Source organism: Mesorhizobium sp. M0029 (assembly GCF_040323735.1).
GTDB lineage: Bacteria > Pseudomonadota > Alphaproteobacteria > Rhizobiales > Rhizobiaceae > Mesorhizobium.
In genome coordinates this window covers 1-55,093 of the sequence record NZ_JAMYVF010000026.1, presented here as the reverse complement: position 1 = coordinate 55,093, position 55,093 = coordinate 1, and the positions used below count along the sequence as shown (strand labels likewise).

The window sequence follows — 55,093 nt, the reverse complement described above, 5'->3', positions numbered from 1 at the left end:
GGGCGCAGCGACATCGCGCTGATAGAGGAGCGATGTCTCCACGCCAAAACGACAGTGGCCGGAGATTCTCCTCCGGCCACTGCGAGATCGAGATTGATGCCTTGCTACGGTTCGACTATTCGCGCTCGCCGGTGAAATTCAGCAACAGCTGGAAGATGTTGACGAAGTTCAGGTACAGTGACAGCGCGCCGAAAACGGCAAGCTTCTGCTGCGATTCCGCGTCGAAATTCTCCGCATACTGTTCCTTGATCGTCTGCGTGTCCCAGGCGGTCAGGCCGACAAAGACGGCAATGCCGATCACCGAGATGGCGAACTGCAGCGCGGTCGAGCCAAGGAAGATGTTGACGACGCTGGCGATCACCACACCGATCAGGCCCATGATCAGGAAGGACGAGAACTGGGTCAGGTCGCGCTTGGTCGTGTAGCCGTAGAGGCTGGTGGCGCCGAACATGGTAGCGGTGATGAAGAAGGTGCGCGCGATGCTGGTGCCTGTGAAGACCAGGAACACCGAAGCCAGCGACAGGCCCATCACCGCGCAGAAGGCCCAGAACATCAACTGGGCGCTCGCCGCCGACATCGTCTGCATCTTGAACGAGAACAGCAACACGAAGGCGAGCGGCGCCAGCATCACCACCCATTTCAGCGGGCTGGAAAAGATCGGCACGTAGAGGGCCGGCGTCGAAGCGACCACCATGGCGACGATGCCGGTGACGACGAGGCCAATGCCCATATAGTTATAGACGCGCAGCATGTGGCTGCGCAGGCCCTCGTCATAGACGGCGCCGGCGCGCGCGCCAGTGCCCATGCGGTATCCGAGGTCAGGGGTATTCATGCGGGTTCTCCTTATGTGGTCTCAGTAAAGCGTCTTGATCAGTAAAGTGTCTTGGCAAGCGTCTCGGCGGCGCGGTCGAGGTCGTGGACATCGCTGCGCGCGACGACCGCGTACGCGACCTCGCCGATCTGGAAATAGGCAGAGGAGATGTCGCCCGATGGCGCGATGGCAGGCTTGACGACGTCGAAGGTTCCAGGCCGGATCGCAAACAGCGAGACCAGCCCCATATCCTTCGTCTCCAGCGCCACTTCGACGCTCGGCCCGAAGCGCGACGGATAGATCTGCACGTCGCGAACCTTCCAGTCCTTGGGCAGCGATGGCATGACGATTGCGGTGGCGGCGCGGATTTCGTCGCCATTGTAGTTGGGCGCCTCCAACTGCGAGGGCATCGCCTCGCGCATGAGCGTCGTCTTGTGCGCCCGGATCGCTTCTTCGACATAGGCGGGCGGCGGCGGCGAAGCCACAACCTTGGTCACCAGCAGCGGCCCGAAGAGGCCGTTCGCCAGCCAGCCGGCAGCGACAAAGATGGCGACCGCCGCCGCCCGCTGCAGCACGGCGAAGACGCGGCGACTGGCCAGCCCCCTGCCCAGCCGGCGCGCGACTTCAGTCGTCGCGGGCCGCGCCATTCCTGTGGATGCGGCCAGCGCCAGACGCAGCTCGTCGCGCGTCCTCAAATCGGACATCACCCGGGCCGCTGCCTCCGGACGAGCCGACAGGAACGCCTCGACCTCAATGCGGCGCGCGACATCCAGCTGGTCGTCGACATAAGAATCGAGATCGGTATCGGTCACCGGGTCCCGCAACAGGTCGGTCATGACGGGTCTCCCACGATCCTCAGATGGCTTTTGGCCGGCGAAGGTGCAGCGTTTTCCATCTCGCGCAGTGCTGCGCGCGCCCTGCCGATGCGCGACATCAGCGTGCCCAGCGGCACCCCGCTGGCGTCGGCGGCCTGCTGGTAGGAAAGGCCCTCGATGGCGACCAGATGCAGCGCCGAACGCTGCTCCTCCGGCAGACTGAAAAAGGCCTCGCGCACCTGCGCCAGGCGCACGGAATGTTCCTGAGGCGCCGGCGTGCTGGCATCGGTGAGATAGCCGGCCTGCTCGACACGCGCTGCTTCCGACCGGCGCGAGCGCATCTTGTCGATGAAAGCGTTGTGGACGATCGACAGCAACCATGCCCGCAGATTGCCGCCCGAGCGGAATGTGTCGCGCCGCTCGTAGGCGCGCACCAGCGCATCGTGCACCAGATCCTCGGCGTCCGTGCCGTCGCGCGTCAGCGAGCGTGCGTAGCGCCTGAGCGAACCCAGCTGTCCGACAATATCGAAGCGTGGCATCGACCGTTTCATGCCCCGTTTACGAAACAGGCGGGGATCTTAATCCATCGCCACCAAAACTTTTTTGCGTCGCCACAATAGGCATCATGCAATCAGAAGTCCGCTGCGCACTTACCCATCTCCCGTGCGGCAGATGTTTGCTTTATGGATGAAGTCTAGCCTTATCCGTCTGTCCCAGGAGCAAAAGATGGCCAATGGTAGTCGTGTAACGGGTTTTGCAGCGTTGCCGATCGTCGGCAGGGTGTTCATCATCTTTGGCATTGTCGGACTGATCGCTTCCGGCGTGCTGGCCATCGTCGAGATGTACGGCCCTCGTACCGCTTCGGCGACAGGCAGGATTGTCGCCGCCGAATACAATCCCCGCATCGAGTTCTCGACCGCCGACGGCACCGTTATCCGCTTCAACAATGCCGTCCACAGCTCGTTCTGGGGTGATGGCGACAGCGTCCCTGTCGCTTACGACCCAACCAATCCGCAAAATGCCTCCGTCGACAGCTTCGCCGGACGCTGGTTCCTTGCCGGGCTGGCCGGCATGCTCGGCGGTTTCTCCCTGCTGACCGGCACCGGTCTCGCCGTGATTGGACGGGTGCTTATCCGGCGGATTGGAATGAACCCGTCGCCATAGCCGCCGACCCCTGCCGTACAGACAAAGCTTGGCGTAGCGGTCCAGTACGCTAGCGGACTGGCGCAGATGGAAGCACTGGCGAAACGCGGCCGCTTTGCGTATTACTCCGCCGCCATTGGAGCCGTATTGATGTTCGAGACCCTGCAACCTGCCCCGGCTGACAAGATCATCGCCTTGATCGGCCTCTATCGCGCCGATCCGCGCCCCGGCAAGATCGATCTCGGCGTCGGCGTCTACAAGGACCGCGACGGCAGGACGCCGGTCATGCGCGCCCTGCGCGAGGCCGAGAAGCGGTTGCTGCAGGACCAGGACACCAAGACCTATCTCGGCCTTGCCGGCGACACCGGCTTCAACACGGCGATGGTCAAGCTGGCCTTCGGCCCCGCTGCCGACATGACGCGCATCCGCGCCGCGCAAGCGCCTGGCGGTTCCGGCGCGCTGCGGCTGGTGGCGGAGCTGTTGAAGCGGACCCGCCCCGACGCAACCGTCTGGCTGTCGGACCCGACATGGCCGAACCACCCGCCGGTGATGCGCGGGGCCGGCCTCAAGGTGCGCGATTATCCCTATTTCGATGCCGTTTCCGGCGCGGTGCGCTTCGACGAGATGCTGGCAACGCTTGGCGCAGCCGAGCCCGGCGATATCGTGCTGCTGCATGGCTGCTGCCATAACCCGACCGGCGCCAATCTCGATATCGCGCAATGGGCCAGCGTCACCGATCTTGTCGTCGAGCGCGGGCTGTTGCCCTTTGTCGACATTGCCTATCAGGGCTTTGGCGAAGGCCTGGACGCCGATGCGGCCGGCTTGCGCCTTCTCGCGGGCAAGGTGCCTGAAATGGTCGTTGCCTCGAGCTGCTCGAAGAACTTTGCCGTCTACCGCGACCGCGTCGGCGCGGCGATGATCCTGGCGAAGGATGGTGCGCAAGCCGATGTGGCGATGAGCCAGATGCTGGCGGCGGCGCGCGCCATGTATTCGATGCCGCCGGACCATGGCGCCGCCGCCGTGCGCATGGTGCTGGAAGATGATGGCCTTCGCGCCGACTGGGAGGCGGAGCTGGAGGAGATGCGGCTGCGCATGCTGAGGATGCGCGTCCAGTTCGCCGACGCGCTGCGCCGGCAGTCCAACTCCGACCGCTTCGACTTCATCGCCAGCCATCGCGGCATGTTTTCCAGGCTTGGCCTGACCGAGGCGCAAGTCGAGCGGCTGCGTGCCGAGTATGGCATCTACATGGTCGGGGACAGCCGCATCAACGTTGCCGGCCTGCCCGAGGACGGCATGGATGACCTCGCCAAGGCGGTTGTGTCGGTACTCGGCTGATACGGCTGAGCTGTGGACAAGGTCAGGCCGCCAGCTGACAGCGTTGGCCGCACGACAGGCAGCGGGATAGCATTCGCCGCATGAAACCTTCGCGCGACATTTCCCGGCTGATCGAGATCATGGCGGCGCTCAGGGCGCCGAAGACCGGCTGTCCCTGGGACATCGAGCAGGATTTCTCGACCATCGCACCCTATACGATCGAGGAAGCCTACGAGGTGGCGGACGCCATTGCGCGCGGCGATCTCGACGATCTGCGCGACGAATTAGGCGATCTCCTGCTGCAGGTCGTCTACCACGCGCAGATGGCTGAGGAAGCCGGCGATTTTGCCTTCGGTGATGTGGTCGAGGCCATCACCACCAAGATGATCCGGCGCCATCCGCATGTCTTCGGCGACGAGAAGGCGCGCAGCGCCGGCATGGCAAAGGGCATGTGGGAAAAGATCAAGGCTGAGGAAAAAGCCGAAAAGCGAAGTGCGCGCCTCGCCCGCGGCCTCGACCCCGAGGACAATGGCAAGGGTTTCCTGGACAGCGTGCCCGTCGCCCTGCCCGCTTTGACTCGTGCGCTGAAGCTGCAGGAAAAGGCAGCACGTGTCGGTTTCGACTGGAGCGAGGCAGCCCCCATCCTCGACAAGATCGAGGAAGAGATCGGCGAACTGCGCGAGGCGCTGGCCAAGGGCGAAACCGCTGAGATCAAGGACGAATTCGGCGACATGCTGTTTGCCGTCGTCAATCTGGGGCGTCACCTCAAGCTCGATTCGGAAGCGGCGCTCAGCGGCACCAACGAAAAGTTCCGCTCGCGCTTCCACTATGTCGAGCGCGCGATCGATGCGTCGGGAAGCACGCTCGAAAAAGCCACGCTGGACGAAATGGAAGCGCTCTGGCAGCAGGCCAAGAGCGCGAAATAATCAGGCTTACTGCCTGTTTTTGCGGTGCAATCGGCTTTCGATCTCATGCCGCGCGCTGTGCGTGGCCTTGAGTGCAATGGTTGCGCTGCCATCCTCATTGTCTACCCGCGAAACGACGTCGCCATTGCGGTAGAGCCAGTCGACAAGGCCGAACTGCGCCGGTTCGATCGTCACCGTCAATTCCTCGAGTTCGCCCGACATCCTGGTCTCGATCAGCGCCTTCAGCGCATCGATGCCTTCGCCGGTGACGGCCGAGATGGCGATCGGCGGCGCCTTGTTGGCGTCAGTGCCGTCGGCAAGCAGACGCTCGCGGTTGCCGTCGTCGAGCAGGTCGACCTTGTTCCACACTTCGACGACGCGCTTGGCATCGCCGGCATCGACGCCGAGATCGGCGAGAATGCGCTCGACGTCCTCGGCTTGCGCTGCGGTATCCGGATCCGAAATATCGCGCAGGTGGATGACCAGATCGGCCTCGACGACCTCTTCCAGCGTGGCGCGGAAGGCGGCGACCAGATGCGTCGGCAGGTCCGAAATGAAGCCGACTGTGTCCGACAGGATGATCGGCGTGCCGTGCGGCAGGCGCACGCGGCGCAGCGTCGGGTCGAGCGTGGCAAACAGCATGTCTTCGGCCAGCACGTCGGCCCCGGTCAGCCGGTTGAACAGCGTCGACTTGCCGGCATTGGTGTAGCCGACGATCGCCACCACCGGGAACGGCACCTTCTTGCGCTTGGCCCGGTGCAGGTCGCGGGTGCGGCGCACCGTTTCCAGCTCATGCTTGAGCTTGATGATTTTTTCCTGCAGCTGCCGCCGGTCCGATTCGATCTGGGTTTCGCCGGGGCCGCCGAGGAAGCCGGCTCCGCCGCGCTGGCGTTCAAGGTGGGTCCAGCTCCGCACCAGGCGGCCCTTCTGGTAGTTGAGATGGGCAAGTTCGACCTGCAGCGTGCCCTCCTTGGTCCGCGCGCGCTCGCCAAAAATCTCCAGGATCAATCCGGTGCGGTCGAGCACCTTGGCATTCATTTCTTTTTCGAGATTGCGCTGCTGCACCGGCGTCAGCGGATGGTCGACGATGACCACCTCCGCGTGACCCTCTTTGACGATCTCGGCGAATTCCGCGACCTTGCCGCTGCCGAGCAAGGTTGCCGGGCGTGGATCGTTGACGGTGACCACCGCCGTGTGGATCAGATCCAGGTTGATGGCGCGGGCAAGGCCGACCGCTTCGTCGTGGCGCGCATCCGCCGAACGCGTCAGCCGTGGACGGTTCGTTTCGTCATCGTTGCGCTGATGCCGGGTAAGCACCGGCACAATGACAACCGCCCGGGTCGGACCTGTGGCTTCCGTCCCGGAATTATGTGCTGGTTTCCCGCGGACGCCGCGGTCCGCGTCTTTTTCACGTGCCAATCAGGCGCCCTGGCTTTCCTCGCCATCGAACATCTGAACCGGCTGGCTCGGCATGATCGTGGAAATGGCATGCTTGTAGACGAGCTGGGAGTGGCCGTCACGGCGCAGCAGAACACAAAAATTGTCGAAGGAAGTGACCACGCCGGTCAGCTTGACGCCGTTGATGAGAAAGATGGTGAGTGGATTTTTGCTCTTGCGAACAGAATTCAGGAACAGGTCCTGAAGGTTTTGCGATCGTTCCGCCATTGTTCTTGTCTTTCGCCGATCCCCTTCGGTTTGCAGGCTAATGCGCCAAATTAGCGGGCACATGTCAAGCTTGCAAACACCCCCTTGCCGTCAGTAACGACAAGCAGAACGAGATATATTGATGTGCAGTCCGTCTGTGCGGTTATCAGGCTGGACTTTTTTCCGCAACGTCAAAAAAGGCTTGCCGCAATGAAAGTGTTATCGAACCGGGGTGCCCATTGGCGACCGCGGCACCGTCGATTGCCACGACCGGCATGGCGATTGTCGTTGCCGAACTGATGAAAGCTTCTCGCGCCGCCTTGGCTTCAGTGACTGAAAACCCGCGCTCCTCGATCGTCAACCCGAGCTTTGCCGCCACTTCGAACATGGTCGTGCGGGTGATGCCGCGCAGGATGCCATGCTCCGCCGGCCGGGTGACCAGAACGCCGTCCCTTGTAACGATCCAGGCGTTGGACGAGCCGCCCTCCTTGACGTTGCCATCGGTGTCGACGAACCAGGCTTCCTGGGCGCCGGCCTCCTTGGCCTTCTGCTTGGCCAGCACGTTGGGCAGCAGGCCGGTGCTCTTGATGTCGACCCGGTCCCAACGGTTTTCCGGCACGGTGATGACCTTGATGCCCGCCTCGGCTCGCTTGGCGGCCGCCGCCGGGTCGGCCTTTCTGGCCGTAATCACCAGCGATGACGGTGTATCGGCCGGAAAAACGAAGTCGCGGCTGGCAACACCGCGCGTAACCTGGACATAGACTAGGCCGTTGACGACGTGGTTGCGCCGGACGATTTCGCGCAGGAGAAGCGGCAGCACGCCCTTGGTGACCGGCCAGTTGATCGACAATTCGCTAAGCGAGCGGTTCAGCCGGGCAAGATGGCGCGGCATGTCGACGACAAAGCCCTGCGCCACCTCGCAGACCTCGTAGACGCCGTCGGCGAACTGATAGCCGCGATCCTCGATATGCACGGCAGCGTCGGCATGGGCGACATAGCGCCCGTTCACATAGGCAATGCGCGGCATGGGTGATCCCTCAGAACAGTCCCGCTATTTCTAGGCGATTCCGCCGCTGCCGTAACCGGCAATTGCACGGGCGCGGCCCGCTCGACCAACAACAATGGGGATCAGACCCCCAGCGACTTCAGTTTCCGGTGCAGCGCCGAGCGCTCCATGCCGATGAATTCCGCCGTCTTCGAAATGTTGCCGCCGAAACGGTTGATCTGGGCGATCAGATAGTCCTTCTCGAACTGTTCGCGCGCCTCGCGCAGCGGCAGCGCCATGATGTGCTGGTCGGACTGGTTCGGCGTGCGCGGCATGACATCGCCGATCTCCGACGGCAACAGGTCGGCGGTGATCGGCGCATCGATATCGTCGCCACGCGCCAGGATCATCAGCCGTTCGACATTGTTGCGCAGCTGGCGGACATTGCCCGGCCAGTTGTGCGCCTGCAGCACGGCAAGCGCATCGTCGCCGATGCGGCGCGGCTTGATGCCGGCCTGGCGAGCGATCTGCTTCATGAAATTGTCGACGAGATAGGGAATGTCCTCTCGCCGCTCGGCCAGGCCCGGCACCATGACCGGAACCACCGCCAGGCGGTGATAGAGGTCTTCGCGAAAACGGCCGTCGGCGATCATCGCCTCCAGGTTCTGCGAGGTCGAGGAGATGATGCGGACGTCGACCTTGACCCGCTTGGTGCCGCCGACGCGCTCGAACTGCTGTTCGACCAGCACGCGCAAAATCTTGTTCTGCGTCTCGCGCGGCATGTCGGCCACTTCGTCGATGTAGAGAATGCCGCGGTGCGCCTCTTCAAGCGCGCCGACCTTGCGCTCGGTGCCGTTCGATTCGGTGCCGAACAGCTCGATCTCCATACGCTCGGGCGTGATGTTGGCCGCGCTCAGCGTCACGAACGGCGCGCCCTTGCGCGTCGACAGCGTGTGGATGGCGCGCGCGGCGAGCTCCTTGCCCGAGCCGGACGGACCGATGATCATGACGCGGCTGTTGGTCGGCGCCACGCGCTCGATGGTCTGGCGCAGCTGGCTCATCGCCGACGACATGCCGATCAGGTCGAAGGTTTCGCCGCTGCGCTGCTTGAGGTCGGACACCTCGCGCCGCAATTTCGAGGTTTCGAGCGCCCGCTCGGCGATCAGGATCAGCCTGTCGGCCTTGAACGGCTTCTCGATGAAATCATAGGCGCCGCGGCGGATGGCCGACACCGCTGTCTCGATATTGCCGTGGCCGGAGATCATCACCACCGGCAGGCTCGGATGCATCGTCTTGATCTCGTCGAGCAGCGCCAGCCCGTCGAGGCGCGAGCCCTGCAACCAGATGTCGAGGAAAATCAGCCGCGGCGCCCGGTCGGCGATTGCCGCGAGCGCGCTGTCGGCATCGAATGCCGTGCGGGTTTCATGCCCTTCGTCGCTCAATATGCCCGCGACGAGTTCACGGATGTCTTCCTCGTCATCGACGATGAGAATATCAGACGCCATTACCGACCTTTTCAGTTTCTCGTTCGTGTTCCGTTTCGCCTTGACCGCGTGGCGGCGCGGTTGCGGCAGCTGGCGGCAGGATGATCGAGATCATCGCGCCGCGTCCACCGTGGAAATCCGCGGGCGCATCGTGCAATTCGAGCCGCCCGCCATGGTCCTCCACGATCTTCTTGACGATGGCGAGACCGAGCCCGGTGCCCTTCTCGCGCGTCGTCATATAGGGCTCGAGCAGCCTTTGGCGGTTCTCGCGCGGCAAGCCTTTGCCATTGTCGATGACGTCGATTCTGATCGCGCCATTCTGCCGGGCAGCTTGAATCCGGATTATGCCGTGCGAACCGTCCTTTTGTTCCAGCCCGTCAATCGCCTCGGCCGCGTTCTTGATGACGTTGCCGAAAGCCTGCGCCATCAATCGGCTATCGAACGTGCCCTTGAGCGGTTCGTTGCCGAACACGCGTTCGAAAGCAATGTCGGCGCGGCTGACTTCGACCAGGAACGACGCCTCGCGCAGCGATTCACGCAGATCGATGGCTTTCATCTCGGGCTTGGGCATGCGGGCGAAAGCCGAGAACTCGTCGACCATGCGGCCGATATCCTCGACCTGCCGGATGATCGTGTCGGTGCACTGGTCGAAAATCTCGCGGTCCTCGGTGATGACCTTGCCGAAGCGTCGCTTGATGCGCTCGGCCGAGAGCTGGATCGGCGTCAGCGGGTTCTTGATTTCATGTGCGATACGCCGCGCCACATCCGCCCAGGCAGACGAGCGCTGTGCCTGGACCAGATCGGTGATGTCGTCGACCGTCACGACGTAGGATTTCTCCTCCTCGCCATCGTCGCCGGCCTCGATGGTGATCTGCACGTTGAAGGTACGCTCGGCGCCGGTGCGATAGAAGGTGACCTGCTCGCGATAGACCGGCTTGCCGGATTTGCGGCCGATCTCGAAGACACGGCCGACATGCGGCAGCACGGCGGACAGGTTCTGCCCCAGCGCCGCCGTGGCCGATATGGCCAGCATCGTTTCGGCCGATTTGTTGACGATGGAGACGATGCCGTAGGGATCGACGCCGATGACGCCGGCGGTGACGCCGGCCAGCACCGCTTCCGAGAAACGACGCCGTTCGTCGATCAAATCCTTGGCCGACAGGATCTCGTTGCGCTGCGATTTAAGCTCCAGCAGCATCTTGTTGAACGTGTCGCCAAGCGAGGCGACATCGCCGTCGGAAGGCCGTACCGGCACGGCGACATCGAGATTGCCGGTCGCAACCTCGTCAGCCGCGCCGATGAGCTGACGGATGGGCCGCACCAGACGGTCGGCCACCGCTATGCCGGTCCAGATGGCCGACAGGATGATGATCAGCGTCAGTGACAGATAGGGCAGCGCGAACGCCACCTGCGACGTCCGCCTGTTGTCTTCCAGGCCGCGATATTCGGCGGTGTTGGACTGGACGATCGCCCTCGCCTTGATCACTTCGGGGTCGACCAGGCGATTGGTGTAGAGGTAGAGGCCTTCGATCTCCCGCAGCTTGATGATGGCGCCCATGATGTTGCGCGTCTTCGGCTCGATCAGCACCGGCTTGCCGTCGGCCGCACTTGCCACCGCACCCTCAGGCGGTGCCGGCATGGCGAAGTCCGCATCGGTCTGGGCACTCACGACAAAGGAGCCGTCTTCCCTGACCAGCGCCGCATGCACCAGGCTTCTGCCGACGGCTTCCTTGTTCATCAGGTCGAGAAAGCCGGTTCGATCGAGGCCGTAAAGCGTGCGCGACGCATCGAGATCGTAGGCCATCGACAGCGTCGTGCCCTGAAGATTACGAGCGTTTTCCTGCACATAGGCGTCCGCGATCGACAGCGAAGAATTGACGATTGCCTTGGTGCGGATTTCGAACCAGCGGTCGAGGCCGATATCGAGCGTGATCGAGGCGATGATGGCCACCATGATGGCGGGGATGGCCGCGACCAGCGCAAACATCGTCACGATGCGCACATGCAGCCGCGAAGCCGCCTTGCCGTGCCGGCGCGCCATGGTGATGCGATGCACCTCTCGGCCGACGAGGGCAATCAGCGCCAGCACAAATAAGGCATTGGCCGCAATCAGCGTCAGCGTTGTGTTTGCGTCTGGCGTGATCGGCGTGGCGCCGACAAGAATCGCAAACGAGATTGCCGCCGTAACCAGCGCGCCGGCAATTGCCACAACGCCAGGCAACGCAAGCAGCCGCCGTCCATCCCTCTGGCCGGGTCTGCTGAAAAGCGGTTCGTTTGATGTCAGAGCTTGCGAAGCCATGTCGCCGTCTAAGAGCCAGTGATTGCGTTGGATGTATGCAACGCATTGTGGCGATTATGCAACAAGTGTGGCCGTGACGGAAATCTTTCGGCCGCCGATCCCCTGAAAAGGGGATGACCTCGCGTCACTTCGGGCAGCAGGCGCTCATGATCTCGACGACTTGTAGACGTTGACACCCAGCTCGCGAATCTTCTTGCGCAACGTGTTGCGGTTGAGGCCCAGCAGTTCGGCGGCCTTGATCTGGTTGCCGCGGGTTGCCGTCATCGAGGCAAGGACCAGCGGATATTCGACCTCGGACAAGATGCGTTGATAGAGACCTGCCGGCGGCAAATCACCGGCAAAAGAGGCGAAATAGCGCTGCAGGAAGTGCTCCACCGCCTGGCCGATGGACAGATCGTCCGGGATCAAATTGCCGCCGCCGGGAACGACCGGCCTTTCGCCTGTCTTCAGTTCGGCCTCGATGATCTCGGCTGATATTTCGTCCTGCGAATAGAGCGCCGCAAGCCGGCGCACCAGGTTTTCCAGCTCGCGCACGTTTCCCGGCCACGGATAGCGCTTCATCAATTCGATGCCGCCGGTCGAAATGCGCTTGGTCTGCAAGCCTTCGCTGGCGCCGATCTTGAAGAAATGCCGCACCAGATCGGGAATGTCTTCCGATCTCTCACGCAAACCCGGCAGCCGAAGCGGCACGACATTCAGTCGATAGAACAGATCCTCGCGGAAAAGCCCCTGGTTGATCAGCGTGCGCAGATCCTTGTTGGTGGCGGCGACGATGCGCACATCGGTCTTGATCGGGGTGCGCCCGCCGACCGTGGTGTATTCGCCCTGCTGCAGCACGCGCAGCAGCCGCGTCTGCGCCTCCATCGGCATGTCGCCGATCTCGTCGAGGAACAGCGTGCCGCCCTCGGCCTGCTCGAAGCGGCCGGTCGAGCGGTTCTGTGCGCCGGTGAAGGCGCCCTTCTCGTGGCCGAACAGCTCCGATTCGATCAAATCGCGCGGGATCGCCGCCATGTTGATGGCGACGAACGGACCGCCGCGGCGACGGCCATATTCGTGCAACGCGCGCGCCACCAATTCCTTGCCGGTGCCGGACTCGCCCGAGATCATCACCGTCAGGTCGGTCTGCATCATGCGCGCCAGCATGCGGTAGATGTCCTGCATGGCGGCCGACCGGCCGACCAGCGGCATCGCGTCAGGCTGTTCTTCCGGTCGCGTATCGATCTTCGGTCGGCGCGGCTCTGACAGCGCCCGGTTGACGATGTTGAGCAGTTCGGTCAGGTCGAACGGCTTCGGCAGATACTCGTAAGCACCTGTTTCGGAAGCACGAATCGCCGTCATGAAAGTGTTTTGCGCGCTCATCACTATGACCGGCAGCTCGGGGCGCGCCTTCTTGATGCGCGGCAGCATGTCGAAGGCGTTCTCGTCCGGCATGACAACGTCGGTGATCACCAGATCGCCCTCGCCCGCCGCCACCCAGCGCCACAGCGTCGAGGCGTTGGAGGTCACGCGCACCTCATGGCCGACGCGCGACAGCGCCTGATTGAGCACGGTGCGGATGGCCGCATCGTCGTCGGCGACGAGAATATTGCCGCGAACCGTCATTTGCGGTCTCCTTCGCCTTCATCATCGGCAGTGTCGATGGGTGTTTCTTTCCAGGCCGGCATCAGGATTCGGAAGGTGGTGCCGCGCGGCGTCGAATCGCATTCGATGATGCCGCCATGCTCGCCGACGATTTTCGCCACCAGCGCCAGGCCGAGCCCCGACCCGTTCGGCTTGGTGGTGATGAACGGATCGAACAGGATCGGCAGAATGTCTTCCGAAACGCCCGAACCATTGTCGCGCACGCAGAATTCAAGCGGCAGCGACACGCGGTCCTGGGTTCCGGGAACGGACACGCGGATGCCCGGCCTGAACGCGGTCGACAGCACGATCTCCCCCTGTGGGTCGCCGCCGATGGCCTCGGCGGCGTTCTTGACCAGGTTGAGGAACACCTGGATCAGTTGGTCGCGGTTGGCGAAAACCGGAGGCAATGATGGATCATAGTCCTCCATTATCCTGATTCTCTTGGCAAAACCGTTCTTCGCGATTGCCTTCACATGGTCCAGCACGACATGGATGTTGACGGGATAGCGGTCAATCGGCCGCTCGTCGGAAAACACCTCCATGCGGTCGACGAGGGAGACTATGCGATCAGTCTCGTCAGTGATGAGGCGGGTCAGCGCGCGATCCTCGTCGGACGCCGAGAGTTCGAGCAGCTGTGCGGCGCCACGAATGCCGGACAGCGGGTTCTTGATCTCATGCGCCAGCATGGCGGCAAGGCCGGTGACCGAACGCGCGGCACCCCTGTGTGTCATCTGCCGGTCGATCTTGTCGGCCATCGAGCGTTCCTGGAACATCACCACGATCGAGCCTGGGAATTCCGGCACGGGCGCGACATAGAGATCGACGACCTTCTCGATGCCGAGACGCGGCGACGACACGTCGACACGGTATTCGTTGACCGGCGCACGGCGCTCGCGCACCTGATCGACCAGCTGCAGCAACGGGCTGCCGAACGGGATCAGCTTGGACAGTGTGTTGCGGGCAAGCATGTTGGCACTTGAACGGAAGAAGTCTTCCGCATCGGCATTGGCGTAGGTGATGAACCCGTCCGGATCGACCATGATGACCGGACGGCGGATGGTGTTCAGCACGATACTGGCGGCATCCGCCATGTCGGAGCTCGGTGTGACCGTGGCGTTCATGCGGCGCTCCGCAAGGGCGTGGCTTCGCCGGAAAACACCTCATGCAGCAAGGCAATGACGCGGGCGGGTTCGAAAGAGGTGAGGATGGCTTTCCGCCGCTCAACGGAAACGCCAGCAGAGTGGCGGTCGAGATACCAGCCGAGATGCTTGCGCGCCTGGCGCAAGCCACTTTCGACGCCGTAAAGCGTCAGCATGTCTTCGTAGTGGGAAACGATGTAGTCCGCCATGGCTTGCGGGCTTTCCGGCACGCCGGAGGGCGCGTCGCCCGCAACCGTTGCCGCGATGTGGCCCGCCGTCCATGGCGCGCCATAATGCGCGCGGCCGATCATCACCGCGTCGGCGCCCGACTGTTCAAGGATTTCGGCGGCCTCCGCGGGCGAGCCCACATCGCCATTGGCGACGACCGGGATCGAGACGACGTCCTTGATGCGGGCGATGGCGCGCCAATCGGCCTTGCCTTGATAAAACTGGCAGCGCGTGCGCCCATGCACGGTCACCATTTTAACACCGGCCTCTTCGGCGCGGCGCGCCAAGACGGGTGCATTGAGCGCATTGTCGTCCCAGCCGAGCCGCATCTTGACCGTGACCGGCACCTGGACCGCGCCGATCACCGCTTCGATCAGCGACAGCGCGTGGTCGAGATCGCGCATCAGCGCCGAGCCGGCATAGCCGCCGGTCACCTTCTTGGCCGGGCAGCCCATATTGATGTCGATGATGTCGGCGCCCTCGCCCGCAGCGATGCGCGCGCCCTCGGCCATGTGCTCGGCCTCGCGGCCGGCAAGCTGGACCATATGGACGGGCAGCCCGGAATGACGGATGCGCAGGTCGCAGCCGGCCCTGCCCTTGGCAAGCTCGCCGCTCGCCACCATTTCCGACACGACCAGGCCCGCGCCATGCGCGTAGGCGCGCTGCCGGAACGGCTCGTCCGTTATTCCCGACATGGGCGCGAGGAAGACGCGGTTGCGGATCGTCACGCCGCCAATGTCGAGCGGCGAAGCCAATTTTGTCACTTCAGGCATGCACAAAAACCAAGCATATCGAATTGCTGCACATTCTCTAGCCATAAGAAAGGCATTGTGCAACGCGCAATGACGTCACATTGCGGCGCATTTGGGAAAATGCTGGCCTTCGCCATAAGCCGCGACTAAGCCTCTCGGCATGACAGACGCAAGCGAAAAACCGGCCGAGGCGACGACCGACAAGGTCGGCGTGGTCATCGTTGCAGCCGGCCGCGGCGCGCGCGCCGGACAGGCCGACGGGCCGAAGCAATATCAGCGCGTCGGTGGCCGTGCCGTCATCGCGCGCACGCTGGAGACATTCCTGGCGCATCCCGAAATTGGTCCCGTCGTCGTCGCCATCCATGCCGATGACCGCGCGCTTTTCGACAAGGCAGCCGGCCTGTATGCCGAGCGGGTTACCGCCGTGGTCGGTGGCGAGTCGCGCCAGGCCTCGGTCCGGCTCGGCCTGCTGGCGCTGAGGGATCGTACGCCCGGCCGTGTCCTTGTCCATGACGCGGTGCGGCCGTTTGTCGACGCGGCCCTGATCGACCGCACCATTGCGGCCATTGGCGAGCGCCAGGGCGCGCTGCCCGCTTTGCCCGTCGCCGATACGCTGAAGCGCGAGTCGGCGACCGGCATGATCGAGGAGACGGTGCCAAGGGCCGGCCTTCATGCCGCGCAGACGCCGCAAGGCTTTCCGTTCTGGCCGTTGCTCGCCGCGCACGAAAAGGCCCATCATCTCGGCAAGACAGATTTTACCGACGATGCCGCGATCGCCGAATGGGCGCATATTCCGGTGAAAATCGTTCAGGGGTCGCCGGACAATGTCAAACTGACCTGGGCAAGGGATATTGCGATGGCGGATCAGCGGCTTACTGGCGAGCGTTTTCCAGACATCCGCACCGGCAATGGCTATGACGTGCACGCCTTCGAGGCCGGCGACCATGTCACTCTGTGCGGCGTCGCCATTCCGCACGGCAAGAAGCTTTCCGGCCATTCGGATGCCGATGTCGGCCTGCACGCGCTGACCGATGCGCTGCTCGCCACTTGCGGCGCCGGCGACATCGGCACGCATTTCCCGCCTTCCGATCCGCAATGGAAGGGCGCGGCGTCAAAGATCTTCCTCGAGCATGCGGCCAGGTTGGTGCGCGAACGCGGCGGCCGCATCGCCAATGCCGACATCACGCTGATCTGCGAGGCGCCGCGCGTCGGCCCGCATCGCGAGGCGATGACCAACGCGTTGTCGGCAATGCTGGGCATTTCCAGCGATCGCATCTCGATCAAGGCGACGACCAACGAAAAGCTCGGCTTTGTCGGCCGCGAGGAAGGCATCGCCGCTATCGCCACCGCCAGTGTCGTCTTCCCCGGGGAGGTTCCCGCATGAACAACAGCGATCTTGCCAACGCCCTGCTCCAGGTCTGCCAGCAGCGCGGCATCATGCTGGCGACGGCCGAGAGCTGCACCGGCGGCATGATCATCTCGGCACTGACCGACGTTGCCGGCTCGTCCGCTGTCGTCGATCGCGGCCTCATCACCTATTCCGATGAAGCAAAGATGGAGATGCTCGGCGTCTCGCCCGCCACACTCGAGGCGCATGGCGCCGTCTCGCGCGAAACGGTTCTGGAGATGGCGGAGGGCGCTCTGGCGCGCTCGCGCGCCGGGCTGGCGCTTGCCGTCACCGGCATTGCCGGCCCAGGCGGCGGCTCGCCGGAAAAACCGGTCGGCCTCGTCTGGTTCGGAGTTGCCCTAAGAGGTGGCCCGGTGGCTGCCGAGCTCAATATGTTTGCCGACAATGGCCGCGACTTCATCCGCCGCGAGACGGTCAAGCATGCGCTGGAGATCGGCCTGCGCGCGCTCGGCGACACTCATGAGATGGGCGTCGTTCCGTAGATGACGTCCGCACGTTTTTCGAAGGCTTCGGAAAACATGCGGAAGGCGCGATCGAACATGGTGCCCATCAACACGCCGAGGATGCGGCTCTTGAACTCGTAGTCGATGAAGAAGCGAACGTTGCAGCCGCCGCCGTCGGCCGGCTCGAAGCGCCAGATATTGCTGAGATATTTGAACGGCCCATCGATGTATTTGACGTCGATTGTGTTCTCGTCCGGCTTCAGCAGCACCTGCGTCGTAAAGGTCTCGCGGATCGCCTTGTAGCCGATGCTCATATCGGCGAGGAGAATGGTGCGGCGATCACGCTCCTTGCGAGAGCGCACCGTCAGCGCCTCGCACAGCGGCAGAAATTCAGGATAGGTCTCGATATCGGCGACCAGCGCAAACATCTGCTCCGGCGTGTGGGCAACGCGGCGTGTGGCTTCGAATTTCGGCATTGAAGCAGGATTTAACTGGCTTTTTTGAGCTGCGCCTCACGCGCCGCCCGCAGCCTGGCGAAATCGTCACCGGCATGATGCGAGGAGCGCGTCAGCGGGCTCGACGCCACCAGCAGGAAACCCTTGGTCTTGCCGATCGTCGCGAAGGAGTTGAACTCCTCCGGCGTGACGAAGCGCATCACCGGGTGGTGTTTCTTCGACGGCTGCAGATACTGGCCAATGGTCATGAAGTCGACATTGGCCGAGCGCAGGTCGTCCATCAGTTGCAGGACCTCGTTGCGCTCTTCGCCGAGGCCGACCATGATGCCGGACTTCGTGAAGATCGACGGGTCGAGCTCCTTGACCCGCTGCAACAGCCGGATCGAGTGGAAATAGCGAGCACCCGGCCGCACCGTCAGGTAGTTCGACGGCACGGTTTCGAGATTGTGGTTGAAAACATCGGGCTTGGCCGCCACGACGATCTCCAGCGCGCCCTCCTTGCGCAGGAAATCGGGCGTCAGGATTTCGATCGTGGTCAAGGGCGTCGCTGCTCGGATCGCCCGGATAACCTCGGCGAAGTGCTGCGCGCCGCCATCGGCGAGATCGTCGCGGTCGACCGAGGTGATGACGACATGGGTCAGCCCCATCTGCTTTACGGCATGCGCGACACGCGCCGGCTCATCGGCATCGAGCGCGGTCGGAATGCCGGTGGCAACATTGCAGAACGCGCAGGCGCGCGTGCAGATCTCGCCCATGATCATGAAGGTGGCGTGCTTCTTTTCCCAGCACTCGCCGATATTGGGGCAGCCGGCCTCTTCGCACACCGTGACCAGCTTGTGCGACTTCACGATCTCGCGGGTTTCGGCATAGCCCTTGGACATCGGCGCCTTGACGCGGATCCAGTCGGGTTTGCGCAGCACGTCCTGATCAGGCTTGTGCGCCTTCTCGGGGTGCCGCAGGCGCGGCGCGTTGGCGATCGTGTCGAGGACGGTGACCATCTCAAACCTGACTTGTTGGCGTCTGCCCGTCGGCATTCGCCCTCCTGACGTCATCTAGGACTTTTCGGTGCAAAGAAAAAGGCCGCGGCGGCGCATGCCGCCACAGCCTTTTTCGCATAGCGGTAGTCTAGCGGCGTATCAGCCGCCCGGCAAAGATCAGCAGGCAGGCGCCGATGAAGCCGGTGATCAGGTAGGCGAGCCAGCCGACACCGAAGGGTTCGATGTTGAGCGCCCTGAGAATTGCGTTCAGCACCACCGCGCCGACAATGCCCATAATGATGTTCATCAAGACGCCGGTATTGCTCTTCATGACCATCTCGGCCAGCCACCCGGCCAAACCGCCGATGATGATGGCCGCAATCCAGCCCACGCCATTCACGTCCATACGCCAACTCCTCCAGTGTCAGGTGAAAATGCATCCGGAAACGAACTGTCTTGCCGTAAGGTTCCTCCGGCGCATGCGTCTGAGTCTCGCGGCAGCAATTTATCACGCGTTGAGCGCACGGCCATAGGCATCAAGCACGCTTTCCTTCATCATCTCCGACAGCGTCGGATGCGGGAAGATGGTGTGCATCAGTTCTTCCTCGGTGGTCTCCAGGTTCATCGCCACGACAAAGCCCTGGATCAGCTCCGTCACCTCGGCGCCGACCATATGCGCGCCGAGCAGCTGGCCGGTCTTCTTGTCGAAGATGGTCTTGATGAAGCCCTGGTCCTCGCCAAGCGCGATCGCCTTGCCGTTGGCGCCGAACTGGAAGCGGCCGACACGAATGTCCTTGCCTTCGGCCTTGGCCTTGGCTTCGGTGAGCCCGACCGATGCGACCTGGGGGTTGCAATAGGTGCAGCCCGGGATCTTCAGCTTGTCTGTCGCATGCACGCCCGGGAAACTGGCGATCTTTTCGATGCAGACCACGCCCTCATGCTCAGCCTTGTGGGCGAGCATCGGCGGCCCGGCGACATCGCCGATGGCGTAGATGCCGGGCACATTGGTCTTGCCGTAGCCGTCAATGACGACGCAGCCGCGGTCCGTCTTCACGCCGAGCGTCTCGAGGCCGAGATTTTCGACGTTGCCCTGCACGCCGACGGCGGAGATCATGCGGTCGGCGGTGATCTTCTCGACCTTGCCGTCCTTCATCTCGACGTGTGCGGTGACGGAGTTGGCGCCCTTTTCGACCTTGGTCACCTTGGCCTCAAGGATGATCTTCATGCCTTGTTTCTCGAACTGCTTTTGCGCAAATTTCGAGATCTCGGCGTCCTCGACCGGCATCACCGCCGGCAACAGCTCGACCACCGTCACCTCGGCGCCCATGGTGCGATAGAAGGAGGCGAACTCGATGCCAATGGCGCCCGAACCCATGACCAGCAGCGATTTCGGCATCTCCTTCGGCACCATCGCTTCAAAATAGGTCCAGATCAGCTTGCCGTCCGGCTCGATGCCGGGCAGCGCGCGAGGCCGGGCGCCGGTGGCGAGAATGATGTGCTTGGCGGTATAGGTGCCCTCGCCCTTGACGCCCTTCGGCACCGGCGGCTGCGGCTCCATCGGTTTCTTGGCCGTCTTGGAGACGACGATTTCACCTGGCTTTGAAAGCTTGGCCTCGCCCCAGATGACGTCGACCTTGTTCTTCTTCATCAGGAAGGCGACGCCGCCATTGAGCCTCAACGACACTTTGCGCGAGCGGTCGACGACAGCGGCCGTGTCGGCGCTGACCTTGCCGCCTTCGAGCTTCAGGCCGTAGTCCTTCAGATGGTCGGAATAGTGCATGATCTCGGCCGAGCGCAGTAGCGCCTTGGTCGGGATGCAGCCCCAGTTGAGGCAGATGCCGCCGAGATGCTCGCGCTCGACGATGGCAGTCTTGAGGCCGAGCTGGGCGGAGCGCACCGCCGTGACATAGCCGCCGGGGCCCGAGCCGATGATTATAACGTCGTAGGATTCTGCCACGGGGTTTCTCCCTGATTTTCTCTAGAGTTCCAGCATCACACGCACCAATGGCGCCAATGCGTCACCTATATTGCGCGTGTTTTCGGCATCGAGATGGACCCCGTCGATCGGTGTGGTCTCGGCCACCGTGCCGGCATCGAAAAAGCCGCAGCCGGCCTCGTCGGCGAGCGCGCAATATTGCGGCGCCAGCCGCTTCGAGGCCTCGTCGCCGCCGGCAAACATTTCCTTGAATTCGGCATTGTCCGTGCGGCTGACCGCTGGTGGCGCGACGATCAGGATTTGCGGCGCGGCCCAGTCGAACGGATAATCGTGGCCGCGCACGATGTCGATCAGCCGCTGCACGCCCTGCTTGGCCGCGACCGGATTGCCGTGGATCCAGGGCTTCATGTCGTTGGCGCCGAGCATGATGATGATCAGGTCGAGCGGCGCATGGCTGGTCAGGATCGTCGGCAGCACCTTGGCGCCATTGCGGTCGGCACCAGCCAGGTGATCGTCGAAAGCCGTGGTGCGGCCGTTCAGACCTTCGGCAATGACTTCGATATCATCGTCGCCCAGCGCCGCCTTGAGCACGCTCGGCCAGCGGTCCTCCAGCGCATGGCGCCCGAGGCTTGCCGCGTCATAGCCCCAGGTCAGGGAATCGCCGTAGCAGAGGATCGTCTTCATGCACCCGCACCCGCCTCCGCCTTAAGCCCGCGCCGCACGCGCCATCTCACGAACAGCCACTGCACGATAACCGTGGCGATGCTTGGCAAAATCAGACCGGCGACAACGGGGAGATCGCCCGACCACTGGGCCTTGCCCGGCGGCTGAGAGAAGGTCCAGGCAATCAGCCCGATCCCGGCCAGCACGAACAACGCAACCCCAACAAGCCCCGTCAGATTGATCGCCCTTTGTAGGTTTGGCACCAATTGCGCGATGAAAAACGCCACCGTCGCAACGATAGAGACCAGCGCCGAGGCCATGAAGACAAGGATGAATTCCGAGTTCGCATTGGTGGCGATTGCCAGCCACAGCGCCACCAGCCCGCCGGCCAGGCCGGAAAGGATCAGGGCGAAAAGGCTGGTGACGAATTTCCGCACAGCCTTTCCTTCCTAGACCAGCATGCCCATCGGGTTTTCGATCATGCGCTTGAAGGCGACCAGAAGTTCGGCGCCGAGCGCACCGTCGACGGCGCGGTGGTCGGTCGACAGCGTCACCGACATGATATTGGCGATTTTGATCTCGCCATTCTTGACCACCGGCCGCTGCTCGCCCGCACCCACCGCCAGGATCGTCGCATGCGGCGGGTTGATGACGGCGGCAAAGTCCTTGATGCCGAACATGCCGAGATTGGAGACAGCCGTCGTGCCGCCTTGATATTCCTCAGGCTTCAGCTTGCGGCTGCGGGCACGGCTCGCGAGATCTTTCATCTCGTTGGAGATGGTGGACAGCGTCTTTTCGTCGGCGTGGCGGATGATCGGCGTGATCAGGCCGCCGGGGATCGACACGGCAACGCCGACATCGGCGTGCTTGTGCTTGACCATGGCGCTTTCGGTCCACGATGCATTGGCATCCGGCACCGCCATCAGCGCCATCGCCATCGCCTTGATCACCATGTCGTTGACCGAGAGTTTGTAGACGGGAGCCTCGCCCTTGTCGGTCTTCTTCGTCGGAGCAGCCGCATTGATCTGTGTGCGCAGCGCCAGCAGCGCATCGAGCTCGCAGTCGAGCGTCAGGTAGAAATGCGGGATGGTTGTCTTGGCCTCGACCAGGCGGCGCGCAATGGTCTTGCGCATATTGTCGTGCGGGACGAGCTCATAGGACCCTTCGGCAAACAGCTTCAGCACCTGTTCGTCCGACATCGCCTTGGGTGCCGCAGCCGGAGCCGCAGGTGCCGGAGCGCCGGCAGGTGCGGCTTTCGCGGCCGGTGCAGCCTTGGCGCCACCGCCGGCAATCGCCGCCGCGACATCGGCCTTGACGACACGGCCATGCGGGCCGGTGCCGGTTACGGCGGACACGTCGACTCCGGCATCCTTGGCGATGCGACGAGCCAGCGGCGAAGCGAAGGTGCGCTCGCCTGACGATTGGCTGATCTCCCCCCTTGTGGGGGAGATGGCCGGCAGGCCAGAGGGGGGCGCGACAGACTGAGAGGTCGGCGGGGCAGCGCCCCCCTCTGTCGACTTCGTCGACATCTCCCCCACGGGTGGGGAGATTGACGCCTTATCCTGCTTGGCATCGGCTTTCGCGGGCGCGGCATCGCCACCACCCTTTGCCGCCGCCCCTGCATCCTCGCCTTCGCCGGCGAGAATGGCGATCAGCGCATTGACCTTGACGCCTTGGGTGCCGGCCGGAACGACCAGCTTGGCGACCGTGCCCTCATCGACGGCCTCGACTTCCATGGTCGCCTTGTCGGTCTCGATCTCGGCGATCACGTCGCCCGGCGAAACCTTGTCGCCTTCCTTGACCAGCCACTTGGAAAGATTGCCCTCTTCCATCGTGGGCGACAGCGCCGGCATGGTGATGTTGATTGGCATGATGTCCTCCCGACCGGCTCAGCGATACGTGACGGCTTTGACCGCCTCTATGACCTCGCCGACATTGGGCAAAGCCAGCTTTTCGAGGTTCGCCGCATAAGGCATCGGCACGTCCTTGCCGGCGATGGTGATGACCGGCGCGTCGAGGAAATCGAAGGCGCGCTGCGAAACCTGGTTGGCGATGTGGTCGCCGACCGAGTTCTGCGGGAAACCTTCTTCCACCACGATCAGGCGGTTGGTCTTTTTCACGGAGGCAATGACGGTGTCGAGGTCGAGCGGGCGGATGGTCCGGAGATCGATGATCTCGGCATCGATGCCCATGCCGCGCAGTTCGGCTTCCGCCTTGATGGCATAGGTCATGCCGATGCCGAACGAGACGATGGTGACGTCCTTGCCCTGCTTGTGAATGCGCGCCTTGCCGATCGGCAGCACGAAATCATCGAGCTTCGGCACGTCGAAGGACTGGCCGTAGAGGATTTCGTTTTCAAGGAAGATGACCGGGTTCGGATCGCGGATCGCCGCCTTGAGCAGGCCCTTGGCGTCGGCAGCCGTGTACGGCATCACCACCTTCAGGCCGGGAATATGGCTGTACCAGGCGGCATAGCACTGCGAATGCTGGGCGCCGACGCGGGCGGCCGCACCGTTCGGTCCGCGGAACACGATCGGTGCGCCCATCTGGCCGCCCGACATATAGAGCGTCTTGGCCGCGGAGTTGATGATCTGGTCGATCGCCTGCATGGCGAAGTTGAAGGTCATGAACTCGACGATCGGCTTCAGGCCGGCCATCGCCGCACCGACGCCGACGCCGGCAAAGCCGTGCTCGGTGATCGGCGTGTCGACGACGCGGCGCGGCCCGAATTCCTGCAGCAGCCCTTGCGTGATCTTGTAGGCGCCCTGGTATTCCGCGACCTCCTCGCCCATGACGAAGACATCGCCGTCGCGGCGCATTTCTTCAGCCATGGCATCTCGGAGCGCTTCGCGCACCGTGGTCGAGACCATCTCGGTGCCGGCGGGAATATCCGGATCGGCGGCAGGTTTGGCCGCCGGAGCGGCGGGAACTGCCTTCGGAGCCTCGCCGGCATCCTGGGGAGCCGCTTTTGTACCTTCCTCGGCTGCATCGGTCCGCTGACCGCCAGCGGAAACGGCATCCTGGGTGGAGGCAGGCTTGCCGCTCTTTTCGACATCGCCTGCACTTTCACCGTCCTGCAGCAACACGGCGATCACCGCGTTGACCTTGACGCCTTCGGTGCCGGCGGGAACCACGATCTTGCCGATCGTGCCTTCATCGACGGCTTCGACTTCCATCGTCGCCTTGTCGGTTTCGATCTCGGCGATGACATCGCCGGCGACGACCTTGTCGCCCTCGTTCTTCAACCATTTGGAAAGATTGCCCTCTTCCATGGTCGGCGAGAGAGCGGGCATGAGAATTTCGATCGGCATGTCCTTGCCCTCCCGTTACAATACGATGTCGGTCCAGAGCTCGGACGGATCCGGCTCTGCGTCGTGCTGGGCAAATTCGGCGGCGTCGGCGACGATGTCGCGGACTTCCTTGTCGATGTTCTTGAGTTCGTCCTCGGTCGCCCACTTCTTGGCCGTCAGCCGCGCCTTGACCTGCTCGATCGGATCATGATCCGAGCGCATCTTCTGCACTTCTTCCTTGGAGCGGTATTTCGCGGGATCCGACATCGAGTGACCGCGATAGCGATAGGTCTGCATCTCGAGGATGATCGGACCGTTGCCGGCACGGCACCATTCGGTCGCCTGATCGCCGGCGGATTTGACCGCACGCACATCCATGCCGTCGACCTGAATGCCGGGAATCTTGAACGAGGCGCCGCGATGCGAAAAATTGGTTTCGGCCGACGAGCGCGACACCGAAGTGCCCATGGCGTAGCGGTTGTTCTCGATGATGTAGATCACCGGCAGCTTCCACAGCGAGGCCATGTTGAAGCTTTCATAGACCTGGCCCTGATTGGCAGCGCCATCGCCGAAATAGGTCAGCGACACATTGTTGTTGTCGCGGTAGCGGTTGGCGAAGGCGAGACCGGTGCCGAGCGAGACCTGCGCGCCGACAATGCCGTGGCCGCCGTAAAAATGCTTCTCCTTGGAGAACATGTGCATGGAGCCGCCCTTGCCCCTCGACAGGCCACCACGGCGTCCGGTCAGCTCTGCCATGACGCCCCGCGGTGACAGTTCCATCGCCAGCATGTGGCCATGGTCGCGATAGGCGGTGATCATCTGGTCGCCGTTGATCAGCGACATCTTCATGCCGGTGACGACCGCTTCCTGCCCGATATAGAGATGGCAGAAGCCGCCGATAAAGCCCATGCCGTAGAGCTGGCCGGCCTTTTCCTCGAAGCGGCGGATAAGCAGCATGTGCCGGTAGGCGGCAAGCTCCTCGTCCTTGGTGAAGTCGGCCGGCTTGGGGGCGGAAAGCCCGGTTGATTTGGCGGATGTCGATTTAACGGATTTGGCAGGCGCTTTTTTGGCGGCGGTGGCCATGCATCACTCCCTGTTGGCGTCTCTTTGCGGACACTAAAGCAGACCATGTCTGCTCCGGGGAGGATCAGCTCCTCCCCACCGATTGGAAGGAAGCTAACATGCGAGACCGCGTTTCGCCATGCAGAAAAACGCATGGCTGGCATGCATCTAAATGTCTAGAATCATTGGAAATAAAAGCGATTAACCTAAATTAGGTTATTTCGAATTGGCCGGCAGCATGATGGTGATTTCATCGGGCTGGGACAGATTGAGCGCCCGGCGTGCCTGCTCGTCGAGCATATCCTTTTCAAGCGTGCCCTCATGCATCAGCTGGACGCGCCGCTCCAGATCGACCCGGCGCGCCTTGATGGCATCGTACTTGGCCTGCAATTCGATGCTCTGCGCTTCGAGCTGATATTTGGAATTGATGCCGAACTCGCCATGATAGGCATGGAAGCCGAAATAGGCCAGGAACGCCACGCAAAGCGACGGGATGATCAGCCGGCCGGTGTTTCTCTGCTTGTGCTGGCGTGTCCACATGGTCGCAATCCTCTGACCTGTCTATCTCGCCCGATTGTGCTTAATGGACGGTTACGGACAGGTGCATTAGCCAGCGCCCGCAACGAAAAAGGGCGGGAAAATCCCGCCCTTCGTCGTTTTCGCCAGTTCGGCAGAATTTAAGCTTTGATTACCGACTTGCCGGCGTAGCGCGCCTGCTTGCCGAGCTCTTCCTCGATGCGGATCAGCTGGTTGTACTTGGCCATGCGATCCGAGCGCGACAGCGAACCGGTCTTGATCTGCCCGCAATTGGTGGCGACGGCGAGGTCGGCGATGGTCGAATCCTCGGTTTCGCCCGAACGGTGCGACATGACTGCGGTGTAGCCTGCCTTATGCGCGGTCTCGACAGCGTCGAGCGTTTCGGTAAGCGAGCCGATCTGGTTGACCTTGACCAGGATCGAATTGGCGACACCCATGCGGATGCCGTCGCGCAGCCGCGCCGTGTTGGTGACGAAGAGGTCGTCGCCAACCAGCTGCGTCTTGTTGCCGATCAAATCGGTTAGGTACTTCCAGCCCTCCCAGTCGTCCTCGGCCAGGCCGTCCTCGATCGAGATGATCGGATAGTCGGCGGCGAGCTTGGCCAGGTACTTGGCCTGCGCCTTCGGATCGCGGGTCTTCTTCTCGCCCTCATAGACGTAATTGCCGTCCTTGAAGAATTCGGTCGCCGCACAGTCGAGACCGAGCGCGATCTCTTCGCCCGGCTTGAAGCCGGCCTTCTCGATTGATTCCATGATGAAATCGAGCGCCACCGGCGCACTCTTCAGATTGGGCGCGAAGCCGCCTTCGTCGCCGACATTGGTGTTGTGGCCGGCATCCTTGAGCTTCTTGCGCAGCGTGTGGAAGATTTCCGAGCCCCAGCGCACGCCTTCGCGCAAAGTCGGCGCGCCGACCGGCAGGATCATGAATTCCTGGAAATCGATCGGATTGTCGGCATGCGCGCCGCCATTGATGATGTTCATCATGGGCACCGGCAGCAAATGCGCCTTGGTGCCGCCGACATAGCGGTAAAGCGGCAGTCCGGCGGCTTCCGCCGCGGCCTTGGCGACCGCCAGCGAGACGCCGAGGATGGCGTTGGCGCCGAGCCGGCTCTTGTTGGGCGTGCCGTCGAGCTCGATCATGGTCTGATCGATGTGGATCTGGTTTTCGGCTTCCATGCCGCCGATCGCCTCGAACAGCTCGCCATTGACGGCCTCGACCGCCTTGAGCACGCCCTTGCCGAGATAGCGGGCGCCACCGTCGCGCAGTTCGACGGCCTCATGCGCGCCGGTCGACGCGCCCGACGGCACCGCGGCGCGGCCCATCGAGCCGTCTTCGAGGACGACGTCGACCTCGACGGTCGGATTTCCACGGCTGTCCAGGATTTCACGCCCGACAATGTCGATGATGGCGGTCATTGCGATGTCCCCGATTGATCGATTGAAAGCGTCGCGCCCCTCTTAGCCAAAGTGCCGCAAAAGGCAATCAGGAATGGCATGAAATAATGGTGACAGTCGCCCCATGCGCTCAGGCCGTGGGGCATGGGCGACGCCATCTGAACGCAAACAGCCCGCCCTGACGTCATATGTCTGGCGCGGCATGGGGTGGGTGCCCCGCCCCTGCGGCAATGCCTTTGTCACGAAACCAGGCGGCACACAAACTCCACCCGATGCTTCAAAAGAGGCTACCGCCAACGTGACAAACTTCACAATGCAGAGAATTCGAAGATGTTAGGGTCACATCTACAACGCGAACTATTTGGCGACCACAGTGAAATCAACAAACTTGAACTCTTTGGGGAGGCGGCAATGGCAGCGATTTCAGGTACTGGCTGGGAACTTCTTATTAGTCGCCAAGTCGAGCATACGAGGGGCACCAGACGCAGGACAGTTGGTACCTATAAAGTCTTTCACAACGGCACGGCAGTAACGGGTCTATCGGGGTTCGTGTGTGAATCTCGCGGCCCAGGCGACAATTCCAAAGAAGACAATGGCAGGCGCATCGAGCCCGGCACCTATCCACTGGCGACGCAGGCCGGAGGCAAATATGTGACCATCGGCTACACTGGCGCCAAGACGCCACCCAAACCTGGACTCGAACTGCTGAAGACCAACAAGCGCACCGAAATCCTGATCCATCCGGGCGTCAATTTCCTGTCCAGCGTCGGGTGCATCAATCCGACGAAGAAGGTGAGCGGTCCGCTTTCCGACATGGATTTCACGGAGAGCCGGACACGCGTAATCGCCCTCATCGACGATCTGAAAACCTTTGCCGGCGGTGGCTTCCCGAAAAGCAACGGCAAGCGAATTCCCAATGCTTCGGTGGTCGTCGAAGGCGAACCGGTGCTCTCGACCGAGAGTGTCGAGAGCGTGCTCGAAGCCGTTGCGGGCGATCCGAACAAGGGTTTGCCAGCAGCGGTCTTCCAGAAATTCGCGCCGAGACCGGCAAGCGGTTCCAAGCGAACAATCTATGACGGTTACATCGGCGCCTTTACCTCCGACAAAGGCCTCAAGACACTTGGCGATCATGGCGTGTGCAACAACTATGATCGGCTGATGCATTTCTTCGCTCAAGCGGCGATGGAAACCGGTGGCTTCACCCTCATTCGCGAATCCCTGACCTACACGACCGTGGCGGCAATCCGGAACGCATGGAGGTCGCGAGCCGCGGGCAAGACGGATCAGTGGATCAAGGACAACCTGCTGCGCAAGCCGCAAGCCCTGGGCGACTGGGCCTATGGCGGCCGCATGGGCAATGTGAAGGGAACGTTGGACGGCTTCAATTTCCGCGGCGGCGGCACGTTCCAGACCACCGGGCGCGACGCGTACACGGCCAAGGGCAAGCTCGCCAAGGTTGACCTCGCCAATCATCCTGAACTGATCGAGGATCCGCAGACTTCGCTGCTCGCAGCTTGCGCCGAATGGAAAGGGTCAGGCTGCAATGCCTTTGCCGATGCCGGCCTGATCAAAAAGATCTCGCGCGCGATCAACGTCGGCAACGCCAATTCCGCCACGCAGGCCAATGGCGAAGCGGATCGGATCGCCTGGCACGAAAAGATTTTCAAGGCGGTGAAGAATGCCGGACTCCTCGGCTGAGCATGCCTCGGATCACGTTCGACAACACCACGTCATCATAATTCAGAGATAACAATCTCTGTGTCGACTAGGATGGTGATGCGCGGGGCGAAACAGGAGGAGTTTCGCCATGTCCGAGTTGAGCGGTATCGTGAGTTTGTTCCTGATCGCGGCGGCGTTCCTGACGTCCTGCGATACGCAGCAGCCGCCCAGGGCGGCGACGCAGCTGTCCACGCTTCATGCAGCAGAATAATTTAGAAACTGTCGGGTTGCACTGAAAAGGCCCCCGTTTCGGAATTCGGGGGCCTTTTCACGTCAGGCGTCAGCGCAGCTGATCAATGCCAATACGGCGTGACCTTGTAGTAATCATAGGAAGCGTCACGTGCGGCCTCGCCATCGGCGCCGGCCAGTTCATTGATCGAATAGGCGGGTGCTGCCTTCAGCTGCTCCTTCGAGAACGGCACGACATAGCCGCCCTTGTCCTCGTCATAGTCGAGGCTCGCCCACGGAATGGCGTGATACTTCTCGCCAATGCCGAGAAATCCACCGAACCCGATCACCGCGAACATGATGCCGTTCGACGTCTTGTCGAGCATGATGTCCTCGATGCTGCCGATACTCGTGCCTTCGGTGTTGTAGACCGACGTGCCGATGACGCGCGAAGCGGCGATGGCTTCGGTGTGGCCTGTCTGGGTGGTCATGGCTGCTGCTCCTCATGTCATTGATCGATACTTTGACAATGAGGTGCGCGGGCGAAAGTTCCCGTTTTTCGAGCGGCGGGCGGTTACTCCGCGAGGATGAACGTCACCTTCATGTTGACGCGATAGGCCGCAATCCTGCCGTCCTCGACGACGATCTTCTGGTCCTGGATCCAGGCGCCTTCGACGTTCTTCAGGGTCTTTGAGGCGCGCTCAATCCCCTTCTCGGTGGCGTCCTGAAAGCTCTTTTTCGACGACGACGTGATTTCGGTGACGCGGGCGACGGACATGGCTTCCTCCTGCCAAGACGCTCATTTGCAGCAGCGAGCCTACAGCCGGCTTATGCCTTCCACAAGCAGGGCAGCGCGCGCGAGCGCCGTAGCCGAAACCATCAGCCTCGGTTCAGGTCAGCAGCATTCTTGGCGATGCGGTCGAATGCCATCAGTCTTTCGAGCAGCGCCGGCATGTCCTTCAGCGGCAGCATGTTGGGCCCGTCGGAGGAGGTCGAATTGTCGGGATCCTGGTGGGTCTCTATGAACACGCCGGCGACGCCGACGGCAACGGCAGCCCGCGCCAGCGTCTCGACAAAGCGGCGCTCACCACCGGAGGAACCGCCCTGCCCGCCCGGCTGCTGCACCGAATGGGTGGCGTCGAAAATCACCGGCGCGCCGATCTCGGCCATCACAGGCAAAGCCCGCATGTCTGACACCAGCGTGTTGTAGCCGAAAGACGCGCCGCGCTCGGTGGTCAGCACATTGAGGTTGCCCGAACCGGTGATCTTGGCCACCACGTTCTTCATGTCCCAGGGCGCCAGGAATTGCCCCTTCTTGACGTTGATCACCTTGCCGGTCTTGGCGGCGGCGACCAGCATGTCGGTCTGGCGCGACAGGAAGGCCGGAATCTGCAGCACATCGACATGGGGTGCGACGATCGCGCACTGCTCCTCGGTGTGGACATCGGTCAGAATGGGAAGCGAAAACGCCTTGCGCAACTCGTCGAACACCGGAAGCGCCATGTCCATGCCGGCGCCGCGCGTTGCCGACAGCGAGGTGCGGTTGGCCTTGTCGTAGCTGGTCTTGTAGACGAGGCCGATGCCGAGCTTGCCGGTCAGTTCCTTCAGCGCGCCGGCCATGTCGAAAGCGTGCTGGCGCGATTCGAACTGGCACGGACCGGCGATCAACGCCAGGGGCCCGCTATTGTCGAAGACGACGTTGCCGACGGTTACCGACGAATTCGGCGCCAGCGAATTGGGCCCTTGCGGCTTGCTCATGGGGTCTCCCGGAAGATGAAAGCCGCGCCCTGCCCGGATGCCGGCTGCACGACGATTTCGTTGCCCGCTATATCGTGCCGGACGGCGTTGTCTGCAAGCAGCCTCGCGACAGCGCCGGCACTGCGGGCCGAAAAGACGATCGCGGCGAAGCGAAGGCCAGTCGGCGCGCCAGCCGAAATGCCGAAGCGCGCGGTGAAAGCCGCAGGATCCAGAACGGTCAGACGCGCATTCGGCAGGTCGAAGACCGCGCCGCTCTGCTGCTCCGAGCCAACCACTGTCGAGATCAGGCTGATCTGTGTGGAAGGCGCGTCGCTGACCGCGACGATTTCGGCAATGCCGGTCACGCCGTTGGCATGGGCCTGCAGTGCCGTACGGTCGATTTGAGGGGCGTTGATCCGCTCGCAAGCGAACAGAAAGGCGTCCGTCGTCTCGGCGCCCGCGGCGAAAGCCAGTTTGAACGAGGCCATGTCGCTCTTTCCGGCCGTATCGGTGAAGGCGCGGGAAAAGCTCAGCACGTCTCCCGCCGACAGACCGGCCGAGACATAGCGCGCATGATCCGCATCGGCGTCGTCGGTGGCCAGCACCACGGCGGAAAAGCCCTCATCGCCCAGGCTGGCGCGATAGAGGCGGTCGCGCGCGACAAAGACATTGCCGCCGGCGATCGCACTCGCTGCCACCTGTTCATTCCCAACCGCCAGCGGTTCGAGATAGGTGCCGTCGGCAAGGAAGACGCAGCAATTTTCAGTGCCGAAGGGATGAATGCCGGTTGGCGCGACGACGAAGCCAAGCGATGTCAGCCGCGCCCGCGCCACGGCGAGGCTCGCCGTCGGCAGCACCAGATGGTCAAGCGGATGGGTCGTGCTGGTCATGCCGGCGCGGTGTGCATCATTCCCGAAATTGGTTCAAGGCCTCTTGCCGGCCCGATCAGGCCGTCGCCACGATATCGGCCGAATAGCGCAATTCGCGCAAGGGTTTGACCCGGCTGGTCGTCTCGGCATAGAGCGGGTGCGCCTTGTATGCGGCAAGCGCGGCCTCATCCTCGAACTCGGCATAGACGACCACGTCGATCGCATCCGACAGCGGATCGACCTTGGTGTTGAGCGTCACCTCGAAGAGGCTTGAATGCGGGATCTTGCCCAGTGTGAGCAAGCCCGTGCGCACGGCCTCGACATCGTCCTTGCGCCGCGCGCTGAAGAAAACGATATGCCGGATCACGCCTGCCTCCACGTTCGATTTGCGGCATGTTTTGTGTGAGCGGGACCGTCGCGTCAACCGCCACGATGTCGCGCCCGGCAATGCCGGCAGGCGACTTTGCAGAGGCGCAAAAAGCTAGGCTTTGCCGGTGACGTAGCGCACGACGCGCGACATCTCCCTGACCGTCGTGTCGAGATAGCGGCCCTGATTGTAGAGGCCGTCCCAGATCAGGAAAAAGGCGATGGCGACGATGACGATGACATAACGCATGGCTGAAACTAACGTATGTGGCTGTTCGTAACCATAGCGATTTCGCCGAGGGCCGCGCTCTCCCGCGGATTCTGGCCTCAGGCCGGCAAGCTGGGCCAGCGCCGCACGAAGCTTGCCTCTTGAAGTTTCGGCCAATGCCATGGAAGATTGTGGCGAAAATTCACGCAGGCTACGGCGTTCGCGCCTGGCGAATGAAAGTGGAGGATGTGGAGGCCGGCAGATCTTGCGCCGCCCCCGCGGAAGTCCAGGGGGGTGTGAGATGGCTGTCAGGGAATACAAAGGCATCGGCGACGCCATCAGGCTGGACGAACTCAATTTCGCCGAGATAGTCAAGGGCCTGCCGGCCAAGGCGCGCATGGTGCTGTCGGCGGCGATGAAATTGCCGCGCGGTTCGCTGAAGGTGAGGATGCCGGATGGCCGGGCGGTTCTTGTCGGCGGCAACGGACCCGGCCCGGATGCCGAACTGGTGTTGAAGAACTGGCGCCTGCCCGGCCGTGCCTTTTCCGGCGGCACCATCGGCGTTGCCGAATCCTACATGGACGGCGACTGGGAAAGCCCTGATGTAACCAGCTTCCTGGAACTGTTCGTCGTCAACTCGGCCGTTGGCGAACGCATTGCCGGGGGCGCCAGCTGGCTCATCAACACGGTCCAGCGCATCCGCCACTGGTTCAACGAAAACACCCGCACAGGCTCGAAGCGCAACATCTCGGCGCATTACGATCTCGGCAACGCCTTCTACAAGCAATGGCTCGATCCCAGCATGACCTATTCGTCGGCGCTCTATGCGACCGGCGCCAACGACCTGGAAAGCGCTCAGGCCGCCAAATACCGCGCGCTGGCCAAGGATACGGGTATCGGCAAGAAGGACCATGTGCTCGAGATCGGCTGCGGCTGGGGCGGTTTTGCCGAATTTGCCGCGCGCGAGATCGGCTGCCGCGTCACCGGCCTGACCATCAGCCGCGAACAGCACGATTTCGCCAAGGCGCGCATCCAGAAGGCGGGACTGTCTGACAAGGTCGACATCAAGCTGCAGGATTACCGAGACGAAACGGGCACTTACGACCGCATCGCCTCGATCGAGATGTTCGAGGCGGTCGGCGAAAAATATTGGCCGGTATTTTTCGGCAAGATGAAGGCGTGCTTGAGGCCCGGCGGCACCGCCGGCCTGCAGATCATCACCATCAACGAGGCCGCCTACGACACCTATCGGGCGAGGCCGGATTTCATCCAGCGCTATGTCTTCCCAGGCGGCATGCTGCCGACGCCGTCGATCCTGAAGACGCTGGGCAGCGACCATGGCCTTGCCCATCTGCGCGAGCGCGTCTTTCCGGACGACTATGCCCGCACGCTTGCCGAATGGCGCAACCGCTTCTGGGCGTCGTGGGAAAAGATCGTCCCGCTCGGCTTCGACGACCGCTTCAAGAAGCTTTGGGAATTTTATCTCCACTATTGCGAAGCCGGCTTTAGAGCCAGCTACATCGACGTGCGCCAAGTGGTCTACAAAGCCTGATCCGAAGCGTGATTGAGCGGGCGTATGCCCGCTCGTTTTCCCTGTTAGCTGCACGTTGCCTCAAAGCAGGATGCGATACTTCGCAAACCCGGATTCGCCCTCGCCGGCCGGCTCGATCTTGAGCGATTTCACTCCCGATATAAAATCCTTCGCTTTGGGGCCGGTCTCGAACACGACGCTGGTGCCGGGCAGCGGCGTGAACGACCAATTGTCGTCGGCCGAGGGATTGATCGTGCCTTCGCTGACGACGTAGCGCACGATCACGTCGCGGTTGGTGTCCGGCGCCTCGTAGATGATCTTCGAGGCATTGATGTCGGGGAAATTGCCGCCACCGCCGGCGCGGTAATTGTTGGTGGCGACGACGAATTTCGCTGCCGGATCAATAGGCTTGCCGTCGAAGCTGAGGCCGACGATGCGGTTCGAGCCGGCATTGGCGACGCCACCCTTGGCATCGTATTTCGGCAGCTGCGACAGGTCTATTCCGTAGCTGACGCCATCGATCACATCGAAATTGTAGGACGGGAATTCGGTGTCGATGAGCGCCTGGTCGGCCTTGCCCGGCTCGATCTTCCTGAAAATGCCGGCCGACATTTCCAGCCATTCCTTCACTTGCGCGCCGGTGATTTCGACGGCGCGCACCGTGTTCGGATAGAGATAGAGGTCGGCGACGTTCTTGATGGCGATGTCGCCCACCGGCACGTCGGTATAGTAGTCGGCGCCGTTGCGCCCGCCGGCCTTGAAGGGTGCTGCCGCCGACAGCAGCGGCACATCCTTCCACTGCGTGCTCTTCAATATGTCCTTGAGGTACCAGCTCTGCGCCTGGTTGACGATCTGCACCGACGGATCGTCGGCGACCAGCGCGAAATAGGAATAGAGCGGCGCCGAGGTCTTGCCGACCGGTCGGCGGACATAGGCAAGTGTCGCCTCATGGTCCGCCTTCAGCGCATCGACGACGCGCTGGTCGTCCGCCACCGTCGGCTTGTTTGCCTTGTCGACGCGCTGGTAGATCGGCCTTGCCTCCGATGTGGCCGAGGCTACGCGCCATTTCGATCCGTCCCGTTCCAGAAGCAGATCGATCAGTCCCATATGCGAGCCCCAGAAACCGCCCATCACGGCGGGCTTGCCCTGCAGCGTGCCTTTCTCGGTGTCGACGCCTTCGAGCGCCTGAAAATCCTTCTTGCCGGGGAAGACGAGATGCTGATGGCCGGTGAACACCGCATCGATGCCTTCGACGCCGGCGACGAAGAAGGAGGCGTTCTCCATGCCGTCGCCCTGCTTGATATCGATGCCGGAATGCGAGAGCGCGATGACGATGTCGGCGCCCTCCTCCTTGATCTGCGGCACCCATGCCCTGGCCGCCTCGACGATGTCGCGCGTCCTGACATTGCCTTCCAGGTTCTTCAGGTCCCAGACCATGATCTGCGGCGGCACAAAGCCGATGATGCCGATCTTGATCGGCTGCTCGGCGCCCGACCCGTCCTTGATCTTCTTGTCGAGGATGACATAGGGCTTGAGGTAGAGCTTGTCGTCGCGCGGTTTGGCGGCAAGCTCGGTGCCGCGGATCAGATTGGCGCAGACGAAGGGGAAATTGGCTCCGGCCAGCACCTTGTCGAGGAACGACAGGCCGTAATTGAACTCGTGATTGCCGAGCGTCGAGCATTCATAGCCCAGCACGTTCATGCCCTTCATGATCGGATGCAGATCGCCTTCCTTGAGGCCCTTCTCATAGGCGATGTAATCGCCCATCGGATTGCCCTGCAAAAGATCGCCATTGTCGATCAGCATCGCATTGGTGGCTTCCTTGCGCACCGCCGCGATCAGTGAGGCCGTCCGTGACAGGCCCATCGTGTCGTTGGCTTTGTCGGCGTAGTAGTCGTAAGGCAGCACATTCACATGGATGTCGGTGGTCTCCATGATCCTCAGATGCGCCTGATTGGCCTGCGCGCGGGCGGAAAACGGATGGAGCATGATCAGCGCCCCGCTGGCGGCCGTACCGGCAAGAAAACTACGGCGGGAGACGGGGTAATTGAGATGCGGCATTGGTTTTCCTTCCCAGCGACGTGACAAGATCCCAGCCCCGGGCGGAAGCTTCGCGCCGAAAACCGGCCATGTCCATCGGGAAGTCAGTCGATCAGCAAAAGGTGACGGCTGGATGAATATCCTTGGCCGCGGTTGAGAACCTCAGCCCTTGTCATCGTCGCCCTGGGTGATCAGCCGCGCGCTGCGCTGGCCGGTGAAATAGATCCATAGCCAGCTAAGCGACACCGAGAGCCGGTTGCGGAAACCGATCAGGAAGTAGATATGCGCCACGCCCCACAGCCACCAGGCAAGCCATCCCGTGAGCTTGATCGAGCCGAAATCGATCGCGGCTGCCCACTTGCCGATCGTCGCCAGGTCGCCGGCATGTTTGTAGCGGAAAGGCCGCGGCGCGCCATCGCCGGCCAGCCGCGCCCTGATCGTCGCGGCGACATGCTTGCCCTCCTGCTTGGCCGAGGGCGCCACGCCGGGCACCGGTTTGCCGTCCGGCCGCAAGACATGCGCGGTGTCGCCGATGACGAAGATTTCAGGACTGTTCGGCACGGTCAGATCGGGCTCGACCATTACCCTGCCCGCCCGGTCCACCGGCGCGCCCAGCCACTCTCCCGCGGGTGAAGCCGCCACGCCGGCGGCCCACAGGATGGTTCGCGCCGGCAGATGCGTATCGCCAAAGACGACGCCTTCGGCATCGAGGCGCGTGACGGCGCGGCCAAGCTCGACCGTGACGCCCCGCCGCTCCAGCGCCTTGCGCGCATAGTCGGACAGCTTTGGCGCGAAATTGGCTAGGATCCTGTCTCCGGCCTCGACCAGCACCACACGCGCCTCACGCGTGTCGATGTTGCGGAATTCGCCGCGCAGCGTTTCATGCGCGAGTTCGACAATGGTGCCGGCAAGCTCCACGCCGGTCGGGCCGCCGCCGACGATGACCAGTGTCAGCAGTGCCTGGCGCTTGGCCGGATCGGTCTCGCGCTCGGCCTGCTCGAAGGCGAGCAGGATGCGCCGCCGAATGGTGGTTGCGTCTTCAAGCGTCTTCAGCCCGGGCGCGAAAGGCTCCCATTCGTCGTGGCCGAAATAAGCATGACGCGCGCCGGTGGCGAGCACCAGCGTGTCGTAGGGAACAGAACTGCCGTCCTCAAGCACCACGCGTTTGCCTGGACGGTCGACGCCGGTGACGTTGCCGAGCAGGGTCGTCACGTCCTCGCGCTTGCGCAGCAGATGACGGATCGGCCAGGCAACTTCCGAGGTCGCCAGCGAGGTGGTCGCCACCTGGTAGAGCAGCGGCTGGAAAAGGTGATGGTTGCGCTTGTCGATCATGGTGATGCGCACGGGTGCGCCGGCCAGCGCCCGCGTGAGTTCGAGACCGCCGAACCCTGCGCCGACGACAACGACATGATGGCTGGTTTCACTCATCGCATTCACCCCTATTTGTCTCCCTCTATCTAGCGATTTTTGTGCACCGCAACAATGTCGCGGCGAGCTAGATTGCCGCTTAAGGCTGCCCAGGACTCGTCGCCGGATGTCGCGAATGCCTATGTCGGCAAGCATGGACGGGTATAGCCTTGCAGGCTGGAACCACGGGAGTGAAGCATGGCCAACGACGATGACAAAGATGGCAAAGGGCGGGGGCAATATTCTTCGCCGCCTTGCTTCATGCACGAACTCGATCCGGAATTTCGCGCGCCATTGACCGACTGGACCGATGTGCGCCGTTGGCGCAAGGCCGAGCGCGAGCGTCTGATCGCGGCACGGTTGGCGGTTTCCGCCGATGCGCGGGTGGCGATGTCGCGGGCTATCGCCGAAGGGCTCGACGCGGCAATCGGCGACATTGCCGGCCGCATGGTCAGCCTCTATTGGCCGTTTCGCGGCGAGCCGGACCTGCGGCCGTGGATGGCGTCGATCAACGAACGCGGCGGCCGCACGGCGCTGCCCATCGTGATCGAGAAAGGCCAGCCGCTGATCTTCCGCGCTTATGTGCCCGGCGACCGGCTGGAAAAAGGCATCTGGAACATCCCGATCCCGGCCGAAGGCGAGCCGGTGCTGCCCGACATCGTCATCTCGCCGATCGTCGGCATCGACCCGCGAAACTACCGCCTGGGCTATGGCGGTGGCTTCTTCGACCGCACGCTGGCTGCCATGCCGTTCAAGCCATTGGTCGTCGGCGTCGGCTACGAACTGCAGCGCATCGACACCATTTACCCGCAGCCGCACGATATACCGATGGATAGGCTGGTGACCGAGGCCGCTCAGGGCTAAGCCAGTTCCGGCTTCATGCCCATGGCCGTGCGATCGACGATCTCGCGCAGGGCAAACGACGAATTGATCTTGGTCACGTGCGGCATCGCCGACAGCCATTCCTTGTGGATGCGCTCATAGTCGACCAGGTCCTTGGCGGCGATGCGCAGGATATAGTCATATTCGCCCGACATCAGGTGGCAGGACAGCACATTGGGGCAGCGCTTGATTGCCGCCTCGAAATCCGACAGCGTCTTTTCGAATTGTCCCGACAGCGATATGTGCACGATCGCCGTCATCTGGTGGCCGAGCGCTGCGTTCGAAAGCCGGGCGTGATAGCCGCGGATGGTGCCGGATTTCTCCAGATTGTCGAGCCGGCGCGAACAGGCCGACTGCGACAGGCCGACCCTTTCGGCGAGCGCCGCATTGGGTATGCGGCCATCCTTCTGCAGTGCCTCGAGAATGGCGATATCGATCCTGTCGAGCGGCATTTCTCGTGATTCCTGCGAAATTTCCTTGATTTCGCGCAACGATTATCGAAACGCGTGACCCCGCGCAAGCGCATTCGCAAACACCTGCGCAACGATTCGTGGTTCACTCGGTTGATACAGGGAACGAGCCCGAAGGGCCGGATCAGGAGAAGACTATGCGCGTCGGTTGCCCCAAGGAAATCAAGAACCACGAATACCGCGTCGGCCTGACGCCGGGCTCCGTCCGCGAATATGTCGCGCATGGCCATGAAGTGCTGGTCGAAAGCGGCGCCGGCGCCGGTATCGGCGCCGATGACAATGCGTATCGCGCCGCCGGCGCCACTATTGCCAAGAGCGCCGCCGACGTGTTCGCCAAGTCCGACATGATCGTCAAGGTCAAGGAGCCGCAGCCCAACGAATGGGCGCAGCTGCGCGACGGCCAGATCCTCTACACCTATCTTCACCTGGCCCCGGATCCGGAGCAGACCAAGGGCCTGCTCGCGTCCGGCGTCACCGCAATCGCCTATGAGACCGTAACCGACGACCGCGGCGGCCTGCCGCTCTTGGCGCCGATGTCGGAAGTTGCCGGCCGCCTGTCGATCCAGGCCGGCGCCACGGCGCTGCAGAAGGCCAATGGTGGCCGCGGCGTGCTGCTCGGCGGCGTTCCCGGCGTGCTGCCCGGCAAGGTCACCGTGCTTGGCGGCGGCGTCGTCGGCCTGCATGCCGCCCGCATGGCGGTCGGCCTCGGCGCCGACGTCACCATCATCGACCGCTCAATCCCGCGCCTGCGCCAGCTGGACGACCTCTTTACCGGCCGCGTCCACACCCGCTACTCCACAGTCGAGGCGCTTGAGGAAGAATGCTTATCGGCCGACATCGTCGTCGGCGCCGTGCTCATCCCGGGTGCTGCTGCACCCAAGCTGGTGACCCGCGAAATGCTGTCGGGCATGAAGAAGGGCTCGGTGCTGGTCGACGTCGCTATCGACCAGGGTGGCTGTTTCGAGACCTCGCACGCCACCACCCATGCCGAGCCGACCTATGAGGTCGACGGCGTGATCCACTACTGCGTCGCCAACATGCCGGGCGCCGTGCCGGTGACCTCGGCGCACGCGCTCAACAACGCGACGCTGCATTATGGCCTGCAGCTGGCCGACAAGGGCCTGAAGGCGCTGGTCGACGACCATCATTTGCGCAACGGCCTCAATGTCCACAGGGGCAAGATCACCAATCGCGCCGTCGCCGAAGCACTCGGCTATGAGCTGGTCGAACCGAAGGCGGTTCTGGCGGCCTGACCAGACCTAAATCCTGATCTCACCTAAATTGGGAAGACTTGCTCCCGTCAGCCCGCCGGCTCATCCCGGTGGGTTTTTTCTTGCGGGCAAAACGCCGGCAACAAAAAGCGGAGCCAAAGCCCCGCTTCCTCGATATCGAGATCCCCGCCGGTTCATCCGCGGTCGGCAATCCATCGACCTTTTAACGTATGAATGCGACGGCAGTACGACAGTTCGCCGCCAGTCGGCGCGCCACCGTGTGCCGGCGATAGTCGCGGGCGCTGTGTGAAGCGTTTCACATCAGCCATCCGAAAAACCTGCACAGACAAGGGTGCCAACTTGACGGATCGAGCCGTCACACGGTTCCCAACTGCCCGCCAGACCACCGGCGGGCATCTTTTTGTCAGAAACGCTCGATGCGGCACTGATAACAATTGTTGCGCGCCGAGCGGACGTGGACATAGGCGATGTTAGCGCGCTCAAACAGCGTCTCTGCCCGCGCCGCAATGCCGCCAGTCGGAATGACGCCGCCGCTGCCATAGACGATGCAGTCATCCGCACCATAGCCGCGCACGATATAGTCGCTGCTCTCAAGCATCTCTGGAAGCGCTTCCGTCTCGGCTGCGCGTTCGCATTCCTGCGCATGCAGGAAGATCGGTCCTGTCTCGGCGTAAGGCTGCAACGCCGGAAACGGCCGATAGGCCATGATCAGATAGCCATCGCCTTCGGCGACGTTTCTCAGGCAATGCCGGCACGGCACCCCGTCGCCATCTGAAACCTTCCGCTCCGGCGTTTGCCCGTAAGCGTCCGGCCCGCCGCGCTGCAGCGCTCTCACATCTTCTGTCGGCAAGGCTTTGAACTGGACGGTCATGGCTAAATCTCCGGTGTGGTTGACCGGAAATTATGCCCCCGCCGAGGTGCTTCCCACCCGATTCCTGTCAACTGTCAGCAGCCCGGCCAGTCTCAGGCCGGACTGCTTCGGCATTGGGCAGGTCCCGCGCCGGCTCATCGGATGAAATCGTCGAAGCGGCGCAGCGTCACCCGGCGGCTGCGCCAGTTCTCGTCCTGGGTCCGCACGAGCAGGAATTCCTCGCCGTGAACGGTCGGTTCGGCCTTCAGTCGGAGAAAGTCACGGCCGCATGACGCTGGCCGAGCGCTCGGCGAACGACAGCGGATGCACGGTCTCCTTCTTTTGCGCCACCGGCGCAAAACCGAGCTTCTGGTAGAGCGGCAAGGCAGCCGGATGGTCGAGCGTGCAGGTCTGCACCGTTACCCGTTTCGGCCCATACGACCATGCTGCGGCGATCGCCGCACCGAGGAACCAACGGCCGATGCCTTGCCCGGTCGCATGTTCCATCATGCCGAAATAAGCGAGTTCGACTTCCTCTGGCAAATGCGGCTTGAGGTCGAAGAACCCGGCCGGCGCGCCGTCGAGATAAAGCACCCTGATGTCGCGGTCCTCGCGGTGGATGCCGGCGGCAAGCTCGTCATCGTCCAGCCTCAGCACATTGACCCAGTGCCATTTGCGTCCGACCCGATCCATCAGATAGCGGTAGAAATGCAGCGGAATGTCCTTGGTCCTGAGCAGCGCGATCTGCCTGTTGTAGGGCAACGGCGGCGAACAGGCCGGCGGCACATGCATTTCCAGAAACGTGACCGTAACCTCGATGTCGTCCAGCGCGCCATTTTCCATCGCCATCATTCCTTGCCCGTCACCACAGGCGTGTCTGCCAGCCCGCCCCATTCCGTCCATGAGCCGTCATAGAGCCGGTTGTCGGTGTGACCGAGCGTCTCCAGCGCCAGAGTGACGACGGCCGCCGTTATGCCGGAACCGCAAGAGGTGACGACCGGTTTCGACAGATCGATACCGGCACCCTCAACGGCCTTGCGCAACTGGTCCTTCGACAACAGCGCGCCATTCTGTGACAGCGCCGAATAAGGCAAATTGTGCGCGCCGGGCATGTGGCCGGAGCGAACGCCGGCGCGAGGCTCAGGCTCGGTGCCGGTGAAACGGCCGGCGCCACGGGCGTCGGCAATCTGGCTTTCTTTCGTTTGGACGATGCGACGCATGTCGGCTAGGCTGGCGACGCGGGCGGCGTCGAAATCTGCGTGGAACACGTTTGGCGCGATCTTGGTCGGCTCCGCCGTCACCGGCCGGCCGGCCGCCTTCCAGCGGTCGAAGCCGCCATCCAGCACGTAGACCTGGAACACGCCCATGACACGGAACATCCACCAGGCGCGCGGCGCCGACAAGAAGCCCGGACCGTCATAGACGACGATGGTGTCGTCGGCCGAAATACCCATGGCGCCGACATATTGCGCGAAATGCTGCGGCGAAGGCAGCGTGTGCGGCAGCTTGGCATCTGGGTCCGAGGCCGCATCCTGGTCGAAGAAGCGCGCACCCGGAATATGCGCTGCCTCATACTCGGCGCGCGCATCGCGCTTCTGCGCCGGCAGATACCAGGATGCATCGACGATCGTCAGGCCGGGCTCGCCAAGACGGCTCTGCAACCAGTCCGCATCGACTGTGAAAGGGCTGTCATCGGCCATCGTTGTTCTCCTGCCTTGTTGGCCGACTACTATATTTTGGCGGCCATTCGGTTCCGGATCCTGTTTGGCCCGACAATCTGAATGCGCAGCGAGCGCACGACGTAGTCAGCCGCAGCAGTGTGTTGATTCTGATTGTTTTCGTGTTTCGTCGCGAGTACGGAGTGATGGTTATGATCTGGGATGGGCGGGGTCAATAAAATCTCGACATGAGCAATCTCTTGTTTTCCCGAACTCCGAGCAATCCGGCTTCGCTCGGGCTTGTTTGCAATTTTCTTGCACACTATCCGCCTTTCGATGGTTACGAATTCGGCTTGATGGTGAAGACGCTACGCTATCAAATGGATCAGCAGACACATATGATCGGCTCGATCGACGACGTTATCGTGGCCTACGTTGGATGGATCCAGACCAGTCGCGAGATAGCGGAGGCATGGGCGAAGAATGGCGGTCCGCTCAATCCTTTTCCCGGCGGCGACGCTACCGCCGTCACGGTGCTGGCGACGCGGTCTTCGTCCCATATCCTGCCACTTATCAAGAACGCCAAGCTCATAAACCTTGACAAGTCGGTGTTCTGGAAACGCGACTTCATTGACAACCGCGGCTCGGTCAAGCGTGCCGTCCGCAAGCGCGACATCTGATGAGTTCGGCCAAGCCTGCCGAGGCACTGACGCAAGAAATACTTATCCGGCTGGATGACCGGTATGCCGCAATGTTCGTGCGCATCTGGCGGCCAGCCGGCACGCCTCACGCCACAGTTTTCTGCCTTCACGGCTTCACCGGCAATGGTGCCGATTTTAACTACCTCGCCACATTCTTGTGCCGCAATGGTTTCCTGGTTGTCTGCCCAGACCTGTTGGGGCGCGGGCGTAGCGCCTATCTGGGCTCCGGCTACGACATCAACGTCTATTCCAAGTGCCTGCGCGCGCTTGGCGAGTTCGCCGGCACGGAGAACCACTTCATCGGCACTTCGTGGGGCGGCACGATCTTGCTGTTGTTTCTGCACATGACTCGCTCCAAGGCCACGAAAATCGTTCTCAACGACGTTCCAATGCTCGGCGGGCCTAAGGTCGACGCTATTAGAGAAGCCGTCATGAAGGAAAGTGCGCTTAAATTTGAGAGCCGTGCGGCTGCCAAGGACTATCTGGCCACCACCAGATCCCTCATGGGGCCGGTCGAGGACGCAGTGTTCAATCGCTATGTGGAGAACCGGATCGCAGCCGGTCCCGAGGGCTTCCGGCTCGCCTATGACCCCGCAACGACGGGAAATTTTGGCGCACTGACCGGCCGCCAATACGATCTTTTCCCAATCGCTGCCAAGATCGACGCCCGCGTTCTGTTGATGTACGGCCGCGACAGCCAATTCGTCGACCGGCAGGCCATCGAGCGCACACGGCTCGCACGGCCTGATCTGTGGCTTGTCGACAACATCGATGCTGGCGATCCGCCATCGCTGATGACGCTGGACCAGGCTCTGCTCATCCTGGGGTTCCTGTCTGCGGCCTAAATCTGGCGTGTGATTGTGGGTTGGTTCCGGATATGCATTTCGACGATTTGTACAGTGAATACATCTCGGCGACCTATGATCGCCAAAGCTCAACCGAAAATCCCGCCAAGATCCTGATTTGCACCACTCCGCGAACGGCCGGGCATTCCTATTGCCAAACCTTGCAACAGTTCGGCTTGGGAATCCCAACCGAGTATTTTCAGTGGCAGTATGCCTTGCCGCTGATGATACGCTGGTCGGCCGACAACACAATTGATCTTGAAAAACTCAACGAGCGGGCAATGGCCTATGGTCGCCAGCTCCTGGCGAAAAGGACTGAGAACGGTGTGTTCGCCGCCAAGATCTTTTTTGAAAACCTGCCATTCGCACGCAATTCAATCGGCAACGACGACGGCAACTCGTTCTATGTCTTCCTCTCAAGAAGAAACAAGGTGGATCAAACCATAAGCCTGCTTTCGATGCTCCATACTGGCCAGCCGTTCGACAGTCGGGAGACGCTGCCTGGAATCCCCAAGGTGACAATTTTGACCGAGAGGGTTGCCAGGGATACCGCCCAACATATTTTCGACAGCGAAATCAGGTGGAAAAATTACCTGAACACCCTTGATCAGAGCAGAGTGGCTGAGGTCTGCTACGAGGACTTCATCGCCAACCAGCAGGAAAACGTTTCCGCCACGATGAGCAACTGGTTCCCAGGTTTCGAGTTGAAATCAAAAGCCGTATCGACGGGTGCGCGCTATGCGCATGATGCCGAACTCAAGGCGATGATCAAAAGGCAATTTGGGGACTATGTCGCTCGGTTTTGGCAGGACCATGCCTGACCCTGCGTTTCATCGACGCGAAACACTGACGGAGGCACCCTGCGCCGGGCGCAGTGCCAGCGCATAGTCGAACCGGATGACATCGTCGGCCCGGCTAAAAGCAAACTGGCGCACAATGGCAAGGACTGCCTCCCGAACTTCCAGCCGGCCGAGACGTGCGCCACCGCACATGCGCGGTCCGGTGAGGAAAGGAATGAAGGCCCTCCGATCAAAGCTGTTGTCGAGGAACTCCTTCCGGCTGGCATCGAAGACACGCGGGTTTGACCAGAAAGCCGGGTTCTGGTGCACGCCGACGATCGACACCATGATCAATTGTCCGGCGTAGAGACGCCGACCTTCGAGAACCGTATCGGCACCGACTTCCCGGGTCAGGAACGGAATCGGAGGGAAAAAGCGCATCGTTTCGTTGATCATGCAATCGGTATACGGCGTCTGCGCATCGCCCGAGAGAACCTCGGCATGGATACGGTCTTGCACCTGCTGGTTTGCCCCCAGTCGATCGATCACCCAAAGTGCGGTCGTCACCGATGTCTCGACGCCTGCGAAGAAGTTCATGACAAACTCCTCCACCGGCGAGAAGCCTTCGATATCTGTGGCTTCGCTTCTAAAGCGGTCCATCTCCGCAGCGGCGCGGGGATCCGCCATCAGCAGCGATGCGAAATCGGCGACCACCGCGCGAGCGTCCTGGATAGCGTTCCCACGTTCGGCGGTCGTCGGCGTCACCCAGGAATAATATTGGAGACGCCTCAGAACGTCGCGGACCCTGTCGAGCAGCAACAGCGTCGCCGCCATATCGGGAACAAGGCCGAAAGCCCTGTAAAATATGGTCATCGACGCGGCGAACAACGATTGCTGGATGGCTGGTAGCGTGGCGTCGCTACTGGACAGACAGGTGGCGAAGATTTCCGCAACGGGGTGCTGCTGCGCCGGCTTGGCGGCCGCCAAATAGACGTCCTGGGTGATGGTACGCCGGACCGACCAATCCTGATCGTTCGTGTTGAAACGGCTGAAACCGAGCGCCGAGATCAGGGAGAAGTTCTTCCGAAAGAGCTCCGGCGCCTTGACGATTGTGTCGACGGCTTCCGGATTGTCAAAGACAACCATGTTGCCGAAGTCGCTGGGCCGACCACTCGTTTCCGCCTGCCCGCCATGAGCAAAAAGCGCATAGACGAGGTTGTTGAGAACGCTTTCGATTTGTATCCGGTCGTCCATCGATGCCCCCCGCGCAGCCGTAGACACCAGGCGGCCAGCGCCGACATCTCGACCAGAAACTCCTACGCTATCACATTCGATTCGCAGAGATAAAACGGGTTCTGTGGCAAACGCGTAACACTGCCCGATAAATGATTATGGCAGCTATGACGAAAGGTGCCGCTGCGGTAGTGTGCGAGTGGGCTAATATCAATTCAGATCGATTCCAGGCGGGGAAAAATGCGAAATCAGGTTTCAAGTAAGCTTCTTGCTACGGTTGCAGCGTCTGCCGCTTCGGTGACATCAGTTGGTGTGGTCGCGGCTCATGCCGCCGATGCACAGGTAACCGATCCTGCAGTGGTCGATTCCCGCATCAAGATTGCCTTCGAAGGCGCGGTCTATCAATCCAACGTCGACAAGCTTGGCGATACCAGCGACAAGCTCGGCAGTGGCAATGATTTCGGCGATCTCTACGGATCAGTGGCGCTCACCAAAGCGATTTCTTCGGATGTGGACTGGAGGCTCGCTGGTACTTTTCACGCCGGCCAGGACAACGACTTTAGTCTGAATGTCCCGCAAAGTGGCGGCGTCATCGGCCTGTCGTTCGGCAACAGCTACAATTTCCAGACGCTCGACTTCGATATCGGCAAGCATGTCGAGGCGCAGGGCGCCGACATCCGGTTCTTCGGCGGTCTGCGCTTGCTGCACTCCAAGGAGAAGCTGAATTTCAATGTGAGCGCCACTCCCAATGATCCGGCCGACAAGGGCGGCAACGCTGACAAGCTTGGCTCATCCGAGTTCTACGGCATCGGTCCGCGCCTCGGCGCCGAAGTCTACTATCCGCTGGGTGAGACGTGGGGTCTTACCGGTGCGGTTTCGGGCTCGGCTATGTGGGGCCGACGGACGGACAAGTTTAGCCTCCACGAACATGAGAGCGATCCAAGCGATCCTACTCCTGATCCAGATATCAACGTCAGCGAAAGCCAGCATTCCAACAAGGTTGTTACCAGCATAGACCTTTCCGGTGGCGTGACTTTCAAACCGTGGGAAGATACCACGTTCACCGCAGGCTATCGGGTCGAACAGTGGCACAATCTGCTTGAGATGGCGGACAAGAGCACCCAGACATTCAACGGCCCGTTCCTGCGCCTCGAAGTCAAGATGTAGGCCGGCGGTTCGAGCCTCCCAACTCGGTCTACTGCTTCGAATGGATTGCAATTGACGGAACAGGAAGTGGCGTTTGAATCTAGGGTTGCCGTCAATGGCAACGTCAAACTGCACTACACAGCGGCGGGCTCAGGCCCGCCGATTGTGTTTCTGCATGGCATTCCGGATCACGGAATGGGCTGGCGCCGGCAGATGCAAGCGCTCTGCGACCGATATCGGGTGATCGCGCCGGACCTGAGGGGCTTCGGACAAAGCGATGGACCACAAGGCCATGGCAACTATGCGCTGACCCACCTGGTCAACGACGTGCTGGCTGTTCTTGCAGCGGAAAAGCTGACCCAGGCCGCTATTGTCGGCCATGACTGGGGTGGCATCATCGCATGGTGGCTGGCCGTACGCGTGCCGCAGGTCGTGCGCCATCTCATCCTGCTGTCGGCACCGCACCCCCGCAACTATCTGCGTGCGGTCGCCGATCCGGCCAATGCCGAGATCATCGGATATGTACGTGGCTTCCAGGTCCCGGGCGCCACCCAGATGCTGGACATCGACAAACTCGCCACCTGGGTCGCCGATCCGCAGGACAGGCAGGCCCTGACAGATTCGCTCAGGCGATCCGATCCGGAAGCGATGCTGGGCTACTACAGGGCCAACATACCGCTTGGCAGGGTGCCGGATCTGGGCCAGCTGCCTTTGGTCAAGGCGCCGACCCTTGTGCTGTTTGGCTCCGACGATCCCTATGTGCCGTCAAGCGCTTTTGACGGGACCTTCCGAGAAGTCGACAACGTTACCGCCGTGATTGCTTTGCCCGGGGCTGGCCACTTCATCCACCATCAAGCAGCCAAGTTTGTCACCGAGCAGATCGAAGCATGGGTTGAGCGATCACCGTCCAGTTTCCGACACCTTGGTTAAGCCAAGGTGTCTCAGACCGGCTGAGCAACATAGAGGCCACGTGCTATTTGACCCTAATTCGCCGGCATTGGTCCGAAGCGAATGCGAAAACGCCGGTTTTCGCGGCCCTTCTTCTCGATCTTGCCGATATGGATTTCACCGACTTCGCCGGTGCTTTTGACATGGGTGCCGCCGCAGGGCTGGCTGTCGATCGAAGCGTTGTCGCCGATGCAGACCAGGCGGATCTTGCCGGTGCCGGCGGGCGGCCGGACATTCTTGGATTTCACCAGGCCAGGATTGGCTGCCAGATCCTCGTCGGTGATCAGCCTGATGAAGATCGGATGATCGGCTCGCACCAGCTCCATCAGCCCGGCGGTGACGTCTTCCCTCGTGAAGCCGGCATCGGGAGCGTCGAAGTCGACGCGGCTGTCATCTTCGGAAACCGCAGCACCGGTAATCGGAAACGGACAGACTACGGTGAGCAAATGGCAAGCTGCGTGCATGCGCATCAGGAGATGCCGCCGCTCCCAGTCGATGGCGAGTTTCACCCGCTCGCCGACCTCGGGTGCCGGCTGCTCCGGCGCCGGTACATGGATGATCTCGTCCTTGGTCTCGCCGGTGATGGTGGCGGCAATGGCGATGCGGCTGCCGTCGGCGCGCTCTAATGTGCCGGTATCGCCAGGCTGGCCGCCCGATGTGGCATAGAAGATGGTCCGGTCGAGAATGATGCCGCCGCGCTCGTTGATGGCGACAACAGTGGCGTCAGCCGCTCTGAGATAGGCGTCGTCGCGAAACAGCGCTTCTGTTCTGTGCGCCATCAGGCGACCTTCTCATACGGCACCGAAATTGCGCTGCGCTCATCCATCCAGCCCGGCACCGGCAGGTTCTTCTCGCGCAGGAATTCCGGGTTGAACAGCTTCGACTGGTAGCGCGTGCCATAGTCGGCAAGGATGGTCACGATGGTGTGGCCGGGGCCAAGCTCGCGCGCCAGCCGTATCGCGCCGGCAATGTTGATGCCGGTCGAACCGCCGACGCACAGGCCTTCTTCCTGGATCAGCTCGAAGACGATCGGCAGCGCTTCCTCGTCCGGCACCTGGAACGAGAAGTCCGGCGTGAACCCATCGAGATTTGCCGTGATGCGCCCCTGCCCTATCCCTTCGGTGATCGAGCTGCCGTCGGACTTCAATTCGCCACTGGTGTAGAAGGAATAGAGCGCCGCACCTAGCGGATCGGCGAGCGCGATCTTGACGTTGCTGCTCCTGGCCTTCAGCCCGAAGGCGACGCCGGCCAGCGTTCCGCCCGAACCCACCGCCGAGACGAAACCATCGACCTTGCCGCCGGTCTGCGTCCAGATTTCTTCCGCCGTGGTGCGGATATGGCCGTCGCGATTGGCAACGTTGTCGAACTGGTTGGCCCAGATCGCGCCGTTCGGCTCCGACCTCGCCATCTGCTCGGCTAGCCGCCCCGACAGTTTCACGTAGTTGTTGGGGTTCTTGTAAGGCACCGCCGGCACTTCGATCAGCTCGGCGCCAAGCAGCTTGATCGTGTCCTTCTTTTCCTGGCTCTGGGTGTCGGGAATGACGATCACTGTGCGATAGCCCAGCGCCTTGGCAACCAGCGTCAGGCCAATGCCGGTATTGCCTGCCGTGCCTTCGACGATGACCCCGCCCGGCTTCAACAGCCCGCGCTGTTCGGCGTCGCGGATGATGAACAGGCCTGCGCGATCCTTGACCGACTGGCCGGGGTTCATGAACTCGGCCTTGCCCAGGATCTCGCAGCCGGTCTGCTCCGAGGCCTTGTTGAGGCGGATCAGGGGCGTGTTGCCGATCGCTTCGATCACAGAACGGGGCATCCGGGATTCCTTATGTAGCTGCGGCGAGACCCTAGAAACCCGAAGCGTGCGTTTCAAGGTAAGAATTCGCCTGGTCCAGTCGCATTTCGGGCACTGCAATCTCCCGCGGCCGGACAACGCGCGATGACGATCATTTCAACCAGGACGGAAAAGCGCTCTTTTCATTCGATTTTTTCACCGCTAGAGCACTAATGACAGATCGGCAGGGCGCAGAATGACACTTTACCGGGCCAACCCGAAGCACGGCGTCGCCTGGATAACCGGCGGCAGCAGCGGCATCGGCCGTGCGCTGGCAAAGGACCTCGCGGCAAAGGGCTTTGTCGTCGCGGTCACCGCACTCGACGGCGACCCACTCGACGCGCTCATCGTCGAGACTGCGCAGATGCCGGGACGTGTCGTCGCCTACCCTTGCGACGTCACCGATGAGCCGCGCATGGCAAGCACGGTGGCGGCGATCGAAAAGGAGCTCGGCCCGATCGTGCTCGCCGTCTTCAACGCCGGCAACTACATCGCCACGCCCGGCGAAGACCTCAGGGTCCGCGACTTTCGCCAGACCTTCGAGGTCAACTATTTCGGTATCATCAATGGCATCGTCCCGCTCATGGAGCGCATGCGCATCCGTGCGCGCGGCCATATCGTGCTTGTCGGGTCGGTCACCGCCTATTTCGGCTGGCCGACCACGGCGGCCTATGGCGGCTCGAAGGCGGCGATCAACATCTTGGCCGAGTCGCTGAAATACGATTTCGACAAGATGAATGTACGCATCCAGGTGATGAACCCGGGCTTCATCGACACGCCGCTGACCGAAAAGAACATGCTGCCGATGCCGGGACTGATGCCGGTCAACCGCGCCTCGCGCCGCATGCTGCGCGGCATCGAGCATGGCGGCTTCGAGGTCACCTTCCCTCACCGGCTGAGCTGGGGGCTGAAGCTGCTGGCACTGCTGCCAAGGCCAGTCTGCCGGTGGTTCATCAGCACGGCGACCCGCTGGACAGGGCGGCCGCTGAATTTCGACCGCAAGCCGCCGAACGAATAGCTGTCCACAGCCCGGCTGTTGCCTGACTGCACCGGCCGCCATAGGCTTTAGAATTGTTGTGGAGTCTGAGATGGGGCGACGGATCGTGCTTGCGGTGCTGGGCGTCGTCATCATCCTTGTCCTGGCCCTCCTGCTTGGTCCGCGCGTTCCCGTCGACACAACAATCAGCTTCGACCCCAAGGTGATCGGCGACGATCCGCAAGCGTATATCGCGCGTGAAGAGGCTACCGTGCCCAACGTCCGCGACGCCCTCGAGAAAGAAATCATCTGGGCCGATCCGATGGTTCACGCCAGGACGCCATTGGCGATCGTCTATATCCATGGCTTTTCGGCATCGAAGGGCGAGGTTCGCCCGCTGGCCGACGAGGTCGCCGACCAACTCGACGCCAACCTTTTCTACACCCGCCTCACCGGTCATGGTCAGGACGGCGCTGCTATGGCGCAAGGCAGCGTCAATGCCTGGATCAACGACTATGAGGAGGCGCTCGCCATCGGCCGGGCCATCGGTGACAAAGTCATCGTCGTCGGCACCTCGACCGGTGGCTCGCTGGCGGCATGGGCGGCGACCGAGCCTGGCGCATCGGACGGCGTCGCTGCAATCGCATTCATCTCGCCGAATTTCGGCATCAGGGCTTCAGGCGCCGAGCTGCTGACCATGCCCTGGGGCAGGCAGATCGCCGAGTTCGTCGGCGGCAAGGAGCGCAGCTTTCCGACCCGCAACGCGCTGCACGAGAAACTCTGGACGCACACATATCCAATGGCAGCCGTGCTACCGATGGCGGCGCTGACCAACCTTGCCTACGCAGCGCCTGTGGAGAAGGCAACCATACCGGCGCTGTTCATCTTCTCGGATTCCGACAAGGTGGTGCGCCAGGATCGCACCCGCGAAATCGCCGGCCGCTGGGGCGCACCGCATGAACTGGTGCCCGTCGACGACAATGGCGATCCCGACGACCACGTCATTGCCGGCGACGCGCTGTCGCCCTCGACCACGGCTTTCCTGGCGCAGCGGATCGTCGTGTGGGTGAAGGCAATTACCGCGCAGCCCTAAACGAAAAGGACGGCCGAAGCATTGCCCCGGCCGTCCTCATATACAATCGTCAGCAATCAAGCCAGGCTCGACGAGCCTGACCGGTTCGTCTGATCACGCAGCCCGCGCCGCGGGCCGCTTGCCGCCGAAGCGGCGCTTGTTGTTGCCCTTGAAGGCCTTGGCGCCTTCCGGCTTGCGCTCGCTTGCACCCGCAAAAGCCGGCTTGTCACCAAAACGCTTCTTGGCGAAGCCGTTGTTCTGGCCACCGGGCCGCCTGCCGTCGCGACGGCCATTGCGGTCGTTGCGATCATTGGCGGGCTCGAAGCGCTCGTTCTTTTCGGCCGGATTGCGCACCGGATCGGGGCTGCCGAGATGGTCGGCAACGATCGGCAGCTTGCTGCGGATGATGCGCTCGACCTGACGCAGCTTGCTGTTTTCGGAAGGATCGCAAAGCGTGATGGCGATGCCGTCCATGCCGTTACGGCCGGTACGGCCGATGCGGTGGACATAGCTTTCGGCCTCATCCGGCAGATCGAAATTCACCACATGGCTGATGCCGGGGACGTCGATGCCGCGCGCCGCGATGTCGGTAGCCACGAGAATGCGCACCGAGCCCTCGCGGAAATCGTTGAGCGCCTTCTGGCGGGCGTTCTGCGACTTGTTGCCGTGGATGACGGCGGCCTTGAAGCCGTCGCGTTCGAGGTCCTTGGTCACCCGGTCGGCGCCATGTTTGGTGCGCGAAAAGATGATGACGGACTTCATCGCTTCGTCGGCGAGCATCGTCGACAGCACCTGGCGCTTCTGCTTTGTGCGAGCAAAGACAACGCCCTGCACGATTTCGGCAGCAGCGGTGCTCTGCGGCGCGACTTCGACGCGGATCGGGTTCTTCAACAGGCCCTTCGCCAGCTCGGCGATTTCGTTGGGCATGGTGGCCGAGAACAGCACCGTCTGACGGTCGGGCGCGGTCGCCTTGGCGATCCGCTTGACGTCGTTGATGAAGCCCATATCGAGCATGCGGTCGCCCTCGTCCAGCACCAGCCATTTGGTGTCGGAGAGAATCAAGTCGCCCTCGCGCACCAGGTCGGTCAGGCGGCCGGGCGTGGCGATCAGGATGTCGACGCCGGGAGCGACCTTCTTCACCTGGCTGAAGCGCGAGACGCCGCCAAGCACGAGAGCGGTCGAGACATGCGCGCCCTTGGCGAGGATCTTGATGGTGTCCTCGATCTGGACGGCGAGTTCGCGCGTCGGCGCCAGGATCAGCGCACGAGTGGTCTTGGCTCGGCGCTTGGTGCCGAGCGCGATGATCTTCGACAGGATCGGCAGCGCGAAGGCAGCGGTCTTGCCGGAGCCGGTCTGGGCGATGCCGAAGATATCACGGCCTTCCATCTGCGGCGGGATCGCCTGCGTCTGGATCGGCTTCGGCTCGGTGAAGCCGGCGCCATGCGTCGCCTTGAGCAGCGCGCCCGTAATTCCAAGGGCTGCGAAACCGGTGAGCTCCGCAGTGTTGCCGGTCGAGATAGCGTTACCGGCTGAGGTGTTTTCGTTGGTCAAAATAGTCTTCTTTCACGCGGTCTTGGCCGCAAATATCGATGGCGGCAGGGCGCAACCTGCCGTCGAAAATTTGATATGAAACGACAAGGCGGGCGGACGGAAACGTCCACTCGGCTGCGCTGTCGTGCCCGCAGGCGTCATGCCACGGGACTCTTTCGCCACTTCGTGATGTATCGGAAAGAGGGGCCGATATACCGGAAAGAGGGAAAACAGACGCAACCAGTCTCATTTGTCGAGAAGGCCGGAATCTCCGGCCCAAGCGCCTATGGGCTGCATATGGCTGAGTTCGCTCCGGAATACAAGGGGCCACATGTTGCAGCGCAATAATCGAGGCCGAAAGCGGCGCTTGCACACGCCTGCAGGCATCATTACCACAAATGCAGCTTCCATTTCTGGAGACCGAGCGATGAAGGATGTGCTGAAGGAACTCGAGCGCCGCCGCGAGATCGCCCGCATGGGCGGCGGCCAGACCCGCATCGACGCCCAGCACAAGAAGGGCAAGCTGACGGCGCGCGAACGTATCGAGGTCTTTCTCGACGAAGGCTCGTTCGAGGAGTTCGACATGTATGTCGAGCATCGCTCGACCGATTTCGGCATGGAGAAGACCAAGATCGCAGGCGATGGCGTCGTCACCGGCTGGGGCACGGTCAATGGCCGTCCGGTCTATCTCTTCGCCAAGGACTTTACCGTCTTCGGCGGCTCACTGTCGGAGGCGCATGCCGAAAAGGTCATCAAGGTGCAAGAGATGGCGTTGCGCAACCGCGCGCCGATCATCGGTCTCTACGATGCCGGAGGCGCCCGCATCCAGGAAGGCGTGGCGGCGCTTGGCGGCTATGCCGAGATCTTTCAGCGCAACGTGCTGGCCTCCGGCGTCATACCGCAGATTTCCGTGATCATGGGGCCGTGCGCCGGCGGCGACGTCTATTCGCCTGCGATGACCGACTTCATCTTCATGGTGCGCGACACCTCTTATATGTTCGTCACCGGGCCGGATGTGGTGAAGACCGTAACCAACGAGACGGTGACGGCCGAGAGCCTTGGCGGCGCGTCCGTCCACACGACCAAATCCTCGATCGCCGATGGCGCCTACGACAATGACGTCGAGGCGCTGTTGCAGATGCGCCGGCTGGTCGATCTGCTGCCGGCGTCCAACACGTCGGAGCTTCCGGAGGTCGAATGCTATCAGTCGGTCACCGACCATGATCTGTCGCTCGACCGGCTGATCCCGGACAACGCCAACAAGCCCTATGATATCAAGGAGTTGATCCTCAAAGTTGCCGACGAAGGCGACTTCTTCGAGATCCAGCAGAACTTCGCCAAGAACATCGTCACCGGGTTTGGCCGCGTCGAGGGCCGTACCGTCGGCTTCGTCGCCAACCAGCCGATGGTGCTGGCCGGCGTGCTCGATTCCGACGCAAGCCGCAAGGCGGCGCGCTTCGTGCGCTTCTGCGACTGTTTTTCCATTCCCATCGTCACCTTCGTCGACGTGGCGGGGGTGCGGGCCCGCCCCCCGCCGGGATAATGGGGGGGGGAGAAGCAATGCGGGCCAAAACAGGTTTGCAACACC

Annotated in this window: 55 protein-coding genes and 2 pseudogenes; 18 read left to right on the top strand and 39 right to left on the bottom strand. The window is 62.2% G+C overall.

Features of this window, described 5'->3' with window-relative positions; all coding sequences use genetic code 11:
* Positions 1-115: 115 nt before the first annotated feature.
* From NKJ76_RS29165 to NKJ76_RS29155, 3 genes are read right to left on the bottom strand one after another with little or no spacing between them, the layout of a single operon-like run.
* Positions 116-832 (bottom strand): Bax inhibitor-1/YccA family protein, encoded by a 717-nt coding sequence (locus NKJ76_RS29165; RefSeq protein WP_023710521.1) that lies wholly within the window; start codon positions 830-832, stop codon positions 116-118.
* A gap of 38 nt (positions 833-870) precedes the next feature.
* On the bottom strand, positions 871-1,647 hold the full coding sequence (locus tag NKJ76_RS29160; protein ID WP_023805228.1) for an anti-sigma factor family protein: 777 nt from the start codon (positions 1,645-1,647) through the stop codon (positions 871-873).
* Entirely contained in the window at positions 1,644-2,177 is a 534-nt protein-coding gene (locus NKJ76_RS29155) for a sigma-70 family RNA polymerase sigma factor (RefSeq protein WP_023688465.1), read from the bottom strand. The genes NKJ76_RS29160 and NKJ76_RS29155 overlap by 4 nt, the downstream gene beginning before the upstream one ends.
* A gap of 175 nt (positions 2,178-2,352) precedes the next feature.
* Between NKJ76_RS29155 and NKJ76_RS29150 the strand changes: the two genes are divergently transcribed.
* The 3 genes from NKJ76_RS29150 to mazG all read left to right on the top strand — a co-directional run bounded on the left by NKJ76_RS29150 (position 2,353) and on the right by mazG (position 5,009).
* Positions 2,353-2,790 (top strand): DUF3592 domain-containing protein, encoded by a 438-nt coding sequence (locus NKJ76_RS29150; RefSeq protein WP_352538970.1) that lies wholly within the window; start codon positions 2,353-2,355, stop codon positions 2,788-2,790.
* Between the two features lie 129 nt (positions 2,791-2,919).
* The gene (locus NKJ76_RS29145; protein ID WP_023805229.1) at positions 2,920-4,104 is read left to right on the top strand and encodes an amino acid aminotransferase; all 1,185 of its coding nucleotides are present in this window, start codon (positions 2,920-2,922) and stop codon (positions 4,102-4,104) included.
* Positions 4,105-4,184: 80 nt separating this feature from the next.
* Complete coding sequence (gene mazG / locus NKJ76_RS29140) at positions 4,185-5,009, top strand: nucleoside triphosphate pyrophosphohydrolase (RefSeq protein WP_023805230.1); 825 nt, start codon at positions 4,185-4,187, stop codon at positions 5,007-5,009.
* A 6-nt stretch (positions 5,010-5,015) separates the two neighbouring features.
* On the opposite strand, the gene hflX is transcribed toward mazG, so the two are convergent.
* The 8 genes from hflX to dusB form a co-directional block, all read right to left on the bottom strand.
* Positions 5,016-6,407, bottom strand: a complete 1,392-nt coding sequence (gene hflX / locus NKJ76_RS29135) for a GTPase HflX (RefSeq protein ID WP_023738873.1) — start codon at positions 6,405-6,407, stop codon at positions 5,016-5,018.
* Positions 6,408-6,653, bottom strand: coding sequence for an RNA chaperone Hfq (gene hfq / locus NKJ76_RS29130; RefSeq protein WP_006202172.1), 246 nt, complete (start codon positions 6,651-6,653; stop codon positions 6,408-6,410).
* A 145-nt stretch (positions 6,654-6,798) separates the two neighbouring features.
* Positions 6,799-7,659: a D-amino-acid transaminase gene (locus NKJ76_RS29125; RefSeq protein WP_352538969.1), complete on the bottom strand. Its 861-nt coding sequence runs from the start codon at positions 7,657-7,659 to the stop codon at positions 6,799-6,801.
* 101 nt (positions 7,660-7,760) lie between these two features.
* On the bottom strand, positions 7,761-9,122 hold the full coding sequence (gene ntrX, locus NKJ76_RS29120) for a nitrogen assimilation response regulator NtrX (RefSeq protein WP_023668929.1): 1,362 nt from the start codon (positions 9,120-9,122) through the stop codon (positions 7,761-7,763).
* Positions 9,112-11,400: a sensor histidine kinase NtrY-like gene (locus NKJ76_RS29115; protein ID WP_023688460.1), complete on the bottom strand. Its 2,289-nt coding sequence runs from the start codon at positions 11,398-11,400 to the stop codon at positions 9,112-9,114. Before NKJ76_RS29115 ends, ntrX begins: the two co-directional genes overlap by 11 nt.
* 144 nt (positions 11,401-11,544) lie before the next feature.
* Positions 11,545-13,002: a nitrogen regulation protein NR(I) gene (gene ntrC / locus NKJ76_RS29110; RefSeq protein WP_023691281.1), complete on the bottom strand. Its 1,458-nt coding sequence runs from the start codon at positions 13,000-13,002 to the stop codon at positions 11,545-11,547.
* A complete protein-coding gene (locus NKJ76_RS29105; RefSeq protein ID WP_023668926.1) occupies positions 12,999-14,144 on the bottom strand; it encodes a two-component system sensor histidine kinase NtrB in 1,146 nt (381 codons plus the stop codon). The genes ntrC and NKJ76_RS29105 overlap by 4 nt, the downstream gene beginning before the upstream one ends.
* Positions 14,141-15,163, bottom strand: coding sequence for a tRNA dihydrouridine synthase DusB (dusB, locus tag NKJ76_RS29100; protein WP_352538968.1), 1,023 nt, complete (start codon positions 15,161-15,163; stop codon positions 14,141-14,143). Before dusB ends, NKJ76_RS29105 begins: the two co-directional genes overlap by 4 nt.
* Positions 15,164-15,302: 139 nt before the next feature.
* On the opposite strand from dusB, the gene NKJ76_RS29095 reads away from it, so the two are divergent.
* Together NKJ76_RS29095 and NKJ76_RS29090 are read left to right on the top strand one after the other, a co-directional pair.
* A complete protein-coding gene (locus NKJ76_RS29095; RefSeq protein ID WP_352538967.1) occupies positions 15,303-16,526 on the top strand; it encodes a bifunctional 2-C-methyl-D-erythritol 4-phosphate cytidylyltransferase/2-C-methyl-D-erythritol 2,4-cyclodiphosphate synthase in 1,224 nt (407 codons plus the stop codon).
* Entirely contained in the window at positions 16,523-17,032 is a 510-nt protein-coding gene (locus NKJ76_RS29090) for a CinA family protein (RefSeq protein WP_352538966.1), read from the top strand. The genes NKJ76_RS29095 and NKJ76_RS29090 overlap by 4 nt, the downstream gene beginning before the upstream one ends.
* On the opposite strand, the gene NKJ76_RS29085 is transcribed toward NKJ76_RS29090, so the two are convergent.
* The 11 genes from NKJ76_RS29085 to eno form a co-directional block, all read right to left on the bottom strand.
* Positions 17,008-17,469 carry a type II toxin-antitoxin system RatA family toxin gene (locus NKJ76_RS29085; RefSeq protein WP_023736661.1) on the bottom strand — a complete coding sequence of 154 codons (462 nt, stop codon included), beginning with the start codon at positions 17,467-17,469 and terminating at the stop codon, positions 17,008-17,010. The two genes, NKJ76_RS29090 and NKJ76_RS29085, sit on opposite strands and share 25 nt — an antisense overlap.
* 11 nt (positions 17,470-17,480) lie before the next feature.
* A complete protein-coding gene (gene lipA / locus NKJ76_RS29080; protein WP_352538977.1) occupies positions 17,481-18,446 on the bottom strand; it encodes a lipoyl synthase in 966 nt (321 codons plus the stop codon).
* 127 nt (positions 18,447-18,573) lie between these two features.
* Positions 18,574-18,831 carry a GlsB/YeaQ/YmgE family stress response membrane protein gene (locus NKJ76_RS29075; protein ID WP_023668920.1) on the bottom strand — a complete coding sequence of 86 codons (258 nt, stop codon included), beginning with the start codon at positions 18,829-18,831 and terminating at the stop codon, positions 18,574-18,576.
* A gap of 102 nt (positions 18,832-18,933) precedes the next feature.
* A complete protein-coding gene (lpdA, locus tag NKJ76_RS29070) occupies positions 18,934-20,382 on the bottom strand; it encodes a dihydrolipoyl dehydrogenase (RefSeq protein WP_352538965.1) in 1,449 nt (482 codons plus the stop codon).
* A gap of 21 nt (positions 20,383-20,403) precedes the next feature.
* Positions 20,404-21,045: an SGNH/GDSL hydrolase family protein gene (locus NKJ76_RS29065; RefSeq protein WP_352511971.1), complete on the bottom strand. Its 642-nt coding sequence runs from the start codon at positions 21,043-21,045 to the stop codon at positions 20,404-20,406.
* A complete protein-coding gene (locus NKJ76_RS29060) occupies positions 21,042-21,461 on the bottom strand; it encodes a hypothetical protein (RefSeq protein WP_352538964.1) in 420 nt (139 codons plus the stop codon). The genes NKJ76_RS29065 and NKJ76_RS29060 overlap by 4 nt, the downstream gene beginning before the upstream one ends.
* A 12-nt stretch (positions 21,462-21,473) precedes the next feature.
* On the bottom strand, positions 21,474-22,895 hold the full coding sequence (locus NKJ76_RS29055; RefSeq protein ID WP_352538963.1) for a pyruvate dehydrogenase complex dihydrolipoamide acetyltransferase: 1,422 nt from the start codon (positions 22,893-22,895) through the stop codon (positions 21,474-21,476).
* An 18-nt stretch (positions 22,896-22,913) separates the two neighbouring features.
* The gene (locus NKJ76_RS29050) at positions 22,914-24,335 is read right to left on the bottom strand and encodes a pyruvate dehydrogenase complex E1 component subunit beta (protein ID WP_023682558.1); all 1,422 of its coding nucleotides are present in this window, start codon (positions 24,333-24,335) and stop codon (positions 22,914-22,916) included.
* A gap of 15 nt (positions 24,336-24,350) precedes the next feature.
* Positions 24,351-25,397: a pyruvate dehydrogenase (acetyl-transferring) E1 component subunit alpha gene (gene pdhA, locus NKJ76_RS29045; RefSeq protein ID WP_023682559.1), complete on the bottom strand. Its 1,047-nt coding sequence runs from the start codon at positions 25,395-25,397 to the stop codon at positions 24,351-24,353.
* Positions 25,398-25,592: 195 nt separating this feature from the next.
* Complete coding sequence (locus NKJ76_RS29040) at positions 25,593-25,916, bottom strand: FtsB family cell division protein (protein ID WP_023748672.1); 324 nt, start codon at positions 25,914-25,916, stop codon at positions 25,593-25,595.
* Positions 25,917-26,053: 137 nt separating this feature from the next.
* On the bottom strand, positions 26,054-27,328 hold the full coding sequence (eno, locus tag NKJ76_RS29035) for a phosphopyruvate hydratase (protein WP_023688446.1): 1,275 nt from the start codon (positions 27,326-27,328) through the stop codon (positions 26,054-26,056).
* Positions 27,329-27,514: 186 nt separating this feature from the next.
* Here eno and NKJ76_RS29030 point away from each other — a divergent pair, with 186 nt between their 5' ends.
* A complete protein-coding gene (locus NKJ76_RS29030) occupies positions 27,515-29,005 on the top strand; it encodes a glycoside hydrolase family 19 protein (protein WP_352538962.1) in 1,491 nt (496 codons plus the stop codon).
* 109 nt (positions 29,006-29,114) lie between these two features.
* On the top strand, positions 29,115-29,237 hold the full coding sequence (locus NKJ76_RS29025) for a hypothetical protein (RefSeq protein ID WP_023682563.1): 123 nt from the start codon (positions 29,115-29,117) through the stop codon (positions 29,235-29,237).
* An 82-nt stretch (positions 29,238-29,319) separates the two neighbouring features.
* Here the strand turns inward: NKJ76_RS29025 and NKJ76_RS29020 are convergent, their stop codons facing one another.
* The 6 genes from NKJ76_RS29020 to NKJ76_RS28995 form a co-directional block, all read right to left on the bottom strand.
* Positions 29,320-29,685, bottom strand: a complete 366-nt coding sequence (locus NKJ76_RS29020) for a PRC-barrel domain-containing protein (protein WP_023668909.1) — start codon at positions 29,683-29,685, stop codon at positions 29,320-29,322.
* An 83-nt stretch (positions 29,686-29,768) separates the two neighbouring features.
* Positions 29,769-29,972 (bottom strand): dodecin family protein, encoded by a 204-nt coding sequence (locus NKJ76_RS29015; RefSeq protein WP_352538961.1) that lies wholly within the window; start codon positions 29,970-29,972, stop codon positions 29,769-29,771.
* 101 nt (positions 29,973-30,073) lie between these two features.
* Positions 30,074-30,952, bottom strand: a complete 879-nt coding sequence (gene kdsA, locus NKJ76_RS29010; RefSeq protein ID WP_352538960.1) for a 3-deoxy-8-phosphooctulonate synthase — start codon at positions 30,950-30,952, stop codon at positions 30,074-30,076.
* A complete protein-coding gene (locus tag NKJ76_RS29005) occupies positions 30,949-31,821 on the bottom strand; it encodes a VOC family protein (protein WP_352538959.1) in 873 nt (290 codons plus the stop codon). The genes kdsA and NKJ76_RS29005 overlap by 4 nt, the downstream gene beginning before the upstream one ends.
* A gap of 55 nt (positions 31,822-31,876) precedes the next feature.
* Positions 31,877-32,167, bottom strand: coding sequence for a Dabb family protein (locus NKJ76_RS29000; protein WP_023701748.1), 291 nt, complete (start codon positions 32,165-32,167; stop codon positions 31,877-31,879).
* 114 nt (positions 32,168-32,281) lie between these two features.
* Positions 32,282-32,416, bottom strand: coding sequence for a hypothetical protein (locus NKJ76_RS28995; RefSeq protein ID WP_023688440.1), 135 nt, complete (start codon positions 32,414-32,416; stop codon positions 32,282-32,284).
* 259 nt (positions 32,417-32,675) lie between these two features.
* On the opposite strand from NKJ76_RS28995, the gene NKJ76_RS28990 reads away from it, so the two are divergent.
* Positions 32,676-33,926 carry an SAM-dependent methyltransferase gene (locus NKJ76_RS28990; RefSeq protein WP_023696084.1) on the top strand — a complete coding sequence of 417 codons (1,251 nt, stop codon included), beginning with the start codon at positions 32,676-32,678 and terminating at the stop codon, positions 33,924-33,926.
* Between the two features lie 60 nt (positions 33,927-33,986).
* Here NKJ76_RS28990 and NKJ76_RS28985 read toward each other — a convergent pair whose 3' ends face one another.
* Together NKJ76_RS28985 and NKJ76_RS28980 are read right to left on the bottom strand one after the other, a co-directional pair.
* Positions 33,987-35,966, bottom strand: coding sequence for a bifunctional 2',3'-cyclic-nucleotide 2'-phosphodiesterase/3'-nucleotidase (locus NKJ76_RS28985; RefSeq protein ID WP_352538958.1), 1,980 nt, complete (start codon positions 35,964-35,966; stop codon positions 33,987-33,989).
* 141 nt (positions 35,967-36,107) lie between these two features.
* A complete protein-coding gene (locus NKJ76_RS28980) occupies positions 36,108-37,373 on the bottom strand; it encodes an NAD(P)/FAD-dependent oxidoreductase (RefSeq protein WP_023691271.1) in 1,266 nt (421 codons plus the stop codon).
* Positions 37,374-37,550: 177 nt separating this feature from the next.
* Here NKJ76_RS28980 and NKJ76_RS28975 point away from each other — a divergent pair, with 177 nt between their 5' ends.
* Complete coding sequence (locus NKJ76_RS28975; RefSeq protein WP_352538957.1) at positions 37,551-38,216, top strand: 5-formyltetrahydrofolate cyclo-ligase; 666 nt, start codon at positions 37,551-37,553, stop codon at positions 38,214-38,216.
* Here the strand turns inward: NKJ76_RS28975 and NKJ76_RS28970 are convergent.
* Positions 38,213-38,686 (bottom strand): Lrp/AsnC family transcriptional regulator, encoded by a 474-nt coding sequence (locus NKJ76_RS28970; protein ID WP_023668897.1) that lies wholly within the window; start codon positions 38,684-38,686, stop codon positions 38,213-38,215. The genes NKJ76_RS28975 and NKJ76_RS28970 overlap by 4 nt on opposite strands.
* A 155-nt stretch (positions 38,687-38,841) precedes the next feature.
* On the opposite strand from NKJ76_RS28970, the gene ald reads away from it, so the two are divergent.
* Positions 38,842-39,957: an alanine dehydrogenase gene (ald, locus tag NKJ76_RS28965; RefSeq protein WP_352538956.1), complete on the top strand. Its 1,116-nt coding sequence runs from the start codon at positions 38,842-38,844 to the stop codon at positions 39,955-39,957.
* Positions 39,958-40,339: 382 nt separating this feature from the next.
* Here the strand turns inward: ald and NKJ76_RS28960 are convergent, their stop codons facing one another.
* The 4 genes and pseudogenes from NKJ76_RS28960 to sseA form a co-directional block, all read right to left on the bottom strand.
* A complete protein-coding gene (locus NKJ76_RS28960; RefSeq protein ID WP_352538955.1) occupies positions 40,340-40,807 on the bottom strand; it encodes a DUF1203 domain-containing protein in 468 nt (155 codons plus the stop codon).
* Between the two features lie 134 nt (positions 40,808-40,941).
* A pseudogene (locus NKJ76_RS28955) lies at positions 40,942-41,046 on the bottom strand (OmpA family protein); the annotation flags it as partial.
* A gap of 19 nt (positions 41,047-41,065) precedes the next feature.
* Complete coding sequence (locus NKJ76_RS28950) at positions 41,066-41,629, bottom strand: GNAT family N-acetyltransferase (RefSeq protein ID WP_352538954.1); 564 nt, start codon at positions 41,627-41,629, stop codon at positions 41,066-41,068.
* A gap of 5 nt (positions 41,630-41,634) precedes the next feature.
* Positions 41,635-42,486 (bottom strand): 3-mercaptopyruvate sulfurtransferase, encoded by an 852-nt coding sequence (gene sseA, locus NKJ76_RS28945; protein ID WP_352538953.1) that lies wholly within the window; start codon positions 42,484-42,486, stop codon positions 41,635-41,637.
* A gap of 206 nt (positions 42,487-42,692) precedes the next feature.
* Between sseA and NKJ76_RS28940 the strand changes: the two genes are divergently transcribed.
* Genes NKJ76_RS28940 through NKJ76_RS28930 form a run of 3 tightly spaced genes read left to right on the top strand, consistent with a single transcriptional unit; the run spans position 42,693 to position 44,811 of the window.
* Positions 42,693-43,124: a hypothetical protein gene (locus NKJ76_RS28940; protein ID WP_023672793.1), complete on the top strand. Its 432-nt coding sequence runs from the start codon at positions 42,693-42,695 to the stop codon at positions 43,122-43,124.
* On the top strand, positions 43,124-43,990 hold the full coding sequence (locus tag NKJ76_RS28935) for an alpha/beta hydrolase (protein WP_352538952.1): 867 nt from the start codon (positions 43,124-43,126) through the stop codon (positions 43,988-43,990). Before NKJ76_RS28940 ends, NKJ76_RS28935 begins: the two co-directional genes overlap by 1 nt.
* A 32-nt stretch (positions 43,991-44,022) precedes the next feature.
* Positions 44,023-44,811, top strand: coding sequence for a Stf0 family sulfotransferase (locus NKJ76_RS28930; protein WP_023706529.1), 789 nt, complete (start codon positions 44,023-44,025; stop codon positions 44,809-44,811).
* A gap of 9 nt (positions 44,812-44,820) precedes the next feature.
* On the opposite strand, the gene NKJ76_RS28925 is transcribed toward NKJ76_RS28930, so the two are convergent.
* Positions 44,821-46,023 (bottom strand): cytochrome P450, encoded by a 1,203-nt coding sequence (locus tag NKJ76_RS28925; protein ID WP_352538951.1) that lies wholly within the window; start codon positions 46,021-46,023, stop codon positions 44,821-44,823.
* 219 nt (positions 46,024-46,242) lie between these two features.
* Here NKJ76_RS28925 and NKJ76_RS28920 point away from each other — a divergent pair, with 219 nt between their 5' ends.
* A complete protein-coding gene (locus NKJ76_RS28920; protein ID WP_156932460.1) occupies positions 46,243-47,169 on the top strand; it encodes an Lpg1974 family pore-forming outer membrane protein in 927 nt (308 codons plus the stop codon).
* A 51-nt stretch (positions 47,170-47,220) separates the two neighbouring features.
* Complete coding sequence (locus NKJ76_RS28915; RefSeq protein ID WP_023708490.1) at positions 47,221-48,078, top strand: alpha/beta fold hydrolase; 858 nt, start codon at positions 47,221-47,223, stop codon at positions 48,076-48,078.
* Positions 48,079-48,131: 53 nt separating this feature from the next.
* Here the strand turns inward: NKJ76_RS28915 and NKJ76_RS28910 are convergent, their stop codons facing one another.
* On the bottom strand, positions 48,132-48,875 hold the full coding sequence (locus tag NKJ76_RS28910; RefSeq protein ID WP_023748682.1) for an alanyl-tRNA editing protein: 744 nt from the start codon (positions 48,873-48,875) through the stop codon (positions 48,132-48,134).
* Positions 48,875-49,909 (bottom strand): cysteine synthase A, encoded by a 1,035-nt coding sequence (locus NKJ76_RS28905; protein WP_023688429.1) that lies wholly within the window; start codon positions 49,907-49,909, stop codon positions 48,875-48,877. Before NKJ76_RS28905 ends, NKJ76_RS28910 begins: the two co-directional genes overlap by 1 nt.
* Before the next feature lie 214 nt (positions 49,910-50,123).
* Between NKJ76_RS28905 and NKJ76_RS28900 the strand changes: the two genes are divergently transcribed.
* Together NKJ76_RS28900 and NKJ76_RS28895 are read left to right on the top strand one after the other, a co-directional pair.
* A complete protein-coding gene (locus NKJ76_RS28900) occupies positions 50,124-50,945 on the top strand; it encodes an SDR family oxidoreductase (RefSeq protein WP_023748683.1) in 822 nt (273 codons plus the stop codon).
* 70 nt (positions 50,946-51,015) lie between these two features.
* Positions 51,016-51,996, top strand: a complete 981-nt coding sequence (locus NKJ76_RS28895; protein ID WP_023748684.1) for an alpha/beta hydrolase — start codon at positions 51,016-51,018, stop codon at positions 51,994-51,996.
* A 93-nt stretch (positions 51,997-52,089) separates the two neighbouring features.
* On the opposite strand, the gene NKJ76_RS28890 is transcribed toward NKJ76_RS28895, so the two are convergent.
* Positions 52,090-53,526 (bottom strand): DEAD/DEAH box helicase, encoded by a 1,437-nt coding sequence (locus NKJ76_RS28890; protein ID WP_031246530.1) that lies wholly within the window; start codon positions 53,524-53,526, stop codon positions 52,090-52,092.
* Positions 53,527-53,932: 406 nt separating this feature from the next.
* Here NKJ76_RS28890 and NKJ76_RS28885 point away from each other — a divergent pair.
* A pseudogene (locus NKJ76_RS28885) lies at positions 53,933-55,021 on the top strand (acyl-CoA carboxylase subunit beta); the annotation flags it as partial.
* Positions 55,022-55,093 lie beyond the last annotated feature (72 nt).

Excerpts from the sequence above, each read along its gene's own strand:
- NKJ76_RS29165 (WP_023710521.1), bottom strand. The coding sequence starts at position 832 with ATGAATACCCCTGACCTCGGATACCGCATGGGCACTGGCGCGCGCGCC.
- NKJ76_RS29160 (WP_023805228.1), bottom strand. The coding sequence starts at position 1,647 with ATGACCGACCTGTTGCGGGACCCGGTGACCGATACCGATCTCGATTCT.
- NKJ76_RS29155 (WP_023688465.1), bottom strand. The coding sequence starts at position 2,177 with ATGAAACGGTCGATGCCACGCTTCGATATTGTCGGACAGCTGGGTTCG.
- NKJ76_RS29150 (WP_352538970.1), top strand. The coding sequence starts at position 2,353 with ATGGCCAATGGTAGTCGTGTAACGGGTTTTGCAGCGTTGCCGATCGTC.
- NKJ76_RS29145 (WP_023805229.1), top strand. The coding sequence starts at position 2,920 with ATGTTCGAGACCCTGCAACCTGCCCCGGCTGACAAGATCATCGCCTTG.
- mazG (WP_023805230.1), top strand. The coding sequence starts at position 4,185 with ATGAAACCTTCGCGCGACATTTCCCGGCTGATCGAGATCATGGCGGCG.
- hfq (WP_006202172.1), bottom strand. The coding sequence starts at position 6,653 with ATGGCGGAACGATCGCAAAACCTTCAGGACCTGTTCCTGAATTCTGTT.
- NKJ76_RS29125 (WP_352538969.1), bottom strand. The coding sequence starts at position 7,659 with ATGCCGCGCATTGCCTATGTGAACGGGCGCTATGTCGCCCATGCCGAC.
- ntrX (WP_023668929.1), bottom strand. The coding sequence starts at position 9,122 with ATGGCGTCTGATATTCTCATCGTCGATGACGAGGAAGACATCCGTGAA.
- NKJ76_RS29115 (WP_023688460.1), bottom strand. The coding sequence starts at position 11,400 with ATGGCTTCGCAAGCTCTGACATCAAACGAACCGCTTTTCAGCAGACCC.
- ntrC (WP_023691281.1), bottom strand. The coding sequence starts at position 13,002 with ATGACGGTTCGCGGCAATATTCTCGTCGCCGACGACGATGCGGCCATC.
- NKJ76_RS29105 (WP_023668926.1), bottom strand. The coding sequence starts at position 14,144 with ATGAACGCCACGGTCACACCGAGCTCCGACATGGCGGATGCCGCCAGT.
- dusB (WP_352538968.1), bottom strand. The coding sequence starts at position 15,163 with ATGCCTGAAGTGACAAAATTGGCTTCGCCGCTCGACATTGGCGGCGTG.
- NKJ76_RS29095 (WP_352538967.1), top strand. The coding sequence starts at position 15,303 with ATGACAGACGCAAGCGAAAAACCGGCCGAGGCGACGACCGACAAGGTC.
- NKJ76_RS29090 (WP_352538966.1), top strand. The coding sequence starts at position 16,523 with ATGAACAACAGCGATCTTGCCAACGCCCTGCTCCAGGTCTGCCAGCAG.
- NKJ76_RS29085 (WP_023736661.1), bottom strand. The coding sequence starts at position 17,469 with ATGCCGAAATTCGAAGCCACACGCCGCGTTGCCCACACGCCGGAGCAG.
- lipA (WP_352538977.1), bottom strand. The coding sequence starts at position 18,446 with ATGGTCACCGTCCTCGACACGATCGCCAACGCGCCGCGCCTGCGGCAC.
- NKJ76_RS29075 (WP_023668920.1), bottom strand. The coding sequence starts at position 18,831 with ATGGACGTGAATGGCGTGGGCTGGATTGCGGCCATCATCATCGGCGGT.
- NKJ76_RS29065 (WP_352511971.1), bottom strand. The coding sequence starts at position 21,045 with ATGAAGACGATCCTCTGCTACGGCGATTCCCTGACCTGGGGCTATGAC.
- NKJ76_RS29055 (WP_352538963.1), bottom strand. The coding sequence starts at position 22,895 with ATGCCAATCAACATCACCATGCCGGCGCTGTCGCCCACGATGGAAGAG.
- NKJ76_RS29050 (WP_023682558.1), bottom strand. The coding sequence starts at position 24,335 with ATGCCGATCGAAATTCTCATGCCCGCTCTCTCGCCGACCATGGAAGAG.
- pdhA (WP_023682559.1), bottom strand. The coding sequence starts at position 25,397 with ATGGCCACCGCCGCCAAAAAAGCGCCTGCCAAATCCGTTAAATCGACA.
- NKJ76_RS29040 (WP_023748672.1), bottom strand. The coding sequence starts at position 25,916 with ATGTGGACACGCCAGCACAAGCAGAGAAACACCGGCCGGCTGATCATC.
- eno (WP_023688446.1), bottom strand. The coding sequence starts at position 27,328 with ATGACCGCCATCATCGACATTGTCGGGCGTGAAATCCTGGACAGCCGT.
- NKJ76_RS29025 (WP_023682563.1), top strand. The coding sequence starts at position 29,115 with ATGTCCGAGTTGAGCGGTATCGTGAGTTTGTTCCTGATCGCGGCGGCG.
- NKJ76_RS29020 (WP_023668909.1), bottom strand. The coding sequence starts at position 29,685 with ATGACCACCCAGACAGGCCACACCGAAGCCATCGCCGCTTCGCGCGTC.
- NKJ76_RS29015 (WP_352538961.1), bottom strand. The coding sequence starts at position 29,972 with ATGTCCGTCGCCCGCGTCACCGAAATCACGTCGTCGTCGAAAAAGAGC.
- kdsA (WP_352538960.1), bottom strand. The coding sequence starts at position 30,952 with ATGAGCAAGCCGCAAGGGCCCAATTCGCTGGCGCCGAATTCGTCGGTA.
- NKJ76_RS29005 (WP_352538959.1), bottom strand. The coding sequence starts at position 31,821 with ATGACCAGCACGACCCATCCGCTTGACCATCTGGTGCTGCCGACGGCG.
- NKJ76_RS28995 (WP_023688440.1), bottom strand. The coding sequence starts at position 32,416 with ATGCGTTATGTCATCGTCATCGTCGCCATCGCCTTTTTCCTGATCTGG.
- NKJ76_RS28990 (WP_023696084.1), top strand. The coding sequence starts at position 32,676 with ATGGCTGTCAGGGAATACAAAGGCATCGGCGACGCCATCAGGCTGGAC.
- NKJ76_RS28985 (WP_352538958.1), bottom strand. The coding sequence starts at position 35,966 with ATGCCGCATCTCAATTACCCCGTCTCCCGCCGTAGTTTTCTTGCCGGT.
- NKJ76_RS28980 (WP_023691271.1), bottom strand. The coding sequence starts at position 37,373 with ATGAGTGAAACCAGCCATCATGTCGTTGTCGTCGGCGCAGGGTTCGGC.
- NKJ76_RS28975 (WP_352538957.1), top strand. The coding sequence starts at position 37,551 with ATGGCCAACGACGATGACAAAGATGGCAAAGGGCGGGGGCAATATTCT.
- NKJ76_RS28970 (WP_023668897.1), bottom strand. The coding sequence starts at position 38,686 with ATGCCGCTCGACAGGATCGATATCGCCATTCTCGAGGCACTGCAGAAG.
- ald (WP_352538956.1), top strand. The coding sequence starts at position 38,842 with ATGCGCGTCGGTTGCCCCAAGGAAATCAAGAACCACGAATACCGCGTC.
- NKJ76_RS28960 (WP_352538955.1), bottom strand. The coding sequence starts at position 40,807 with ATGACCGTCCAGTTCAAAGCCTTGCCGACAGAAGATGTGAGAGCGCTG.
- NKJ76_RS28950 (WP_352538954.1), bottom strand. The coding sequence starts at position 41,629 with ATGGAAAATGGCGCGCTGGACGACATCGAGGTTACGGTCACGTTTCTG.
- sseA (WP_352538953.1), bottom strand. The coding sequence starts at position 42,486 with ATGGCCGATGACAGCCCTTTCACAGTCGATGCGGACTGGTTGCAGAGC.
- NKJ76_RS28940 (WP_023672793.1), top strand. The coding sequence starts at position 42,693 with ATGAGCAATCTCTTGTTTTCCCGAACTCCGAGCAATCCGGCTTCGCTC.
- NKJ76_RS28935 (WP_352538952.1), top strand. The coding sequence starts at position 43,124 with ATGAGTTCGGCCAAGCCTGCCGAGGCACTGACGCAAGAAATACTTATC.
- NKJ76_RS28930 (WP_023706529.1), top strand. The coding sequence starts at position 44,023 with ATGCATTTCGACGATTTGTACAGTGAATACATCTCGGCGACCTATGAT.
- NKJ76_RS28925 (WP_352538951.1), bottom strand. The coding sequence starts at position 46,023 with ATGGACGACCGGATACAAATCGAAAGCGTTCTCAACAACCTCGTCTAT.
- NKJ76_RS28920 (WP_156932460.1), top strand. The coding sequence starts at position 46,243 with ATGCGAAATCAGGTTTCAAGTAAGCTTCTTGCTACGGTTGCAGCGTCT.
- NKJ76_RS28910 (WP_023748682.1), bottom strand. The coding sequence starts at position 48,875 with ATGGCGCACAGAACAGAAGCGCTGTTTCGCGACGACGCCTATCTCAGA.
- NKJ76_RS28905 (WP_023688429.1), bottom strand. The coding sequence starts at position 49,909 with ATGCCCCGTTCTGTGATCGAAGCGATCGGCAACACGCCCCTGATCCGC.
- NKJ76_RS28900 (WP_023748683.1), top strand. The coding sequence starts at position 50,124 with ATGACACTTTACCGGGCCAACCCGAAGCACGGCGTCGCCTGGATAACC.
- NKJ76_RS28895 (WP_023748684.1), top strand. The coding sequence starts at position 51,016 with ATGGGGCGACGGATCGTGCTTGCGGTGCTGGGCGTCGTCATCATCCTT.